We start from the raw sequence: 57,671 nt of genomic DNA, 5'->3' as shown, positions 1-57,671 counted from the left end.
CTTCAAAAATCCAATCATGCCATTCAGGGGGGTGCGAATTTCATGGGATACATTGGCCAGAAACTCACTTTTGAGCCGGGAAGCATCTTCGGCTTTTTGACGGGCTGCTTCTAATTCTTTGTATAAAGTAGCATGAGCGATCGCTGTTCCCAGCTGATCGGCCACCTCTTTGGCTAATTCGATTTCTGCATCTGTTAGTGGGTAGCATTCATCCCGCAAAGTCAATGCCACCAATCCATTTGCTTGGTCTTGATAGGATGTAGCTACCACTAAAATTTTCTGGTGTGGACACAAACTATACCCCGGTACTTCCATGACTATCGGTTCTAAGGTAGCCACGGCTTGAGCAAATGCAGGTTCAGTAGCTAAATTTATGTCTACACCCAGTAGGGATTTGCACTCTGGCTGATGATATTCTGCAATGACGCGCACTTTGGAGCTAGAAGGCTGATAGGGGCAAATAATACACCGTTCTAGCCGCAGCACTTTTCCCAAACTATCAACTGTTTGCTGCCAAATAATGTCTATATCGAGATTGCGGCGAATATTTTTGGTAATTCGATTAACCAGTCTTTGGTGTTGCTGCGAGCGTAAAGCCAACTCTATCTGTGTAGGTGTTTTGGTAATTACATCTACTTTGCTGATGTTGACTTTAGCTTGGAGTAAGCGTCCCATCACTAAAACAGTGGTAGCCGCTTTACCCAATTGCGGCATAATCGGAGTAATTACCAACTCCAATTCAAACAACTCCTGGCCATAACTAAACCAGCACTGCAATTTTTCCGGCACCAAACTTGTCAAAATCTGGTGCAACCTCTCCAAATAAGCAACCTTATCTACTGGTTCAAAGGTAGCCTCATCATTGAACTCATCAATTATCTGGTCAGGATTTAACCCCAGAAGCTCACTGTGCTGCCAACAAAAAGTCAGGTAACGCCCTGACTCATCTTGTGTATATACCAACTCAGCTCCTAGAGTTGGTGACATGTAATCAGTGTGATTATTAATAGAGTTTCGATTCTGGGAGAATAAATTCGGCAATTGAGAATTGGCAGTAATAGTCATTATCGAGTTGGATAGACAAATAGCAGCCGACAACATTATTACTAAAGCTGCTTAAAGTGTGGCATAAATTATTACAGCTTTGGAGTCTTTATTGAAAGTTTTGGTGATGATCTCAGCCAAAGTGGCAAATTTTACAATTTTTTGATTTTTGATTTACATTTTATTTATATTCAATCGTTCCATTCTCCTCGCGGTGGAATCGGAGCGCGTACAGGGGTACGTGTCAGTTCATCATCTCTAGGAACTTCGCCCCGCAACCATTGCCGAATCGCCACTTCAATCACTTTACTTGGATCGTTAGTTAAATGCTGAATTTGCTCTACTAACTCAGAATCTAAGCGGACAGCAATTTCTACCTTATCGGCTTGTCTGTGTTCCGCATCGGTAGCTTTTTCTTTCATATTCATAGGTTTATATACTCTGAAATTGTTGTGTCAAAAGCTTTGTAAAGCAGTACTATTATGAATTTCGGATTAGTTTACTGACAAATGCAAAAATTTATAGTTACATAGTTCCCCGAAATCTTACCAAAGTAACAGCTTCTGCTTGTAAGTGGCAATTTTCATAAAAGACACGATACAGTAGCTTTGTTGAATTTTTGTCAGTAAATCAATTATTACGGGCAATTACGGCTGAAATTACCCACGATCTCTACACTATGTACTTATACATATTTATTGTACGCTTCTGGTCGATCAATACGAGCAGCGAACAATAGACTTTATCTAGATTCTTCCTAGAGACTGGGGGAGCAGGGCGAGAAAGAAATAAGTAATGACTTTCGACTCTGGACAAATGACCACAGACCATTGGCTAAGAAAGCATTAAAATACATTAAGTAAATTGCTCTTATAATTTTGGTTGCTTCTTCAGCAAAGATAGTATATGACTGACGTTCCCGCAGTTCGCATTCGCAATTTTTGTATTATTGCTCACATTGACCACGGGAAATCAACCCTAGCCGATCGCTTACTCCAAGCTACTGGTACTGTTGAAGATCGGCAGATGAAGGAACAGTTTCTCGATAATATGGATCTGGAACGGGAGCGCGGCATTACCATTAAGCTGCAAGCTGCCCGGATGAATTACACTGCTAAAGATGGTCAGCAGTATGTGCTGAATTTAATTGATACGCCGGGACACGTAGATTTCTCTTATGAAGTGTCGCGCTCTCTTGCTGCTTGTGAAGGAGCGCTGCTAGTTGTAGATGCTTCCCAAGGCGTAGAAGCTCAAACTCTGGCTAATGTGTATTTGGCTCTGGAACATAATTTAGAAATTATTCCGGTGTTGAATAAAATCGACTTACCAGGCGCAGAGCCAGATCGAGTTATTAGCGAAATTGAAGAAATTATCGGTTTAGATTGCAGCGGTGCAATTTTAGCCTCAGCTAAAGAAGGGATTGGCATTGATGAGATTTTAGAGGCAATTGTCGATCGCATACCCCCAGCTCCCAATACTGTAGATCAGCGCTTGCGGGCGTTAATTTTTGATAGCTACTACGACAGCTACCGAGGAGTAATTGTTTACTTTCGGGTGATGGATGGTAGTCTCAAAAAAGGCGATCGCATCTATTTAATGGCTTCTGAGAAAGAATATGAAATTGACGAGTTAGGGGTTCTTTCTCCTACCCAAAAGCAAGTTGACGAACTCCACGCTGGGGAAGTGGGTTATTTGGCAGCAGCTATTAAAGCTGTAGCTGATGCGCGGGTGGGTGATACTATTACTCTCGCCAACGCCAAAGCCGCAGAACCTTTACCCGGTTACACAGAAGCCAACCCAATGGTGTTTTGTGGGATGTTCCCCATCGATGCTGACCAATTTGAAGACTTACGGGAAGCCCTAGAAAAGCTCAGACTCAATGATGCTGCTTTACACTACGAACCAGAAACTTCCAGCGCGATGGGTTTTGGCTTCCGTTGTGGGTTCTTGGGTTTATTGCACATGGAAATTGTCCAAGAACGCTTGGAAAGGGAATACAACTTAGATTTAATTATTACAGCGCCTTCAGTAGTTTATAAGGTAACTACTTTAAAAGGTGAGGAACTGTATATCGATAATCCTAGCCATTTACCCTCTCCTAACGAGCGCGAAAAAATTGAGGAGCCTTACGTTCAGGTAGAAATGATTACACCTGAAACCTACGTTGGCACTTTGATGGAGTTGTCGCAAAACCGCCGGGGGATTTTCAAGGATATGAAATATCTCACCCAAGGACGGACGACACTGACATATGAGATTCCTTTAGCGGAAGTCGTCACTGACTTTTTTGATCAAATGAAATCGCGATCGCGTGGTTATGCCAGCATGGAATATCACCTGATTGGTTATCGCGAAAATCCGCTGGTGAAGCTGGATATTATGATTAATGGCGATCCGGTAGATTCTTTGGCGATGATTGTCCACCGCGATAAAGCTTACAACGTGGGGCGCTCAATGGCAGAGAAACTCAAAGAACTTATTCCCCGCCATCAATTTAAAGTACCGATTCAAGCAGCTATTGGTAGTAAAGTTATCGCCAGCGAACACATCCCCGCTTTGCGTAAGGACGTACTAGCCAAGTGCTACGGCGGTGACATCAGCCGGAAGAAGAAACTTTTGCAAAAGCAAGCAAAAGGTAAGAAGCGGATGAAATCTGTCGGTACGGTAGATGTTCCGCAAGAAGCGTTTATGGCTGTTTTGCGTTTGGATCAAAGTTAGTCAAGAGTCAAGAGTTATTAGCTAATCCCATTCCCCATTCCCAACAGGTGTAAGTATATGACGAACCTGGTTGTAATGGGGTTTTTCAATTGGTTAATAACTCCAATCTTTGTCTTTGATTCACCACCTAATACCATTTCACTAAAAAAATGATAAAGATAATTAAGGAAGAAATATGAGCAGAAGTTTATGGCAGGAGTCACCAAAGTAAAAATAAAGGAGTCAGCCGAGGAATTACATGAGCTGCTAAGAAAACAAAAAACAGCATTAGGTAAAGAACGGATTCAAGCGTTGTATTTACTGAAGATAAAGCAGGTAAAGACAATACAAGATTTAGCAGTGGTATTGGGCAGAGGAAGCGCGACGGTACAAAGGTGGTTAAAAGTTTATGCAGAGTCAGGAATCACTAGTCTCGTATCAAGAAAAAAAGGTTCAGGACGACCACCAATTATTAACACAGATGTTCGAGAGCAGCTTTCAAAGGAACTGGAAGACCCCCAGGGATTTAAAAGTTATGAAGAAATCCGAACATGGTTAAAAGCGGTAGAGGGTGTAGAAGCTTCATACAAAGTAGTACATGATACAGTGCGTTATCAAATGAAAGCGAAGCTAAAGGTGCCGCGTGCAGTAGGCATTAAACACCAACCAGAAGCGGAAGAAGAGTTTAAAAAAAACTCCCACAATACCTAGACGTAATTCAGAAATATGTCATATCACCAATAGATAGACAAAGAAAAATTAGGTATTGGTGTGAGGATGAAAGCCGCGTAGGACTGAAAACAGAAGCAGGAAGATTAATTACTACAAAAGGTACTAAGCCTATTGGCATCATGCAATGGAAGCGAGAAAATTTTTATTTATATGGATTGGTAGAACCATTAACTGGTGAGAATTTTATTTGGGAATTCTCTCATTTAAATGCAGCTTGTTTTCAGATTTTTCTAGAAAAATTCTCGGCTAATTATGCCCAAGATATACATATTATTCAGTTAGACAATGGTGCTTTTCATTTTAGTCAACATCTTCAGATACCAGAAAATATAATTTTGTTATTTCAACCCCCACATACACCGCAAGTTAATCCAATTGAGCGATTGTGGGAGGAAGTTAAAAGATATTTGGCGTGGGAAAGTTTTGGAGCGTTGGATGAATTAAGACAATTTATCTGGAAGCGTTTGGAGAAATTAAACACATCAACCATTGCTTCTATTACAGGTTGGGACTTTATTCTTGATGCTTTATTTGAATCAAATTTTTCGTGAATTGGTATAATCAGGAAATTTTGTTATTTGAAGCACTTTGAAAATTCTGTCTTGCTGTTAACTTTCATAAAAAGTATCAAGATTTGCTGACTAATTTTATGGAGATTTGTATTCTTAGGCATTTATGTAAACTTGCTGTATTATTTCAAGTCATTGAATGTAAATTAGCTTAACTATGAAAATTTTGCTTTGCTAATTTTTACAATTGAAGAGTATTAATCAGAAAACTGTTAAGATATTTGACATTTTTAGTATATATACTCACTGTAATTGTCACACTTGTACTTTTAGATAAATACAGTTTTTTTGCTATTTATAAAGCATCGGGGAGTCTAGTAAATGAAGATACTGGTATTGAGTTGGGAGTTTCCGCCAAGGATAGTTGGAGGTATTGCGCGTCATGTAGCAGAGTTATATCCAGAATTGGTGAAACTAGGACATGAAATCCACTTGATTACTGTGGAACATGGCCACGCATCAATGTATGAATTAGTAGAGGGAGTTCACGTACATCGAGTTCCAGTAGCGGCTAGTAGAGACTTTTTTCACTGGATAGTTAACTTGAATGACAGCATGGGTCATCATGGCGGTAAGCTGATGCTAGAAGAAGGGCCGTTTGATTTAATCCATGCTCATGATTGGTTAGTTGGTGATGCAGCGATCGCTTTAAAGCATACTTTTAAAGTACCTTTAATTGCGACAATTCACGCTACTGAATACGGACGCTATAACGGCATTCATACAGATACTCAACACTATATTAGTGGTAAAGAAAACTTGCTCGCTTTCAATGCTTGGCGAATTATCGTGTGTAGCGAATATATGCGTCGGGAAGTAGAACGAGCATTAAACAGCCCTTGGGACAAAATTGATGTGATCTTTAACGGTATTCGGCCAGAAAAGAAACAGCACCATGAAGATTTTCATGCTCCAGCTTTTCGCCGCCAATTTGCTGAAGATCATGAAAAAATTGTCTACTATGTTGGGCGCATGACCTACGAAAAGGGTGTACCTTTATTACTCAATGCTGCACCCAAGGTTCTGTGGGAAATGGACGGTAATGTCAAATTTGTGATTGTTGGTGGCGGTAATACCGACCATCTCAAGCGTCAGGCTTGGGATTTAGGAATTTGGCATAAATGCTATTTTACAGGTTTTCTTTCTGACGAATACTTAGATAAATTTCAGACTGTAGCTGACTGTGCGGTTTTCCCCAGTCTTTACGAACCCTTTGGTATTGTTGCGTTAGAAAGCTTTGCCTCTCGCGTTCCTGTTGTAGTATCTGATACAGGTGGATTTCCTGAAGTAGTGCAACATACTAAAACAGGCATTGTCACCTGGGTGAACAATTCTGATTCGATTGCTTGGGGAATTTTGGAGGTTTTAAAGAATCCCGGTTATCGCCAATGGTTGATTGATAATGCTTATGAAGATTTAGGGCGACGCTTTTGTTGGCAAAAATTAGCCCTGCAAACAGAAGCAGTATATCAGCGAGTTGTGCAAGAGCGATCGCGCATAGATTGGTTTTAAATTGCACAAGCAATGGAGAAAGCAGCAGAGAATAAAAGATTACTCTGCATTTTCGGCATGAAAAAACAGTACAAGCCTTGTACGCTGGGAATTACACCCCTTCTGGTGAGAAAGTAAGCAATAATTGCAGTTTGCACCAGAAGGTTAGTATGACCAAGGCCTTTCCAAATATAGCAAAGTGGTTGAAGAGTGTAGGAACCATGTTGCTGAAGATGGGAACCTCCTTCATAACCCATATTACAGCAAACTTGAGAAGTTACTTTCAGGACATAACCGAGGATGTCCATTCTCCTTTAACACCCTTACCGCCTTTACCATCCTTACCTTCCTTAGCTGGCCCTGTTCTAAGTTTGGGTGGAGGCGGCCCTGATGTAGAGAACGCTATCCAGTGGTTGATTAACCAGGTGAGAGGTTGTACTGACTGCGCCACTACAGTCAATGTTGTAGTCATTCGTACTTATGGCAACCATGATTACAATCGGGTTATTCGTGAGATGAAAGGCGTTAAATCTGTGGAAACTCTAATTGTTAGCAATAGACAAGATGCTAACAAAGCAGAGATTATCAATAAAGTCCGAAATGCAGATGTAATCTTTTTTGCTGGCGGCGACCAATGCCAATACATCCGCAATTGGAAAGATACTAAGCTAGAGGCTGCTGTTCAATCAGTTTACGCCAGAGGTGGTGGCATTGGTGGTACTAGTGCGGGTGCAATGATTCTTAGCGAATTCGTCTACGATGCTTGCGCTTCTTCGGAAGAAGGAATTGAAACCAGAGACGCACTCGAAGACCCCTACAAAGACATCACTTTTACCTACAACTTTTTCCAATGGAAGTATCTTCAGGGAACCATTGTAGACACCCACTTCGACAGGCGTAAAAGAATGGGTCGCATTATGGCTTTTATTGCGCGTCAAATTCAAGATGGCATATCCAAACGTGCTTTAGGGATAGCCATTAGCGAGGAAACATCTGTACTTGTGGATAAACACGGTATGGCGAAAGTGATGGGGAGGGGTGCAGCGTATTTTGTCTTGGGAGACCATCCGCCAGAGGTATGTAAACCCCGCACGCCTTTAACATATAACGACTACAAAATTTGGCGAGTTCCGCGTGGAGATACCTTCAACCTGAAAAATCTTCCCACACGGGGTTATTATCTTAGAAGTGTGAAACGGGGAAGATTTAGTTCAGATCCATATTAGGATTAGGGCATTAGGAGAAGAGGGAAGCTTTTTTATATTTTCTCCTCTCTCCCCTCTCTCCCCACACTTCCCACACTCCCCCAATTCCCTGCCTCTTTACACCAAAGTTGTCTGCTTGCGTAAACTTTGAATCGTAGCGATCGCGTGTTTTGCTACAATATCAATCTCCTCTGGAGTATTGAAGCGTCCAATGCCAAAGCGCACTGATGCATAGGCTAGCTGTTGTGAGCGTCCCAAGGCGGTGAGAACATGGGAGGGTGCTGTGTTGGCTGAAGTACAAGCAGAACCAGAAGAAACAGCCATTACTGACTGTAATCCTAAACCAAGTGCAGCCCCATCTACGCCTTCAACACTGATATTCAGGTTTCCCGCTAACCGTTGGGTAGGATGTCCGTTGAGATGAATTCCTGCTACTACTGAAAGCTGTTCCCAGAGTTTTTGTCTGAGTTCTGTCAGGCGTTGGTTTTCTGTCGCTTGCTCTGCTAAAGCAATTTCTACAGCTTTGCCAAACCCGACGATTTGCGGTGTGTATAAAGTACCCGAACGCATTCCCCGTTCGTGTCCGCCGCCGTGCTGCTGGGGAACTAACTGTACTCTGGGGTTGCGTCTACGAACGTATAGCGCACCGATACCTTTGGGGCCGTATACTTTATGCGCGGTAAGTGAAAGTAAATCAATTTTCTGTGCCTGCACATCTAAGGGAATTTTACCAATAGCTTGGGCAGCATCGGTGTGGAAAATGATATTGAGATCGCGGCACAATTCTCCAATTTCTGCTAAAGGCTGCAATACTCCAATTTCGTTATTTGCAGCCATTACCGATACCAAAATTGTCTCTGGACGCAAAGCTTGTTCTAACTCAGTTAAATCAATTAACCCATCTTTTTTAACTGGGAGAATAGTAATTTCAAAACCCAAAGTTTTTAAATATGCACAAGGGTCGAGAACAGCTTTATGTTCTGTAGCCACTGTAATAATATGCTGTCCTTTTTGAAAATAAGCTTCTGCTACACCTTTAATCGCTAGATTATTCGCTTCTGTTGCACCACTGGTAAAAACAATTTCTTCTGGTGTAGCGTTAATTGCTGCTGCTAAAATTTCTCGTGTTTGTTTAACAGCTGCTTCTGCTTCCCAACCGTAAACATGACTAATACTCGATGGATTGCCAAACTTTTCTGTAAAGTAAGGTAGCATGGCTGCTAATACTCTTTCATCGACTGGTGTCGTCGCATGGCAATCTAGGTAGATAGGGCGAATAGACATAAGTTAACTTAACACTTGACTTAATTTTTTTAACACTCCGAGAACTTGATATAATTCATTTTCTCGCTTTAGTAGTGTAAATTGGTCAGAAAAAGCATATTCTGGATGATTTTCTTGTATAAGTTTCAAGAATATAAAATCACTACCGTTCATTACTAATCCAAATACAGGTTTTTCTTGATGAGGATTAGCTAGCATATAAGCTACGGCTTGAGTTATGGCTTCTAAAAGTGCAAAAGCAGCCCTTTTAGCTTCAATAACTAACAACCAAAATTGTTCTTGAATAACTAAAACATCAATTCTACCTCTAATTACTTCTCCTTCATCCTCTATGGCAATTTCTATAGATTCTTCTGTAGCCAGTAAAAATGGCTCGCGATAAAATCCAGCTAAATCTAATAAAGGAGATAATACTATCATTTTTACGGCATTTTCTAAGATTGGTGGACGCTTCACTAATCTTAAAAAATTAGTTTTAACTCTATCTAGATATTGCTTTTCTAAATCTGTGATTTCTGGTAAAGGATCAACCCATTCCGGAAAAAATCTTCACGTTCAGACTGTCTTAGACCAAATTTTTCTTCTAAATAGGCAAGACCGATGTTTTGAGCTTGGATGACTTGAACCATAATTGATATAATAAAGGTGATATTACCATTTTAAAGCTTGTATTTTTTGCAATCTTTATGCATTTACAGAAAGCCACACTATTTTAATTAGCGAAATAATTCAATTCATTGAGAATAGTCTAGTGCAATGGCATACAGGGAATTTACTCTTTCTCAAGTTAGAGAAAAATTTAGCTTAATTATAGAGGAACCAGATAATGTTTTGCCAAGCTTACTGGTATAGAACAGAGCCAAATATTACAAACATTTCTTAAAGAGAATTTATAGCTTGTCCGATTTTTTTCAAAATATTCAAAACTATATATAATTCATTTTCGCTTCTATATAAACTGAATCTATCAGATAAAGCATAAATTGGCTGAGTTTTTTGGATGAGTTTTATAAATTGAAAATCTTCGCCATTCAGCACTAATGAATATACAGGCCTATCGGGGTTAGGAGTAGCTAGCATATAAGTAAGCGCTTGAGGAATTGCCTTATTTAAGGAAAAAGCAGACCTTTTTGATTCGATTACTACTAACCACAACTTATTTTGGATAACTAGTACATCAATTTTACCTTTGATAATTTCTTTTTCTTCTGCTTTCTTATCTGCATTACCTATAATTAAATCTTCGCTAATTTCTATACTTTCTTCTGTAGCGATATAAAAAGGAGGGCGATAAAAACCAGCTAAATCTAGTAAGGGAGACAATACTACTAATTTGACTGCCTCTTCCAAAAGAGGAGCATTTTCAAGTAAGCTGAGATAGTTAGTTTTAACTCTATCTAAATATTGCTTTTCTAATTCTGTTATTCCAGGTAAATTTTCAAACCACTCTGTAAAAAATTGCTCATCATCAGCTTTCTTAAGAGCAAAGTTTTCTTTTAAATATGCGAGAGTGACATTTTGCCCTTGAATAATTTGAACCATAGATTATTGCAACCTCTTCTTCATTCTAGGATGAAGAACTTAAGATAGCTGCTAATTCTTGCAATTTAGTTAAAACTTGTTGAGCATGACTTTTAACTTTGACATTAGTCCAGGTATAAGCAATGTGTCCCTCAGCATCGATGAGGAAAGTTGAGCGAACAACACCCATGTATTCCTTACCCATAAACTTTTTCAATTGCCAAACACCGTAAGTTTCAGCTAACTCATGTTCTGGGTCGCTTAGGAGGGTAATTGTTAAGTTATGTTTGCTGATAAATTTACAATGAGACTTCCCAGAATCTGGACTCACACCTAAGATTTTCGCTCCTAGGGCGCTGAAATCTTTATTTAATTCACTAAAATCTTTAGCTTCAGTAGTACAACCTGGCGTGTCGTCTTTGGGGTAGAAATAAAGGACAACCCATTGACCGCTAAAATCGCTTAGACTGACGGGACTTTCATGTTGGTCAGGAATCGAGAAATCAGGGGCTAGTTGTCCGACTTGAAGAATGTTGCTCATATTTGGGGAATAGCGATCGCTTTAGAATTTTACCGATATTTGTCACTCCCACCAAACTCTCTGCTCTGTGTGAGACTATTCTGTGTTCCCACTACGCACAACCTGAGAACTAGCATCAATATTAAAAGCACCGAGAGCATTGCCGGTTAAATCGCAGTTTTCCACCGTACCCAAACCATTATCGTGTACATAAATGGCACGCCCTTTATTTTGATTAATTTTGCACCGCCGAATTATAGCGTTACCATTTGTTCTAATTTCTACCCCTGATAAAGAATGTCCGAATATCTCGCAATCTTCCACTGTTCCCTGTCCCTTCTCATAAACAAGAACGCCGCCTTGTTTACCATCGTGGAGTTTGCACCGTTGAATAATGGGGTTGCTATTTTCTCTAATTGCTATACCTGATAAACCATTGCCGAAAATATCACAATCTTCTACTGTGCCACGACTGTTATTTTGGAAAAAGATTCCAGCCTGTTCGCCATTGTGGATTGTGCATTTTTGGATAATCGGGTTAGCTGTAGCACCTTGAACGCTGACGCAAGAAAGCGAATCGGAAGTGATATCGCACTCAGCTAACACTAGCTGTCCTTGAGGAATGTCTACAGTAAAAAATTTGTTTTGCGTCTGTCCTGCAAAACCACGCAAAGTTAAACCTCGAACTTCGGCTTGGTCTGTTTGCATAACAAGGCAATTTGAGTTGCTATTTTCGATGATGATGCTAGTTACAGGCCCATCACCAATAATCTTTAGTGGTTTGTTGATAATTATACTTTCTTGGTAAAGACCTGGACGTACAAGAATGCGCGTATTAGGTTGGGCATTTTTAATCGCTTCACTAATAGTTTTATAGTCACCAGATCCACTACTGGAGACAGTGAGAGTAGATTTATCCTTAAAAAGAAATGTATATGATAGCAATGGAACAGCTAGCCCAATACTACCAAAGCCCAGCATTTGAATTAAACGCCGCCTTGGCAATTTTGGTGGTGGTGGCGGTGGAGGAGGAGGTTGTAAACTTCGCTCTATATCTGTTAAACGTTGTAAAATCTCTTGAGTATTGGCTGGTCGCTGGCTGGGTATCTGTGCCATCATCTGGTCAATTAAATCTGCTAGCAGAGGTGAAATATGAGGAGCATAACTCCGCCAACCCATCTCATTAGTGTAAGAATTATAAACTTCTGGATCGTTAGGTTGTTTCCCTGTTAGTAAATATACAAATGTGCGTCCTAAGGCAAAAAAATCTGATTGCAGGACAGCTTTACCGTTCATTTGTTCTGTTGGCGTGTAACCAGCAGACATAATTCCTGTCACCTGACCTTGAGCCTGAGCAAAATAATAAGTTTGTGTAAGTTCCCTGGCTGTACCAAAGTCAATCAATGCTAGTTCGCCAGAATTTGACCTTAGCATGATATTTGGTGGTTTGATATCCCTATGGAAAAAGTTTTGGTTGTGTACCCGATCCAGAATAAGCACTAATTCTCTCAGCCATGCAATAGCCAAATTTTGGTCAATCGGTCGCATCTCCCGATTTTCCATATATTTCTGCAAATCCATACCCACAATTTTTTCCATGACAAAACAATGGATTGGGTTTTGGCTATTTCTGGGAAAATACACAAAGTAAGCATCGCGCTCAACTTGGGGAATACCAGGATGATGAAGCTTGCTTAAAACTTCTGCTTCTTGCTGAAATAATTCGACTGCTTTTGGATGGTTGTTAGTTAACACTTTCAGAACTTTGGGCGTGTTAGTCCGGACTTCTATGGCCTCAAAAGTTACTGCAAAGCCACCACCACCTAATTTACGCACGACCCGATAACGGCCTTGTAGTAGTAGTTCTGAGCCGCAACTAATACAAAATAGTTCATCATCGCTATTTTGCGGGTTTGTGCATTGGGGATTGATGCAGAAGCTCATCGCGTCAGCAAAGTAACAGTTTTATCTGCTAGTTTACCGTTATCGCTTTGATTTTCCTGTAAAGAGTTTTTAGCGATTTTTCACACCAAGCCGCACCCTACTCTACTCTGAAGGAACTTTCTTCTATGCAACGTGAATTTGCTAATCGTGATGAGTTAATCAACTATCTCCGCCAAGAATTTCCAGCTGCGGCAGAACGCGATCGCGATATTAGCGAAATAGTCGGAGGACGCCAAGCTGCGGAACAAGCACTAAAAAAAGTAGATCCAGTAACATACGGAAAAACACGTAATTTTTTCACAGGAGCAGTAACTAAGCTTTCACCTTATATTCGTTATGGAGTTCTGAGTTTGCGAGAAATTCGGGATTATGTACTGCAACAAGTACAACACCCAGAAGATGCTACTAAGCTAATTAACGAATTGGGCTGGCGTGACTATTGGCAGCGATTATATGCCAAGCTAGGTGATGGGATTTGGCAAGACCAAGAAGCATACAAAACTGGTTATATAGCGCAAAATTACGCACCTGATTTACCAAATGACATCCGCGAAGGAAATACAGGACGAGTTTGCATCGATAATTTTAGCCACGACTTACGAAAAATTGGCTATCTACACAATCATGCACGGATGTGGTTAGCAGCTTATATCGTCCATTGGCGGCGAATTCGCTGGCAAGCGGGAGCTAAATGGTTTCTCCAACATCTTTTAGATGGCGATCCAGCTAGTAATAATATGTCATGGCAGTGGGTTGCTAGCACCTTTAGTCATAAACCCTATTATTTCAACCGCGAAAACTTAGAACGTTACACCAAAGGCGTTTATTGTCAGAAATGTCCCCTTTACGGACATTGTGATTTTGAAGGTAGCTATGAAGAATTAGAACAGCGATTATTTCCCCAAGGTGAATTTACCAAACAAGCAAACAGCCAAAGTTGGCAGCGTGGGAAAAAGCGACGGTAGTCATTTGTCATTTGTCATTAGTTTTTTCTCCCCACACTCCCCACCCTCCCCACACTCTCTGGAACCTATGGCAAATTAAGGAAAATTATTTAAATAATGCGATCGTGAATCTACTTAATTACCAATCAGTCTCTCAAAAGTCTACTCCTGTTTTGTTTGGCGATAAAAAGCCTCTTCTCCACAAACGATGGCTACGCTGGTGTCTGCTGGGTTGTTTGAGCTTGTTATTACTAACTGGCTGTAGTGTAAACTCCAGTGCGGGAAAAACTCTGCGGGTTGCAAATGAACCAGCATTTCCACCTTTTGAGTTTCTGGGAACTGATGGTAAGCCGCAAGGTTTTTCTCTTGATTTGATGAATGCGATCGCACAGGCAGCTAACTTTAAAATAGAGTTTCAAAGTGTGCCTTTTGATGGCATTATCCCGGCCTTGCAAGCCAAAACGGTAGATGCGGCAATTAGTTCGATTACGATTACCGAGGAGAGAGCTAAGACTGTTTCTTTTTCTCGCCCTTATTTTAAAGCCGGGTTGGCGATCGCAATTCGCAGCGATAACCAAGATATTACTAACTTTGATAGTCTGAAAAATAAAAAAATTGCTGTACAAATTGGTACAACGGGAGCCAAGAAAGCACAGGATATTCCGGGGGCGAAAATTCGCAGTTTCGATTCTGCACCTTTAGCACTGCAAGAATTAGCTAATAGAAATGTGGATGCCGTAATTAACGATGCTCCTGTTACTTTATATGCAATTAATACTGGCAATCTCAAAGGGCTGAAAGTCGTAGAGCAATTGCTAACAGAAGAATATTACGGCATTGCCACACCGAAAAACTCAGCTAACTTAGCATTAATCAACGATGGTATTGATAAAATTCTCAAAAATGGCACTTACACCCAAATTTATCGCAAATGGTTTAAAGCCGACCCCCCAAGCTTACCAGCTACATCACCTTTTGCAAACCAAGCTGGCGGTGTAACTGGCTTATTTGCTTCATTGGGCGTAATTTGGCGGTCTTTACCCACACTCTTACAAGGAGTATTAGTCACACTGCAACTAACAGTACTTTCTGTAGTACTGGGTTTAGTTGGTGGTTCCCTAATTGGGATTATCCGTCTTTCCCGGATTGCATCTGTGCGTTGGATAGCGCGGGCTTATGTGGATTTTTTCCGCGGCACACCTTTACTAGTGCAGATTTTTATGATTTATTTTGGCATACCTGCGATCGCGCAAGAACTGGGTTTTACTTTCTCCTTCGATCGCCTAGTTGCTGGAGTAGTTGCTTTAAGTTTGAATAGCGCCGCCTACATTGCCGAAATTGTCCGTGCAGGAATTCAATCAATTGAACCAGGACAAGCAGAAGCATCACAATCGCTAGGTTTAAGTTCTGTACAAACCATGCGCTATGTAATTTTCCCCCAAGCTTTTCGGCGGATGATTCCGCCTTTGGGTAATGAGTTTATCAGCTTGTTAAAAGATACAAGTTTAGTTGCAGTAATTGGTTTTGAAGAATTATTTCGCAAAGGACAATTGATTGTTGCAGATAACTATCGCGCCTTTGAAATTTATTCTGCTGTTGCTGTGGTTTACTTATGCTTAACCTTACTTTCTTCTCAAGCCTTTAGTCGTTTGGAAGCTTGGATGAATCCTGTGAAACGTTCCTAATCTTAAGAATAATCCTCATGCTCAAAAACTTCATCCGCTTGGAGGTGGAGTTTTTTATGAGCATTTTTTGCTACTTTCATATTACGGAATATTAAGTTGCATATTGCCTAATTATGGAAAAGCGAACACTAGGAAAATCAGATGTAGAAATTACGCCTATCTTAATGGGAACCTGGCAAGCTGGTAAAAAAATGTGGGTAGGAATTGAGGATAGCGACTCAATTCAAACAATTCGCGCCGCATTTGAAGCTGGGATTACTACTATTGATACCGCCGAAGTCTACGGGGATGGACATTCTGAGAGAATTGTAGCTGAAGCTTTATCTGATGTGCGCGTAGACGCGGCGCGGCTTGTCGGTAGACATCGCGTGCAGTATGCTACCAAAGTTTTTGCCAATCATCTCAAATATCAGCAAGTAATAGAGGCTTGCGAACGTTCTTTAAAAAACCTCAAAACCGACTATATCGACCTCTACCAAATTCATTGGCCATCTGGTGCTTTTAATAGTGAAATTGTCCCCATTGAAGAAACAATGAATGCTCTCAACTCGCTAAAAGAGCAAGGTAAAATTCGCGCTATTGGTGTTTCTAATTTTTCTCGCGAACAATTAGCAGAAGCATCCAAGTATGGACGAATTGATAGTTTACAACCGCCTTATTCTTTGTTTTGGCGACAGATAGAAAAAGATTTAAGGCCTTATTGTAGCGAGAATCAGATTTCTATTCTGGCGTATTCATCTTTAGCACAGGGATTATTAACAGGTAAATTTGCTCGCGGAACTAAATTTGACCCAGCAGATAATCGTGCTTCAAATAAGCTGTTTCAAGGTGAAAACTTTGAACGCGCCCAACAAGCTTTAGATAAACTGCGCCCTATTGCTGAGAAACATAATGCCACCCTGGCTCAGTTAGCGCTAGCCTGGTTAATTGCGCAGCCTCAAACAAATGCGATCGCAGGTGCGCGTTATCCCCAACAAGCAAAAGATAATGCATTAGCTGCTGAAGTGAAACTTTCTGACGCTGAACTTGCAGAAATTGATGCTATTGGGCGAATTGTCACCGATCGCCTAGATGAAAGTGCTGTGATGTGGGAATGGTAAGCTAATTTTTGCTTGAAATAGTCAAAAGTCAAGAGTCCAAAGTAACTCTTGACTTTTTACTTAGAAGAAAGATTTAAATCAGTTTGGCTAGCTTTATGGCTATGGGCGGGTTTTTTTCTAATTTAAGGTTTTGGCGATCGCATCCTAGCCCGCACCATTAAATTAGCAAGCCTATGTGTAAAAGTTTCAAACTGTATTGCAGAATTAAACAAAACATCAACTTTGGTAAACAAAGAGTTGCGGTTAATTATCCCAGTGCTAGATTGTATTTATAGGACACCAGATAAAGCACAACCAAACCAAAGGGCACATGACCAGGTGTCTTCCGTCATCAGCCCAAGCAAGTTTCAGCATCTTAAATAGTGAAGTGGCAAATAAAGCTTTTTAAAAAAAAGGCAAAGCCAAATCCCAAAGCGGAAAAACAAAAAATGCTGAAGTTGCTAACCGTAAAGTCCACCCTAGTAGTTGATTTTTGTAATCACTTAACAAGTTTAACGATTTGAAAACTGTGAATTTGAGCGAACCTGGTCTCCATTGACCAGGTTTTTGAGTTTGATAGTGGCGGTTTTCAAAAGCGATGATATAATTGTTACCCAGTACGGTAAGGAGTACCGGAATTTACGCTTGAGGAGCTAGTTGCAAGACTAGGAAAACACTAACGGAAAATAGTTAGTGTGCCCAAGAAACCTATGCCATTGAGGTTAAGGTACTTCACCCACCTTACATATAATTAGCAAGCCCACATCTGTGGGCTTGTTTTTTTAGCGATAAATTTTACATTACAGAATACAATAAGACAGCAAAATATTTGGTGGAAGATTTTGATGATTGTTAATTGTTCTTGGAAGAAAATTACTACAGCTATTTTTATATCTCTAGTTGCTTTTTCTTGCGAGCCAAATACTAATACAAGAATCGAGCAGACACAGGCCAAAGCCACTGAAGAACAAAAGCCTCAACCAAATATCGGCTATGGCGAATTAATTATTAAAGCACAATCAGATTATTTAATGATTCCAGTTACTCTGCCAGAACAAAGTCAAGATAAAGACAGTAATTATAGTCTTTCACGTTCTTCTGGTAGAGTAGACAAATTATATAACTTTATTTTTTATCATAAGCAAGATGGGACAACTCATCTTTTATTAAATAAAAAAGCAATTATAAACTCTTTCGATTTTTTAGAAAATAAACTAGTAGGTAAAACACCTACAAGATTGTGGTTATATAAAATCCTTGAACAAGATACCAATGCAGATAAAAAAATCAACTTTGAAGATGCCATAGTTGGCTATATATCTGATTTGTCAGGGAAAAATCTTGTACAAGTTACCCCAAATAATACCCAAATCCTTAATTGGGTGATTGTTCCCAGTCAAAACGCCTTGTTTCTCAAAATTATTAAAGACTCTGATAATGACAAAAAATTTACCGAACGAGACAAGACAAATTTTATGAGAGTAAATCTTGATAAACCTGCAATGGGAACAGAGATTATTAGCGATTCCATAGAGCAGGAAATAAAGTCATATATTTTTAAATAAAAAATTACAGCAAATTTCATTTTGGTGAAATATACATCTTATCCCATTTTATGTTTTGGATTTCGCGAAAATGTGGGACATTGTGTTGGATGGGTTCTCCGACTTGAGCAAAATTTTAAAAATAGATTTTAATGAAGCAGTGTTAAATTATAGGAAGATAAAATATATTGTGGATATGAAATTTTATCTTCAGTTATTTTTTATTTGGTTATTATTTCTTAATGGGATTTTTAGTTGCACGCAAGCAAAAAATATAACCTCAAAGCAAGCTTGTAAATCTAGAAAAGAGCAAACATTTTGGCAGCATTTGAAACCTTCACTATTTCTAATTATTGAGAATAATAAATGGGGTTTTATTGACAGAAATGGCGAAATTGTAATTAAACCACAATTTAATTATGCTCAGGATTTTGTTGAAGAAAGAGCAGCCTTCAAAGGAAGTAATGGCAAGTGGGGATTAATTGACCCTAAAGGTAAAGTTATTATTCAACCAAAATTTGATAAGATTGATTATTTTTATGAGCAGAGGGCTGCTGTTAACATTGGTAATAAATGGGGATTTGTTGACACCAATGGTAATTTTATTATTGAACCTCAGTTTGAAAAAGTCGATCGATTTTTTGAAGGACGAGCTGCTGTTCGCAGTAATGGAAAATGGCACTTTATTGACCTTAGCGGCAAGTTGATCGCTCAAACAGAGTTATATGCAGTTAACAATTTTTCTGAGGGACTAGCAGCAGTCAGCGTCAGAATCAAAGACAAATACAGAAGAGGTTTTATTGACCGCAATGGTCAATTCGTCATAGATATAAAAGAAGTCTATCTCAACTTTGAAGGGACGTGGTTTATAAATGGATTAGCACCTGTATATATAGACGATTCTCTTTCATGGATTGGAGAAATATTCTTTGAAGAACGCCCTAAAAAGAAATGGGGTTTTATTAATAAAATAGGCCAGTTAGTTATCCCAACTAAATATGATAGTGTTACACATTTTTCGGAATGTTTAGCTACTGTATGGATTAACAACCAGGCTGGCATAATCAATACATTTGGGCAGATAATACTTGAGCCAAAGTATGATAATATTTATGTTTTTTCTAACGGAATCGCTCGTGTAGAAGTTAATAAAAAGTATGGATTTATTGATAAAAATGGTCGAATTTTAATTGAACCACAATTTTATGATGCGACTGAATTTTCGGAAGGATTGGCATCAATAAAAATGGAGAAAAGCGGTAAGTGGGGGTACATCAACACATCAGGAAAAATGATTATCAAGCCGCAGTTTGATGATTTTTCTTTTTTTACTAATGGTCTAGCCAAGGTGAAGTTAGACAATCATTTCGCTTATATAAACCCAACAGGAAAAATTGTGTGGACTTCCGCACATTGAATTGTTGTTGTATAGAAGTGGAATCGAAATCTTTGAGAGGCGATGTCTACCACTAACAATCACCAAGTTGGGTCGCTAAATAGATTAATTGTTAATTGTTCGCGTCCTGCTGGTACGGCTGTGATACAAGCACGGATAGTATCTCCATCCTCTAATTCCACAGTGCAAGCATGACAAGTCCCCATCAGACAGCCAGTGGGAATAAATATCCCCGCCCGATCTGCAACCTCTAACAGGGCTTCTCCGACTTCTGCATTGACTGTGACATCATCTGGTAAAAACTGGACGCGAACACTCATGAAACACGAACCTCTCTAGGATAAAAAGGGCGTTAGGTCTAAATGATTTTCAATTTCGCTGGCGAGAGAATCTAAAGTATGCTCTCGCTGTTCTCGATAATTAGCAACACCCGTAGGTAGAGATTTTAACCCCCGTTGTTGGCGCAGGCGATTTAACCAAGCGCGTCTCCAAGGGCCATTGTCAAAGATTCCGTGGAGATAAGTACCCCAAACTGATTGACAACTATCCACCAAACCTAAATTAACATCATCAAATAGAGGTTGGAAGGCTTGGCTATCTGCTTGCTGTTCGATACGCGATCGCCCTTGATGGATTTCAAACCCATAGACTGGTAAACCCATTTGCGGGAAGTTTGAACTAACTTGGCGCTGGCGAGCGATTTTTTGTCCGGTAATTACAGTTCTGATTGGTAATAAATTTAGCCCTTGATATCTACCAGCTTGTCCTTCTATCCCTTCTGGATCGGCGATCATCTGACCTAGCATTTGGTAGCCGCCGCAGATGCCTAAAACTGTACCACCAGAAGCAGCATAGTGTTGTATCGCTTCTGCCATACCGCTTTTTTGTAGCAGAATCAAGTCAGCAATCGTTGTCTTTGTACCTGGGATAATTACTGCATCTGGATGACCCAATTCTTGCTTAGGGCTTAAGTATCTTACTGATACTGTGGGTTCTGATTCCAAAGGATCGAAGTCAGTAAAGTTAGCAATTCTTGGTAAGCGGAGGACTGCAATATCAAGGTCAGCTTGACTTTTATGGGTTTTTCTCTCTAACAGGTCGAGAGAATCTTCAGCCGGAAACAGATGTTCTAAGTAAGGTATCACACCGATTACAGGGATACCAGTCCGCGCTTCTAACCATTTGATTCCCGGTTCTAAGATAGAGCGCTGTCCGCGGAATTTGTTAATTACTATACCTTTAATTAAATCCCGTTCTTCCTGGTCTAATAACTCTAGGGTGCCAATGATATGGGCAAATGCACCACCCCGGTCAATATCAACTACGAGTATAGTAGGTGCATTCAAATATTTTGCTACCCGCATATTGGTTAAATCGCGGTGCTTGAGGTTAATTTCCGCAGGACTACCAGCACCTTCGCAAACTAGCAAGTCAAATTCTGTACCTAAATGTTGTAGCGATTCTTCAATTGTTCGCCAACCTAATTCAAAATATTGCTCGTAGTAGTCTGTCGCGCTGACTTTACCTACAGGCCTGCCTTTAAGAATTACTTGGGAGGTCATATCTCCTTGGGGCTTCAATAAAATTGGATTCATTTCTACCCAAGGTACAACTCCCGCCGCCCAGGCTTGCACTGCTTGGGCGTAACCAATTTCTCCACCACTAGCGGTTACATAAGCATTTAAAGCCATATTTTGACCTTTAAAGGGAGCCACTCGCCAGCCACGCCGCGATAGAATGCGGCAAATAGCTGTAGTTATCAGTGATTTCCCTGCGTGGGAAGTTGTCCCCACAACCATAATTGATTTCATAATGACTATCAGTTTTTCAATACAAGGGGTGGAATTTCAGGGGTGAACGGTAATTTGGCAATCCTTTTGTTATTATTTAACAAATTAGGAAGCTGATAGAAGCATTGAAAGCAAGGCATTCCGCTACTAATCCCAGAAAATGCTTTAGTACTTCTTTATACTATTTAAACCGTACAATCACCGGACAAACTCAGTCAGAGGCTCATTATAAAGGCCTTATAAATTGGGTCGATGCTTGCGTATATATTGTTCCCTTTTAATTCCTCATCCTAACTTCTTGGTTTTAGAGCCTAAAAAGGCAATCTTAACCAACGAGTCATAGCATTTACTAAGCGATCGCGCCATGAGGGCTGACGCCAATTTTTACTTTGGTATTTTTCTGCTAACTGTTGACCTAGGGGTGTGAGGCGAAAACTATCAGTAATTCCCTGGCCATCAACTTCGCGCCGCAGTACACCTACTTGAATCAGCCAATCTAAGGCGTTATCACAAGCCAATTCTGATAAAGAACGTTGAGTGTAACCATACTTGATACCATTATCCTGAGCGATCGCACTCAATGGCACACTTTTGTGATGCATCGCTGTCAACAAAGCTGGATTGAAGGGAGAACAGACTAGCGATCGTTCAGCTCGTTCTACAGTACTTTGAGGATAAGAAAAGGTTTTTTGGTTTTGGGAATCAGTAGCAGCCATTTTCAAGGGTCGGGTTAAGGGGCAATAGTCAAGGGTCAACAGTCATTTAAATTTAGACTATTAACTTTGGACTCTGGACTTTTAACTAGTTTGTTGCGTTTTTTAAGTAATTCATTTAATTATTGTAAATTATTGTAAAATTTCAAATGCCCCAACAATCTTATACAGGAAGGGTTCATTATGCCTCTAGCAGTCGGTACGGATGCACCTAAATTTACCGCCAAAGATACTAACGGCAATACTGTCTCTTTATCTGATTTTGCTGGTAAGACAGTAGTTTTATATTTTTACCCTAAAGATGATACCCCAGGCTGCACCAAACAAGCCTGTAGCTTCCGGGATGCGCAAGCTGATTATCAAGGTAAAGATGTTGTAGTACTAGGAGTGAGTGCCGATGATGAAGCGTCCCATCAAGCATTCACTGCCAAATATAATTTGAATTTCCCTTTATTGGCTGATACCGATAAAAGCATCATCCAGGCTTACGATGTTGATGGTGGTGGTTATGCCAAGCGTGTCACCTACGTAATTGACCGCGACGGTAAAATCATTCATGTTGATTCTGCTGTCAACACTACTACCCACGCCAGTGATGTTTTAGCGGCTTTGGGTCTTTAGTTGATTGTAGGCGATCGCTAATAATTACTTTTTTACCCATGCTTCCACTTATAAACAGTGGAAGCATAGTGTATTTAGGGAAGTTTGCGATACCTTTAGTTTTTTGCTGGTATTGTCTGCTGTGCAGGAGTGGGGGTATTTTCTGGGAGTCTGATGATTGGCAAAGCTTGGGGTGTAGTTCCTAGCTTGCCACCATTTTGAATTGCTTGTTGTTGCCGTTTTTTAAACTCAAGAGTTGCTTCGTCTAATTGTTGGTTTTGCTGTTCAGCATTCCAGTTGAGAGTCCCAAAATTAGCTTGATGAATCAGATTGAACATGTTGAAATCTGAGCCACCGTTACGGGAGAATGGATCGACATTATTATTCTGGTTAGAATCTCCGCCAGGATAGGAATCTACTGTATTGAGTTGAGCTAAACTAGGTTGAGCCATCAGCAAGGAAGCGCAGCCCATTCCGGCCACAGTAGCAAATACAAGTTTGGCAAGAGATAGCAATGATTTTTTCATAGTTTTTCCCCTCAATTTTTTACAAGGAAATCATGCTTATATCTTAAGCAAGAGTTCGTCTAAGTTGGGGTTGAATACTTAACAAGGCGACTACTGCAAAGCCAAGTAATACCAGTAATGCTTCGCCAAAAGTAACCGCACCCCAAGGAGCTTGCATGACTACGCTACCCAAACTCCAATTACTGTGGAGATAAAGATAGCGAATTGGTTCAATAGCGTAACTCAAAGGGTTGAGAGTAGCAACAACCTGTAACCATTTGGGCATAAAGGATAAAGGTGCCAAAGCAGTACTAGCAAACAATAGCGGTAGGTTAGCCACAAAAATTACTGCTATCAGTTCAATGTGTCCGGGGAGAGCAAAAGCCAAGCCTAGGGAAATAGCTGTCACCCCCAAAGCGAGGAGAAAGACAATTAAAGCGATCGCACCTAACCCAGCGACATCAGGTAAACCCGCACCTAGAAATGCGGCGGCAGCGACAATTACAGCCGCTTGCAGTAAACTTTGACTAATGATAAAGATTGCCGAAGCAAAGACAATTGAAAATCGTGATGCTAAAGGCGCTACCAGTAAGCGATTCAAAAAGCCGAACTCACGGTCAAACATCACTGGCAAACCAGCATTCAGCGCTCCAGCAAAAGCTGTGAAAACAATCACGCCAGCAGCCAAAAATTGCCCGTAATTTGTTGTGCTGCCAAAAATGCCTTTGGGAGCATTTTGGAACAACGCACCAAATAGTACTAGCCACATTACAGGCTGAACAATTCCTGCCAATAGAGTTGAAGGGCGGCGTTGCAGTTGAATAAACAAGCGACGAGTTAACGCTAAAGTCTCTTGTACTAATTCACCAAAAAAATTAGGAGTAGCAGCGTAACCTTGCGGTGATGTTGCTGGCTGCCAATTTATATCAGATTTAGGAGTAACGCTCATAACAATTTTGGATTAATTGGGGATTGGGGGTAGGGCATTGGTCAAGAGTCAAGGGTCAAGAGTCATTTTTTCTTCCTTGTCTTCCTTGTCCCCTTGTCCTTCTTGTCTCTAACTGCTACCTCATGTTCTGCTTTTTCTCAGCTTTCGGATCGCGATTAGCAACAGCGGCGAGTTCTGCATCCATCAAAGTGCGACCTGTGGCGGCGAGGTAAACGTCATCTAAGCTGGGGCGAGATTGGGCGATGCCAAAAATCGGCAAGCCAGCAGTATTCAAGGTTTGTTGGATAGTAATTAGCGCGTCATTTTGTGGTGTTACTACCAAGTTGAGGGAATTACCTTGAGCGCTATTGATAATTACTTCCTGCACTAATGGCAAGGCTTGCAATAGGTGTTTGGCTTTTTCAGCTTCCTCAATGGGAGAAAACTCGCGGATTCGCAAAGTAATGCGATCGCCTCCTACTCGATCCTTCAATTGTGAAGGTGTTCCTGATGCAATGACAACGCCGCGATCGATAATTGCCACGCGATCGGCTAGGGCGTCAATCTCTTCTAAATAATGGCTGGTTATTACTACCGTCGTTCCAGAGGCGCGTAACTTCCGCAGGAACTCCCACACAATAAAACGGCTTTCTATATCAAGTCCCACCGTCGGCTCATCCAACACCAAAACATCTGGTGCATGAAGCAATCCAGCTGCCAAATCTAGACGCTTGCGTAACCCGCCAGAATAAGTTCCGGTTTTTTTATCAGCGTATTCTTGCAAACCAAGTAAATTTAAAACTGTCTCAATTCGCTGTTTCCCTACCGCGCCGGGGAGGTGATAAAGCGCCGCTTGCAATTGCAGCAGTTCTCTACCAGTTAGCACCTTATCTAAAGCGACTTCTTGAGCCACATAACCAAGCTTTTGTCTGGCTACTCTGGGATTATCTAACACCGAGATTCCAGATACTTCGATTTTGCCAGCATCCGGCGTAGTGAGCGTACACAAAGCACGCAGAGTAGTAGTTTTGCCAGCGCCATTGGGGCCGAGTAAACCAAAGATTTCTCCCGGTTCTACCGTAAAGGAAACATCTTTGACTGCTTCAACCGAGCCATAGCGCTTTTGCAGATTTTGAATTAAAACGGCGGGAGCCATGACAGCTAATCCCCAACGATACAAATCTCAACAAAGTCTATCTATATTGTAGTTGAGTAGTGTTAGATGAGGCGATCGCGTCGATACAGCATCTTTAATCTTATTGATTGGTTTGCGGTGGGGAAATACTCGCCAGATAATTCACTACATCGCTTTGGCTAGTGAAATCTAACAGCGCTTCTGCTAACTCCTCTAGCTGAGTGATAGATAAAGTGCGAATCTGCTGTTCTGTCTGCGACTCAATTGCACCAAGGCGACGTGTCAAAAGACGGAGACTCAGTTCCAGTGCCTCCTGTTTCTTGCCTAGTTCTTCACCTTGTTGTAAGCCTTGTTGCAATCCCTTTTGCAAAATATCTTGGTAAATCACAGATTCTTGCATAATTTCCTCTCTAAACAGCTGTTTAATCAAATTCTTGTCAAACCGCAAACCAGCTAGAACCTGTACGCAAGCTGATATATTCTGTTTTTCGTCTCTTACCTCAATCATATCGACAGCAGCAGCGACTTGTTCGAGTAAGTCTTCGGGTGAGTCGGTTCTAGCCAATGTCGCTAGGGGTAGGAGTGCAGGGTTAGCTAGTAATGGTGTTGGATCTTCTTCCCATAAGCGAATCACTCGATATTCATGTCTGGTTTTCTTGTCTACATATTGAGTATTAAAAACAATTTCTGAGGATGTAGGTTGGAGAAAAATTAATACTTGCTCAATATCGCACCAGTATTGGCGTTTCAATCTGGTGTAGTAATCAAGCATCCGAAAGTCAATTGGGGGTGTGGATGCTGGTGAAGTTTGAAACTCTAAATGCAGGATTTGGCTGGAGATTTGCAGAAAAGTCACTGAATCAGCGCGAATGGGTTCGAGATTCAGTTCGGTTTTGAGTACTTGGATATCTGTAATTTCAGATGCAAGTAACCATCTGGCAAAATCTGCGGGGTAGTTTTCTGCAAGGTATTTGCAGGTGTTATCGTAACTCAAGGGCGATCGCTCTCATACGTGAAAATTTACCAGACACGAAATTTCGTATCTGGTAAAGTCTTCTGATTAATTAGGTATAAATACTACACCTGTAATCCCTAGATAAATACAAACCTTTTGTAAATATCGAGTTTGTTGTGGTATTAGCTGACTAAATCGGGAAATACCTCCTGTACAGCAGGATGCACTAAGTGATGATTATGGACATTCACACCCTTAGCCAATGCAGGGTTAACATCCAAGGCTTTAATACCCAAGTTTGCTAACTGAACAACATAAGGTAAGGTACTGTTGTTGAGTGCTTGGGTAGCTGTCCAAGGTACTGCACCGGGCATATTAGGAACGCCATAATGCACTACACCTTCTTCCACATAAACTGGATTAGTGTGAGTAGTAGTGCGTAAAGTTTCCACACAACCGCCTTGGTCAACGGCAACATCCACAATTACAGAACCAGGACGCATTTGTTGCACCAATTCGCGAGATACTAATATTGGTGCTCTACGTCCTGGCACCAAAACCGCACCAACAAGCAAGTCCGCTTCTTTAACGGCGGCTTCGATATGGGCAGAGTTGCTATAAAGCAATTCAACTCTAGAGCCAAACAGAGTTTCTAGGTAGGATAAGCGATCGACATTTACGTCCAATATTTGCACGATCGCGCCCATACCTACGGCAATTCTAGCTGCTTCTGTTCCAACGACGCCGCCGCCTAAAACTACGACTTTGCCTGGTTTAACTCCCGGAACCCCACCTAAAAGAACACCTCTACCACCTTGGTGACGTTCTAAATAGGTTGCACCAAATTGTACGGATAACCGACCAGCAATAATGCTCATCGGTGTGAGCAAAGGAAGTTTGTTTAAACCAGGTTGTTCTACGGTTTCATAAGCGATCGCACAAGTGCCACAATCAATTAAATGTTCAGTCAATTTGCGATCGGCTGCTAAATGCAGATAAGTAAATAGTATTTGTCCTTTCTGCAAAAATTTATACTCAGTTGACTGGGGTTCTTTAACTTTGACAACTAGGTCTCGATTCCACGCTGCTTCTGGTGTGGAGACAATCTCCGCCCCAGCAGCGATGTAGTCATCATCAGTGAATCCACCACCAATACCTGCTTGTGTTTGAACGAACACAGCATGACCGTTTTCACTCAACACCCGCACGCTCGAAGGACTCAAACCTACACGAAACTCTTGATCCTTAGTTTCCTTGGGAACGCCGATTTCCATTTATAGCCTCTGATAAATTTTGGTTTCACTTTAGCCTGCCAGTACTAGACTGGCTACTTCCGTATTAGGGATAGCTAACTGATGGTCTTAAGTTTTTCTACTTCCTGAGAGGTGCTACCAACTCTTACCCTTGACTATTGCCCTAGTCTTTCTAAAATATATAAAGATTAATAAAAAATTGTAAACAGTTGTTTACATGGGTTTGTTCCAATAAGCTGCTGCTGGGTTTCCAGCATAGCAACTCAGTTCAACACCTACAGAAGTTCTGATGTCTGAAGACCAGTCGCTATGACATCAAGGTCGGAAGCAACTCTGCGAAACGCCGCAGCGTTTACAGACTTCTCGCAATCAATTTCGTTTGCCCATAAACAAGAGAGGAATTGTTAATGATGACACAACCAAAGCCAACGATTACACCCAAACTAGAGGAGCCTAAGTTTGGCTTTAATGAATATGCCGAAAGATTAAATGGTCGAGCTGCAATGATTGGCTTCATCTTGATGGTGGTAATTGAATACCTGACCAATCAAGGCGTGCTATCATGGCTCGGTCTCAAGTAGTGCTGCCACAAAGCACAGGCGTTAAAGTTGTAAGCTAGTAATTAGAAGAGTTTTGACCAGCTGGGTATTCTAGCTGGTTTTAACTTAAGCAATAAATAGCGAAACTACCTCCCACGACTTACGTCTATGACTAAGAGGCACACAAAAAGTGACAGCTTTATCCGAAACTTGCGATTATATGTGCAAGAGGGTAAATTACTACACTTCCTCTCCTACTTAAGATCATTATAATACGTTAAAATGCCTTGACATCAGAAAGTCCATAAACGGTCTAATTGCGGGCGAGGTATTCTCAGTAAATTGTTATAAAAGCCAATCGGGATCAAAGCAAACTGTAATGAACGTTATATTTCCTCGGTTTTTAAAGTCATCCTACCGGAAAGAGCCAATAGTTAGTTTATTAATTACTATGGGCGTAGTAGACGCACTGATTGGTGGGTTAGATGATAGCTGGTCGTTGTTTACTTTTGGTTTAGTGACAGCAGGAATAAGCCTGGGAGTCAAACTGTGGCGCATTCAGCAACGCCGTCCCCTACAAGAAGAAGAGCCTGTAGTACAACATTACTTACCATCCCGTTCCTCTAGTCCAACTTTGCCCATGCTAAGTGTCACCAAGAAAAAACCACCGCAGTAATTAAGTAGTAAGCTAATGCGTCTTGAATGCAATTTAATTGATGATTGCTCAAGTGCTAAATAAATTAGAGCCAGCACCTTGGTGAGGTAGCGAGGTTTTTGATGTTCTTCACTGGGAGTTTTGCCAAGTGGAGTATTTTGCGTTGGTTTTTAACTCAGCCAAAACCTGCCATATTCCCCAAGAGAACCAGTATACGCCCTGAGGACAGCTGCTCGGAAACTAGAGTAGGGTAGCAACAGGCGTTACAAAATGAGAAAAAACCGTGAGGAGCGAGGGAAAAGTTAGGAATTATTCTGTGCTTCGCCCGTATATTGTCCTGGCATTTATGGCTTTTATTACCCTTCCAGTTACAATCTGGGAGGGGTTTTCCATTAAAAGTGCTGATGCGGCTTGGGAAGCACCAAACTCACAAGCTAGAACCAACTTTGCGAATCCTCAGTTAATTTACACCCTTAATGGACATGGAGGAACCGTAAAATCCCTAGCTTTCAGTCCAGATAGCACAATTCTGGCCAGTGGTGGTGCGGAAAATGAGGGTGTGATTCGCTTGTGGAATTTGGTAAAGGGTAAACGGGTGGGGACTATTCGTAAAGCGCACAAAACGGCTGTAGCCTCTTTGGTGATTTCGCCCGATGGACAAACCCTCGCTAGCTGTAGTAGCGATTACACAATCAATCTATGGAACCTCAAAAATCAGAAATTTAAACGCTCTTTTGTCGGGCATAGTACTAATGTGCTGTCTTTAGCTATATCTCCTGATAGTAAAATTCTGATCAGTGGCGCTATAGATGGAATTCGTTTATGGGATTTACCGCAGCAGCGTCCTTTGGGTACTCTAGCCAGCTTTGATAATTTGATTTATACCCTAGCGGTTAGCCCTGATGGTCGAACCTTAGCTAGTGGAGACTATAAAGGTGTAGTTAAACTGTGGAATTTGAGTACAGGAAAATTAATTCGTGGATATGTAGGTCATACCGATTTAGTTAGTCAGGTAGCTTTTACCCCAGACGGAGAAACCCTAGTAACTGCTAGCCACGATCGCACTATTAAAATTTGGAATGTGCATACTGGCGAACTAGTCCGCACTCTCACTGGACATAATAACTGGATCAATGCTATTTCGGTTAACCCTGATGGCAAAATCTTGGCCAGTGCGGGGAAAGATGGAATTAAATTGTGGGAGTTGACAACAGGTGAATTAATCAATACACTCAATGGGCATACAGATTGGGTGAGTGCGATCGCTTTTAGTCCAAACGGGCAAATGCTCGCCAGTGGTGGATTCGATAAACAAATCAAGATTTGGGGAATTCCACCCAGAGGTAATGTCCAAGCAAAATTGTGAACTATCTCTAACCTTCCCCTCTAAATTTTCTGGAATTGTCAACCTCAATGTGGTAGTCATTTTCAGAATAAAAGGATATTGATTTATAGCTAACTTCTTATATTTAACTGTTGGGGAATATATCCCCTCTCAAAAGCCCGGTCTTTGTGACTGGGCTTTTGATTTTTAAAATCTCAAATTTGCGCACCCTGAGATTGATGGCTGGCATAGCATTTTTGATTAGATTAGCAATAGGGTATCTAAGGGGCAATTATGACTTCTTCAGTTAAGAATTTGGTGCTGGTTGTTGGTGCTACTGGTGGAGTAGGACAACTTGTAGTGGGCGAACTGCTAGAGAAAGGCTTAGGAGTTCGCATCCTGACTCGCAATTCAGAAAAAGCCCAAAAAATGTTTAACAATCGAGTCGCAGTTGCTATTGGTGATATCCGCGAGCCTGCTACACTGCCAGCTGCAATGGAGAATATCACTCATATTATCTGTTGTACTGGCACTAGTGCGTTTCCTTCGAGTAAATGGGACTTTGACCCCAGTCCTAGTTGGTTTGAGTGGGTTCAGTTGCTTGCTGACAGCAAACATCGCGAGTCTAGGGCTAAGAACAGTCCAGCAAAAGTTGATGCTCAAGGTGTCAGTAACTTAGTAGCAGCAGCACCTCCCAATCTTCAGAGATTCGTTTTCGTCTCTTCTTGCGGTGTTCTGCGTAAAGATCGGCTTCCTTGGAGTATTCTCAATAGCTTTGGCGTACTGGATGCGAAAGAAAAAGGTGAGGAAGCAATTATTAGTTCCGGATTACCTTACACCATTATCCGTCCCGGACGTTTGATTGATGGGCCTTATACTTCATACGACCTCAACACTCTTTTTAAAGCCAAAACAGATAGCAAGTTGGGTGTGGTTATCGGTAAAGGCGATAAACTTTTAGCTGATGCTAGCCGCATTGACGTAGCCGCAGCTTGTGTAGAATGTCTTTTTCTCCCCACGACTGAAAACCAAATTTTTGAATTGGTGAACCAGGGAACCAGACCAGCTGTAATCGACTGGGAAAAGTTGTTCTCGCAGCCAGTGGTTAATTAATAGCGCCAATTTTCTGGATGCGTAGGCGTAAAGAAAAAGGCTCAACATTAAGTTAAGCCTTTTCATATCCTGGTGCTTAAACAGACATCCCAGATTAATTTAGATCGAACTTTTTGATATTTCATCTTCCCCTGGGGTGTATTCAAATATTCTATTTGCTTTCATGCAACGAAGCCGCATACTTGCAGTGTTAGATGTAAATTAGTCTTCAGAAATTTTTAAGCAAACAATTCTCAAAGTTTGTTAATAAATGGAAGAAGCAAATCAACCACATTAATTTGCGAAATGCGACATATAATGTGCGAATGTACAACAACAAAAGAAGAAAGAGGCTTGGCCAAACCAAGCCTGTATGTATACCAAGCATTTACTACACCAAGCTTAATTTAGACTTACTCTAGTTCCACTTCATCATCCTAGAGGATGTGTGCAAATCGTCTCAAGACTGATAAAAAAAGGTTTGGTTGCGAGCCAAACCTCGATCATTGCTGTGCTTAACAACGTACTAGATTAATTTAGACCTACTCTTATCAGACAGCATCATCCTATGGGATGTATCCAAATATGCCAAAAACTGCTAGGAAACTACTTGCTGAAGAGACTAGCTATTGGAAAAATTCTCAGCATCTAAGCATATACTTAAATACTTATATACTAAATATATGAAAAAGGCTCGGCTAAGACCAAGCCTCCAGATATACCAGGTGTTTACCATATATAGTTAATTTATACATACTCTTCTTAGAGATCATCTTTCTATTTGGGGTATACAAATTTTCCTAAAGATGCTATGGCTTCACCCGCCACACGTTTAACGGACGAGATACACTCAGTAATTTGTTTTGATACAGCTATCAATTGATGAGAGCTAAATATAAAAATAAGACCCTGGATATACTCCAGGGCAAATCCTAACGTTCTTCAGACATTCACAAGCCGAATCTTAACTCTAATTACGAGTTATTTCCCCTATCTACCGAATGAAAAAAAAGATCTGGCTTCCCAAACTTAATATTTGTACAGCAAACTAATCATTTACAGAACTAAATCAGTGAATGTGAGGGTGAAAGTTGTCCATCCCTCCCTGCTTTCTACATGAATGATTGCTTGGAGTTGTTCGACCATCTTCTTGACTATGGCTAACCCTAACCCCGTACCGCCTTGTTTCCAACGGTCTGCATTCGGAATGCGATAGAATTTATCAAAAATTCGCGGTAATTCTGCGGTGGAAATTTCTGTGGAATTACTGACAGCAATTATAGTTTCTGGGGGTGTTGCTGAGGAGTTGTAGCGCACATTGAGGATGATTTCACCACCAGCAGGAGTATATTTGCAGGCGTTATTGAGCAATTCCGTTAATATTCGTTCTAAGCTAGTACGATCTGATATTAATGCGGGAAGATGAGAAGGAACATTTAGCTGAAGAGTTTGCTGATGTTCTTCTACGCGGGGTTGGAATGACTCAATCAATAAGGGTAACAAATCTTGTAATAGCAGTGCATCAGGAGTTACAGGAAAATAGCAAGAACTTTCCAGCCGTTGTAAGTCTAACAGATCGTTGATGAGATCTAGCTCGCGATCGCACTCAACTTTCATCAAATCTAGATAACGCTGAAATTCCTGAGAATTGGGAGAGACTTGCAATACTTGAATCATCCCCTTCATATTGTTGAGGGGCGATCGCAATTCATGAGAGACTAAATTTAAAAAATCATTTTTAAGTTGATTGAGTTCTTCTAATTGCGCTACGAGTTGCATTTGCTCAATTTCTCTTTTCCGCGCCTCACTAGCTTTTTTGCGCTCAGTAATATCTCGAAATATCAAAACTGCGCCTATAATATTATCTTTGTCATCTCTAATTGGTGCTGCACTATCAACAATTGGGACTTCCTCACCATTTTTAGCAATGAGAATAGTTTCTTCTGGAAGTTCGACAACAGCACCATCTTGTAAAACTTTTCTAATCGGACTTTCAATCGGGTTACGAGTTACTGCATTAGCGATGTTAAATATTTCTGCTGAATTTTTGCCCAAAGCTTCTTGTTGTTCCCATCCTGTGAGATTCTCGGCTACAGGATTCATAAAATTTACTGAGTCTTGAATATCGCTTGCAATTACTCCATCTCCTATACTGTTAAGTAAAGTAGATAGCCATTTTTGGTTAGCTTTTAATTCTTTTTCTAGTTTATGTTTAGTCAGCGCTATTTCAATATTAGTTTGTAATTCTCTTTCTTTAAAAGGTTTGAGTAGATAGCCAAATGGCTCAGTAACTTTGGCTCGTTCTAAAGTACGATCGTCGGCATAAGCAGTTAAATAAATTACGGGTATATCTAACTGTCTATGAATTTCTTGAGCAGCTTCTATACCATCCATTTCTCCTTTTAATCTAATATCCATTAGCACTAAATCTGGAGCAAATTCTAGTGCTTTATTAATTGCTTCTCGTCCTGAAGAAGCAATAGCAGGAACAATATAACCAAATCTTGTGAGACGATTTTTTAAATCCTTCGCCACAATAGCTTCATCTTCGACAACCAAAACCTTGGCGTTTGACATCTGGTATTCCTAATATGCTTATCCTATGGGAAATGATATTTGAAACTCTACGCCGCTAGCGCTGTGAATATTGATATCTCCTACAAGCTGACTAGCTAAAGCATCTACTAATTGCCAACCTAAGGATGCTGTATTTGTAAAATTGAAGTTTGCAGGTAAACCAATACCATTATCGCGGACGGTAAGTAAAATCTTATTTTCCAGCATTTTTCTAATAGCGATGCTAATTTCACCCTTTCTCCCCAACGGAAACGCATATTTTAAGGAATTAGAAACAAGTTCGTGAATAATTAAGCCGCAAGGAATTGCTGTATCCAAGCCTAGTAAAATCTGTTCGTCAATATTTATATTTAAAGCGATCGCATCTTCCGAAACTTCATAGGAAGTTAGTAAGCTTGCTACCAAATCTTGGACGTATTCACCAAAATTAATTCTCGATAAGTCGCGCGATTGATACATTTTTTCGTGAACTAAAGCCATTGATGCAATCCGCATTTGACTTTGTTGGAATATTTCCATATCCTGTTTATCTTTAATATATTCAGATTGCAAGTTCAACAGGCTGGAAATTACCTGGAAATTGTTTTTAACGCGATGATAAATTTCTTTTAAAAGCACCTCTTTTTCTCGGAGTGATGCTTGGATTTGTTCCGCCGAACGCTTGCGATCGCTAATATCTTCGATTACCGCAATAAAATACTTGGGAGTTCCAGAAGATTCGCGAACTAAAGATACTGTGACATTAATCCAGACAATAGAACCATCTTTGCGTAGATAACGCTTTTCCAAAGAAAACGTCGGAATATCACCTATTAATACCTGCTCAACATATTTCAGGCTGGCTTCCATATCGTCTGGGTAGGTAATATCTTGGAAAGTTCGCAACTTTAATTCTTGGGATGTATACCCAACAATATCGCAAAGCCTTTGATTAACTAATAACCATCGCCCATCTATGCCTACATGAGCAATACCAACGGCTGCTTGATCGAATGTAGCGCGAAATCGCTGTTCGCTTTCTCGCAATTCCTTTTCTATGCGCTGACGTTCAGCAATTTCTGCCTGTAGCGATGCATTAATTCTTTTTAATTCTACTGTCCGTTCTTCAACTTTGTTTTCTAGTTGGTCTAGTAGTTGGCTGAGATTTTCTTCTGCTTGCTTACGCTCAGTAATGTCAGTATGAGAACCTACCATTCGCACAACGTTACTATCATCATCCCACAGTGCTTGACCCCGATCTAAAATCCATTTGTAGTTGCCATCTTTACATAAAATTCGATATTCATGAGTGTAAAATGGTGTTTTTTTGGCAAAGTGTTCTTTGACTGCTGTTTTTACACCATCAAGATCGATAGGATGCACTCTTCTAATCATTTCATCAAAATGGTGAGAAATCTCCTGTTCTTGATAACCCAGCATTTCCTTCCAACGAGGTGAGAAGAAAACTTCATTAGTTTTGACGTTCCAGTCCCAAATGCCATCATTATTACCACGCAAAGCTAATTGCCAACGTTGTTCGCTTTCTCTCAATTCCTCCTCCGTTCTTTTACGTTCGACAATTTCCTTTGCTAGTTGGTGATTTGCTGCTTCTATTTCGGCGGGGCTAGGCAGAACCAGCGCTTTAGGAATTAAAGACACTAATTCTATAGCTGTATATACAGATACAACAGCAGTGATAGCTTTAATCAGTCCAGATAGCCAATAAGTGGGATGCCAAAGCGTCCACACGTCCATGACATGAGTTGTGCCACAAGCAACTATGAATGTGCCAAACATGAGAAAAATCCAATCAAAAGGCACATCTCTTCGCTTGTGGACAAAATAAACCAGCATTACTGGAATTGAGTAATAAGCCAGTGCAATTAGCGAATCTGAAATGATATGCAACCAGACTAAGTGTGGCTGCCAAAGATAACAATGCCCATGCGGGATAAACTGATTATTAAAAAAAAATTATGAAATAATTCTGTCATGAAAATTAACTTAATCCTAAAATTTTACTTAAAATTTAAATTCGTGCAAATGCGCTCTCTAGACTTACTTTGAGGACTGTTTTTATGGGTATCTCTCATCCTTTATGGTTCATACTTATTTAACTTATTAATCACTTTATAAAGTTAGTTTTGTAATAATTATTCTTACTTGTGATTTACATTTACTTCATAATTGATGATGACTCGGCTTTTGTAATATTTTGCTTCTATTTATCTCGCATCGGAATTGATTACAAGGCTAAAAGCTACTGTCTACTGAAGTAGACTCATCTGTATATTTAAGTTCGCTTATTTAACTACGCTTAAGTGGGTTTAGGCGATAAACCTTTGAACTTCAGCGCGTTAAACAGGATAATTGTTAGGGCAAGATGGTTACAAATGCTATCAGTAAATAATACCCAACTTTAAAGTCAAACTCTGTGATTGGAAGCCAAAGCACACGTTTGATTGGAATCACCAATTTCGATTTGTAAAGTAGAATGTTCGATGCCGAAATGATCGTGCAGTTCTTTACAAGTCTGGACAAGAAAATCATCACCAGGATGTCCAGAGGAAATTACTAGGTGAGCAGTTAGGGCTGTTTCAGTGGTACTCATTGCCCAGATGTGTAAATCGTGAATTTGGGTGACACCAGGAAGTTCTGATAGATAAGTTTGAACTGCTAGCGGCTCAATTCCTTCGGGTACGGCATCTAATGCTAGATTTACGGAATCTTTCAACAACTGCCAAGTACCAAATACAACTACGGCAACGATAATCAAGCTCACAACTGGGTCAAACCACAACCAGCCTGTGAAAACAATGGCGATACCAGCCAACACAACTCCTAAAGAAACGCCAGCATCAGCCGCCATGTGTAAAAATGCGCCGCGAATGTTTAAGTCATGTTTGCGACCTGACATAAACATTAAAGCTGTGATGGTGTTGATGACAATTCCTACCATTGCTACGCCAATAACTGTAATTGCTCCTACGGATGCAGGGCTGTGAAAGCGTTGTACTGCTTCCCAAGCAATTCCGCCCATGACTAACAAAAGTGCGATCGCATTTATCAAAGCCGCTAAGATAGAAGAACGTCGCAGTCCGTAAGTATAGCGTAGAGTTGGCGGTCGGCTGCCCAAAAAACTTGCTCCCCAAGCTAGTAGCAGTCCTAATACATCACTTAAATTGTGACCTGCATCAGCAAGCAAAGCTAAAGAGTGCGCTAAGTATCCATAAAACGCTTCAATAATGACAAATCCGACATTGAGGATAGTACCAATCATGAAAGCGCGATTATAGTTATTAGTGCCATGTTCGTGATGATGATGATTATGGTTATGACTGTGATTATGTGCCATCCTTGATACCTAAATAACAGCCTGCTGCTTAACGCTTGTGTCTCTAGTTTTTGTGTCGTTCGCCACTAACTTAACTTAACATTAATCTCTTTCTGTAAATAGAAAGAAATAGAGAATTTGCCATCCGTATAACAGAAGATAACGAAAATCATCTCCATTATTTTGTTAGGAGTATTGCTTCAGTGAAATACAAATACTCTGAAAAGTATAGTGAGGATGAATCATGATTTACTTGGGATATGGCAGTTTGTTTATAGTTATGTTGGCAGCATTGCTAGCAGCGATGTTTCAGATGAGTGCGGCATTAGATGAAGCAGACATTGGACGCTTTTCTATTTGGACGGGTATTGCTTCTGTAATTGCTGGTCTACCGATGATGTTGTGGTAGCTACTGTGATAGCTTATTCATATCTTGTCCGGTTACAGACCGATAATTAAGGCAGTCGAGGGAGAAAGATTTTCCAGGGTTTTGCACAGATGCACCAAATCATATCATCACTCATCAGCCGGACATAGTATCAATCTGAATATTTGGAAATTAAGAATGAGCTAGTTACGTCTGAGCTTACTTGTATCGCAAGGTAACAGGCAATAGCGAATATTGCTATGTGAATCTTTTAAATATTTTTGTTTTTAGATAGTGATTTTTATTACAAAAATTAATCAAGATTAATATCTGCTGCCTTATTAAGAGTTGTTGACAGACAGCAATGCTCAAATAGCTGGGATATTGTCGCAACTGAATCTGCATTTGATAGGCATTTGCTAAATTAAATAATTTCTACCTAGTGACTCTATCATTTGTTAGAGGAAACTACCGTGTCTGTTAACTACAATATGTAGGCGATGAGATTCCTATTTAATTTTTGAAATATAGGTAGATAGAGTAGATATCATCCACTCGAAACTACTTCAAATTTTTCCTAAATACATTAGGATTCTAAGATTTAGCAGGATTCAAGGCGAGCAAAAATAATTTTCCCTCTGGCAAGAAGGTTTGAAAGCAACTAAATTCATCATGGGTTCTCCCCTTTAGATGAAACATTGGTTTGGTATTGCTTTCCCGCCCTGCAATAAATTGATTGCTCATAGTTAAATTGCGTTAAAACGCACTCTTATTCAAGGAATTTTCAGATGGATTGAGGCTGATGAATTAAACCCTTATCAATTCGCCAACAAAATCATTGGTGAAGAGCCAATAGTTAAAAGTTATTTCTTCCTCCTCTGCTTCCTCTGCTCCCTCTGCTTTTTTCCTTGTTTTTTTCATCTTGGCGATGAAATTTTTTCATTGAGACTGCCTTCTCACTCCCTAGCCCCGATTTTGTAGGAGATTAATCATGGCTACCGTTGAACAGTTGCAAGCATGGCATGAGTTAGCACAACAACTGCGAGTTGATAGTATTCGTGCAACCACGGCTGCTGGATCGGGTCATCCCACCTCCTCTATGTCCGCTGCTGACTTGATGGCAGTGCTGTTGGCGAAGTATTTCCGCTATGACTTTAGCAATCCACACGATCGCCATAACGATCGCCTGATTTTCTCCAAAGGGCACGCAGCACCGCTATTGTATGCTATGTATCGCGCAGCAGGGGCAATTGACGATCGCGAATTGATGTCTTTGCGTCAATATGGCAGTCGCTTAGAAGGACATCCCACTCCTGTACTACCTTGGGTAGATGTGGCAACGGGTTCTCTTGGTCAAGGATTGCCAATTGCTGTGGGTGTGGCTTTGGCTGGCGAATATTTAGACAACTTGCCATATCACACTTGGGTTTTGCTTGGGGATAGCGAAATGGCGGAAGGTTCGATTTGGGAAGCTTTTGAACACGCTACTCACTACAAACTAGCAAATTTAATCGCCGTTTTGGATGTTAACCGCTTGGGGCAGCGCGGCCAAACAATGTTAGGTTGGAATACTCATGTTTATCGCGATCGCGCTCAGGCTTTCGGCTGGAAGGCAATTGAAATCGACGGTCATAATTTAGAAGAGATTGACCAAGCCTACGCCGAAGCAGTTGATAATCTCGATTGTCCCACACTGATCGTCGCTCGCACAAAGAAAGGTAAGGGTGTAGCACATTTAGAAGATATTGGCGGTTGGCATGGTAAGGCATTAAAACCCGATGATGCCAAAAATGCGATCGCGGAACTGGGAGGAGAACGTCAGATAATTATTCAGGTGGAAAAGCCGAACTTCCCAACCGAAACAGCTACAACTAATCACTCACAAGTTCTCCAGCTTCCTGTATATCAAGAAGGCGATTCAGTGGCGACTCGTAAAGCTTACGGCGATGCTTTACAAGCTTTAGGCGCATCGCGATTTGATGTAGTTGCTTTAGATGGAGAAGTTAGTAACTCCACTTACGCCGAAGAGTTTGCTAAAGCTTACCCCGATCGCTATTTTGAAATGTACATTGCCGAGCAGCAAATGGTCGCTGCCGCCGTAGGATTGCAAGTGCGGCAATATAAACCTTTTGCTTCCACCTTTGCAGCATTTTTAAGTCGAGCTTATGATTTTATTCGCATGGCGGCAATCTCTCGCGCCAATATTAAACTAGTTGGTTCCCATGCGGGAGTTTCAATTGGTCAAGATGGCCCTTCGCAAATGGCATTGGAAGACTTGGCTAGTTTGCGAGCAGTATGGAATAGTACCGTGCTTTATCCCTGCGATGCCAATCAAACCGCCAAACTTGTAGCGGAAATGGTCGATTTGGATGGGATTGTTTATCTGCGGACAACTCGTGAAAGCACGCCTGTTCTCTATCCTGCCGATGAAGATTTTGCTGTAGGTGGTAGCAAAGTCGTTCGCAGTTCCGATCGCGATCGAGTAGCAGTGATTGCCGCTGGGATTACAGTACACGAAGCCCTGAAAGCATACGATCGCCTAAAACAAGAAGATATTATAGTGCGAATCATTGATGCTTACTCAGTCAAGCCAATTGATGCGGCAACTCTGCACCAAGCAGCCCGTGATACCGATGGCAACCTCATTGTAGTAGAAGACCACTGGAGTGAAGGCGGATTGGGCGCTGCGGTACTTGATGCCTTTGTCGGTACGGGTACTGCTCCTAGTTATGGTGAATTGCAACTTAACTTTATCAAGCTAGCAGTACAGAATATGCCAGGATCGGGCACTCCCGAAGAACTACTTCATGCCGCCAAAATTGACGCTGATGCCATTGTCGAGGCAGTGCGATCGCTTGTCAAACAAGCTGCTTGGGTGCCAACGGAGTAATATCGCGTTTAGTGAAAGTCGATCGTTAAGACGGCAGGGGTCAGGGGGAAAGAGGATTTTGCCGTTTGTGCAACGAATGAATCTGTAGGGGTGGAATTTCCCTTATTGGTGTCAACTTAAGCCCAAAGCTATATCGGGCAAGCGTTGTACAAATCCCCCACACCCTCATCCCCTAACCCCTTCTCCTGGGGGAGAAGGGGAATTTAATCTCTATCTCCCCTCTCCTGTGGGAGCTGGGGGTGAGGGCAAAACGTTGTCACACAGAGGGTTTCACCTAAGTTGACACCAATGAACCCAGCCTTGCTTTGAGTTTTACAAAAATGTGGGTAATGACAAGCCTTATAGCCTGAGGCTAATTATAAAAATTCGATGCAATTCGATTGCAGTGCGATGCAATTCAATTGTCGGGCGATGCAATTCAATTGTCAGTCGATGCAATTCAATTGTCGGGCGATGCAACTCAATTGTCAGTCGATGGAACTCAATTGTCAGTCGATGCAACTCAATTGTCGGGCGATGCAATGCAATTGTCGGGCGATGCAATGCAATTGTCGGGCGATGCAATGCAATTGTCGGGCGATGCAACTCAATTGCAGGGCGATGCATTAACATTGTGCCAAGTAACCTCAAAAAAATTTGAGGCGATCGCCCGATTTCGCCTCAAATCCTCATAAATGCCTAATAAATTCTTTTTTGGATAATTTGACGGAATTAGTAAAAATTTTTCTAACTCTTGGCTAAATGATGTACGTGCCACAACTCCAGCCAATCTAATGTATACCTAACGCCTTACGCAATAGTATTTGGTCTTCTAACTTAGCTTGAAACCGTCCATTTTCAATATCACGAATCCAACTCTGACTTTTACCCGTTAGCTGTGCCAAATCTCTTTGGCTTAACCCTAGTTTTTTTCTGGCCTCAAGAATATATTCGGTAGACAAAGCTATTTGCGGTTTTAACTTTGTTTTGCGGTTGTGCGTGCGCTGCTTCTTCTTAGACTTGGTGAGTTGTTTTTTCCACTCTGGCGGTATCTCAAAATATAAGATCCGAGCATTCATTAATCGATTCCACTTGCCACGAGGCGCAGCATCAGTCAATCGCGTGCCATTACTACCATCATCAATCCAGAATTCTAACGCTGCCTCCGCATCTTCGGGAATATTAACCAACTTAGTCCACAAAGGTTGAATTTCTCTGGGATAGGTGACAGGATCGAATACAGGTTTAAGTCCATAATGATTGAGTACTTCTAAATCGCTTTCAAATATTCTCAACAGACGTTGGCGATTCTCTGGATGCAAAGACACTTGGCTCAGTTTTCTCTCACCGTAGGCAACCCTCATGAGAGTGGGGATTGTTACGCGCTGTTCTCTACCCATTTTGGTTTTAAATAATAACCACAACATCATCCGCGCTGCACCTTCATGTTGCTGCCAAATACTCATGACTGCATTCAGCAACGCTTTGGGTAAACTACCATACTGATAGAACGCCGTGCGATCCTTACAACCTTGGCGATTGAGAAAATACTGCACCCACTCGCCGGCTTTAATTTTGAAAGTCAACCCCACTAAGTGTTTGCATCCCAACTCGTCTTCCTGAAAGTGGTGCTGAATATCCAATAAATGCCACAATCGACTGTTTTCCAGACAAACTCCCTTAATTTTGCGTTGTGGGGGCAAATTAATCGAAGCTATCAGTTTGCAGGGTTGTTGAGCAAGTTCTTTAATTAAAGCCAGCTTGGTAGTTTTGCTCAAGTCTTTGCGTTTGTCCAGTCCTAAATATTCCTCAATTTGTCGGTCGTTGATGATAAACTCTTCTTCTCCAGGCCGATCTAGGTTAGTGACATGAGCCGCATAGATCAAGTGCATACAAGCAGATCTAATATCAAATGTCTCGATCGCAGACAAAGCCTTTCCATCTTTCAGCGCGATGGGTGATTTTGAATCTGAGGTATCGTCTGTAACTCGAAAAGCGATCGCACCTTTACCGCCATTAATTTGCCGTTGATAATATAACTCTCCATCTGCATCCACTTCCCAAAGCAGAGATTGGCGCTGTGCTAAAACGTTGCATAATTCCCAAATAACAATTGCTGAGGCAAAAGGATGGCTTTTACCGTCGGTAAATAGCTTTGGACTAGCAGCGATTGTGACATCAACCTTGCATCTACCTTTTTTTGCTTGATAAGGTACTGGCGAGTCAACCGGGCAAGAAATTACACACTGCGGTGCAACATAACCTTGACAGTTATTACACAAACTAGGGTCAATCCAGTAATCACCTTCAATAATCTTGATTGCACCTGTAGGACACTGAGGAAGGCAATTATCACACTGAATACAGCGCTTAGTAATGGCGTAGGGCATAGTATTGTAAAAGTGATTTTCAGTTAAAGTACTAACCAACCAAAGCTGTATACATTGAATGGCTTCAGCAGCAAAGATGCTGAAGTTACTGGCTGTTGCTAATAGGCGATCGCCACAAAGTTTTTATTACTTAAAACTCAATTGCTCGTTATTCTACAATTGTGCCGATAGCCGCATTCTTGCATCTTAACTTCAGTAACTTTTTTAACCAAAAGTTTATGATATTTTTGTTCATTTTGAACCATTAAATGGATCTTCATATTCTCCAAAAATACCTAATCGTCAATTTTAAAATTTAGTTAGTAATTTTAACATGAGAGCAATTAACGTTTCCCGAATTTATATCCAATGTCAGGAGAAGAATATTATTCAATTGCTTGCCACATAAATATTATTTTTGTCAGCAGCTACCAGCGATCGGGAGAGAGTTGCCCTAGAATCATTTAAATAAATGAAAATCAATATAATTTGACATTATTAAATATATTTAATTATTACCCATCAAAATTGTCTTGATTTTAGGCAATATGATGCTAATTACTGAAATTACAGCTAATCTTGCAATGTTACAACATTCTGTGCGCCGATCTGTGTACTGAATTTACCTAAAAAGCGTTGGATTTTTTTTGAAATCCAGATTAGATTGATAAATTCTGTATATTGTTACACAAAAATTGTTTGAATAGCAGTGTTCTTCACTTAATTAATAGCTCCCGATTTTGCCTGAGTGGAGCTTGGTATTGAGTACAGAAACACTAGTACCCCTGCCTGTAAGTAAATACTCGTACCCTCATACAAATACTCGTACCCCAACCTAAAAAAACTTTAAAGTCCTGATACTGCAAGGTTTTAAACGATTGAGTACATGCTTAATTAGATGCTATTGGGAGATAAGGTAGCTGATATAACACTGTTGATATACAGGACTAACGCCAGTGTCATCAATTTCTATAGCAGTTCTATTTTGATATATGAACAAACAAAGAGTACAAAATGCAGAAGGAGGATTGGATAAATTTCTAGATTTTAGACTTTCAATCATCAATAGCGAAGAAATTCTAAAGTATTAAGAAAGTCTAAAATTTAATGTATTGTCCGAGCATATCTAACCAACATATCTTGTTGCGCGAGCTAGATTGGAAAACCTCTGACTGACTCTAAGCTGCCAACAACCATAACCTATATTTAGTCTGTCAATTGCTTAAGTCCTAAATATACAAAACGCCTCGTATATCAGAGAGGGTATCTGTGATTCGTAAAGATTATTGACATTTAAAACTGGAATTAACCGGATTTAAAATGCAGTACTTATACCTCCGCATATATAAAGATATGCGGTTTCGCAGTTATGACTATGAAACCTAAACTCTTGAGAATTCTCACAGTATTTTTATTAATTTTAGTAGTAATTTCTCCAGCTTTAGTCGCAATAATTGCAGTTTGGCAAGAACATCTCAATTTCATGGCAGCACAAAATTTACTTTATGCCGTTAAAGATAGTCAGCAATTAACTAATAATTGGGGAAATACGATTGTTTCCGTCTTATTATGGCTGATAATTTTTGCTCCCCTGAGTCTTTGTTTGGGAATTACTTTGCATAATCGCTATGTTGTTTATCGGACTGCTGCGCTGCAAAGAAAAGTCAAAATGTTGGAAAGAATGTGGCAGCAAAATGCTTATCCAGAGGAAATTATTTTATGAAACAAATTCCCCTTGGGATCGTAACTTTAATTGCAGGTATCTTAATTACTTTGATTAGCTTGTGGGTAGGGCAAAATAATCATCTCCTACCAGAACAAGCTTCTGCACAAGCGCCTTTAGTAGATAATTTCTTTAACGTCATGGTAGCCATTGGTACTGCTTTATTTTTAGTAGTACAAGGGGCAATCCTCTTTTCTGTTATCAAGTTTCGTCGTCGTCGCGGCGATAACACCGATGGCGAGCCAATTGAAGGCAGTTTCCCCCTAGAGATTTTGTGGACAATAATCCCTGGAATCATTGTGATTGGACTGGGAATATACAGTGTAGATGTATACACCGAAATGGGGGGTATGGATGCCATTAGTCATCACGGCATGACCCACGAGTCGATGATGGCACAACCCAACTCTAACCCGATTGGGATTGGTTCTACACCTGCAAACGAAGGTAAGCCGCCATCTCTAGTAGTCAACGTTACCGGGATGCAGTACGCTTGGCTGTTCAACTATCCCGATAGCAATGTGAATACTGGCGAACTGCACGTTCCTGTGGGTCAAGATGTACTGCTAAATATCTCTGCAAATGATGTCATCCACTCGTTTTGGATTCCGCAGTTTCGGTTGAAGCAAGATGCAATTCCCGGACAAGCCACACAGTTACGCTTCACCGCTACCAAAACCGGACAATACCCGGTAGTTTGCGCCGAACTTTGTGGCGGCTATCACGGTAGTATGCGTACTTCCGTAGTCGTCCACACCCCCGAAGAGTACGATCGCTGGTTGGCAGAAAACCGCATCGCCCAACAGCCAGAAATGGATCGCACCGTTGCCGTAAATCCCTAGTTTTTCCTATGACACAGTTAGAAACTTCGCAAATCACCACAGTCGTTACCGAACACGAACTACACCAGAGGTGGAAATGGTACGACTATTTCACCTTTAATATCGATCACAAAGTTATTGGCATTCAATATCTGGTGACAGCCTTTGTGTTTTATCTGATTGGCGGATTGATGGCGATGGCCATCCGCATCGAATTAAATACACCAGATGCAGATTTTCTCGATCCCAATCTGTATAACGCCTTCATGACCAATCACGGCACGTTGATGATTTTTATGTGGATTGTACCAGCTGCCATTGGCGGATTTGGTAACTTTCTTGTGCCGTTGATGGTTGGGGCGCGAGACATGGCGTTTCCCAAATTAAATGCGATCGCATTTTGGTTGAATCCACCAGCTGGGGCATTACTTTTAGGCAGTTTCTTTTTTGGTGGTTCGCAAAGCGGCTGGACTGCTTACCCACCCTTGAGTTTAATCACGGCCAATACTGCCCAGACAATGTGGATTTTAGCGATCGTGTTGGTGGGGACTTCCTCAATTTTGGGGGCGTTAAACTTTGTCGTCACGATCTTGAAAATGAAAGTCCCCAGTATGCAGTGGACGCAAATGCCATTATTTTGCTGGGCAATTTTAGCAACTTCAGTTTTAGCCCTGCTATCTACCCCAGTGCTAGCAGCGGGATTGGTGCTGTTATTATTTGATATCAACTTTGGCACTTCTTTCTTTAAGCCTGATGCTGGGGGAAATGTGGTGCTTTATCAGCATTTATTTTGGTTTTATTCCCACCCCGCAGTATATTTAATGATTTTGCCCATCTTCGGCATTATGTCCGAAGTGATTCCCGTTCACGCGCGTAAACCGATATTTGGTTATAAAGCGATCGCTTATTCTAGCTTGGCAATCTGCGTTATCGGTTTATTTGTCTGGGTACACCACATGTTTACCAGTGGTACACCCCCGTGGATGCGGATGTTTTTCACCATCTCCACACTGATTGTTGCCGTTCCCACTGGCGTGAAGATTTTTGGCTGGGTGGCGACACTTTGGGGTGGTAAAATCCGCTTCACCAGTGCCATGTTATTTGCTATTGGCTTACTGTCAATGTTTGTCGTTGGCGGACTGGGCGGCGTCACCTTGGGTACAGCACCTTTTGACCTTCACGTTCACGATACATATTATGTAGTTGGTCACTTCCACTACGTTTTATTTGGCGGTTCTGTATTTGGTATCTATGCGGGAATTTATCATTGGTTCCCCAAGATTACCGGACGAATGATGAATGAAACTTGGGGACGAGTTCACTTTGCGCTTACTTTTGTTGGCACTCACCTCACCTTCTTACCAATGCACCAACTAGGATTGCAGGGAATGCCACGTAGAGTTGCCATGTACGATCCTCAGTTTGCTGGCATCAATCATATTTGTACCATTGGTGCAATTGTTTTGGGCATATCTGTACTACCGTTCTTCTTCAACGCCATTTGGAGTTGGCTATATGGCCCCAAAGCAGCAGACAACCCTTGGGATGCACTGACTTTAGAGTGGACAACCAGTTCTCCACCCGCAATTGAAAATTGGGAAGTACTGCCTGTAGTGACTCACGGCCCCTATGATTACGGGCGCACTGTGGAAGTTAATCAAACAGTTCAAACTGCTTCTATTTAGCAAAAAAGTATCAGGGAATAGGTAATACCATTTCACGTTAATCATGATAACAATACGTTGGTAAGGGCATGGCAATGCCATGCCCCTACGAGAAATCTATCTATATCAAGGTTTTCGTTAATTGGTATTAACACAAAAGACTGTTCCCTATTTAAATACGGAAATTGGAATTTATGCAGGATTCAACTTTGAACGCCCCAGAAATCTCGTTAAGTTCAGCCGCTTCCCATGAAGAACATCCAGACTTGCGGGTGTTTGGGCTGCTGACGTTTCTGGTTTCGGAGTCCTTAATGTTTGGCGGTTTTTTTGCTAGTTACCTCGTTTTGCGCGGTGCTGCCGCAGTTTGGCCGCCCGAAGGTACAGAAGTAGAATTACTCGTACCGACGATTAACACAGTCATCCTAGTTTCTAGCAGTTTTGTTATCCATTTAGGTGATACAGCAATTAAGAAAAATAATGTCGCTGGAATGCGTTTGTGGTATGGCATCACTGCCCTAATGGGAGCTATTTTCCTTGCTGGTCAAGCATATGAGTATCTGACTTTAGGATATGGGTTAACAACTAACGTGTTTGCCAACTGTTTTTACTTAATGACAGGCTTCCACGGTTTACACGTATTTATTGGGTTGTTATTAATATTGGGAGTACTTTGGCGATCGCGTCGTTTCGGTCATTACTCTGCTACTAAACACACTGGCATTGAAATGGCAGAAATCTACTGGCACTTTGTAGACATCATCTGGATTATTCTATTTTCGCTGCTGTATATCCTGACTTTGTTTTAGAAGAGTTATGGTAGCTGTTATACCAGTTTGAATTTACTACAAACAGGGGAGTTAGTGTTGTCAATGGCAAGATTAACTCCCCATTTTAACGAAGCTTGTTGATTCAAAACCAAGGAGTTAGCTGAAAGTACAATAAACAGACTAAGAAATTGAGAGAAAAAAGAATTAGACTTTCAGGGACTAAACCTAGATAAATTGTCTGTTGAGCATAGCCGCTTTCAGGTTAGTGAATTTCTACATTTCACTGTCTAAGTCGTAAAAGTAGTGAAGCTGTTATGATCTGCCACGTAAAGTCTGAAAACCTTGCTACAAAAGGGTTAAAAATAATATTACTCTCTGACTCGAAAATCGCCAAAAAACCTTATTTTTCCTGTACTAATTGAAGCTTAAGCTATTTGGTAGGGGTAGTGTGAATAGCAGTTATTTTATGATTATAATTTTTATTAATTATCTTTGAAAATCTTAATCAAATAGGTAATTCAATCAATGGCTAATCACAATGACGATAGTAATAGCGATAGTTCAGTTACGAACCATCGCTATCCTAAACCACCCGGAAATAGAATTTACCTTAAAAAAACCGATGTCGCTTTAACAATTTATATATATCCATTACACAAGTTTATAAATAAATTAGACACAAAAGCTGGACGTTTAATAAATGGATGTTTAGCACTCGCAGTAATTGTATTTATACCTACTTTAATTCTCATGAATATTGTCATGGTAGGTTTAGTAGCTTTAATGATATACTTAATAGTATTTAAGTTATCAATTCCATGTTTATTCATATTAATTCTGATTATATTGTTTCCATTGCGTTTTACCCTTGAAACCAATTATTTCTTCATATCGCAATTCTCCAAAGTTTATTTATTGATTAACGAACACAGTTTTAGTCTTAATTGGAATTTTTTAGGAATTAACTATCATGTAAGTGGTAAAACCCAAGATTTGCGTTCGGTTAAAGTCGCAGAGTTAAAAACATTAAAAAACATAGGTTTTCAAACACATTTATGCCTAACTCAAGGCATTTACTCTCATAAATTTGGCTTTGGATTGTTTAGAAACCAGCAGGAATGGTTAGCTCAAGAAATTAATGATTTTCTCGAAACATGGCGCTCTAAGCATCAATGAAAACTCCAAACAAAATTAATAAATAATAATGTTCTTGTATGTTTCGCAGTCAATGCTTTTTTATCAAAAGTCCAATGTAGTAGATCGGATGAAATATTCAGTAATTTAAACCGCTTGCTTAACCTGAGATTTGGCTAATTCACTAGGAGCAAAAGCACCATTTTCGGTAATGATGGCTGTAATTAAATTTGCTGGGGTAACATCAAAAGCCGGATTATAAAATTCCACACCTTCAGGCGTAAGAATCGTATTACCTACTTGATAAATTTCTGTAGGATCGCGTTCTTCAATGGGAATTTGGCTACCGTCAGATAATTCAAAATCAACAGTAGACAAGGGAGCCGCGACAAAGAAAGGAATATTATGGGCTTTAGCTGCGATCGCTACACTATAAGTACCAATTTTATTCGCAGTATCACCGTTAGCAGCAATTCTATCCGCACCAACCACAACAGCATGAATTAATCCTTGCTTCATGCAGTGGGCGGCCATATTATCAGTAATCAATGTCACAGGAATACCTTCTTGAACGCATTCCCAAGCTGTGAGTTTTGCACCTTGCAAGCGAGGACGGGTTTCATCGGCAAACACACGCGCTAAACGTCCTTCTCTCCAAGCCGAACGTACCACACCCAAAGCTGTCCCATAACCGGCAGTTGCTAGCGCGCCAGCGTTGCAATGAGTGAGAATTGTCAGCTTTTCCGGGTTCTTTGGCAATACAGTCAAGCCATTGTCACCGATCGCCTGACAAGTTTGCAAATCTTCAGCATTGATGGCTTGCGCGGTTTCAAAAAGAGTTTGTTTTAGTTCTGCTACTGTTCCCAAGGTTTCATAGGCAGTTTTCATCATCCGGCTAATTGCCCAAAATAAATTGACCGCCGTCGGACGAGTAGAACGCAACATTTGGGCAACTTGCTCTAAGTGTTGTAAAAATTCGTTGCGATCGCTAGTTTCAATCTCCCTCGCCCCAAGATACATACCGTATGCTGCTGCGACACCAATTGCAGGGGCACCTCGGACAATCATCGTCTTAATTGCCCTTGCCATATCTTCACTGCGGTGAATCTCCACAAACCCATACTCATTGGGTAAGAGAGTTTGATCGATTAGCGATACCGAGTCATTGTGCCAAATAACTGGATAAACTTGGTTGGGGGAATATGTCATAGAAAGTGAGAAATATTGCAAGTAGGCATCAAATACTTATACTATTTCACTTTCAGGAGCTTGAAGCACTAACAAAACTTTGCCGTTATTTGTGCAACCAGGCTAGGTAAATGTTGCGTGGCTGAACCCTCAAAGATGGTAAAACCATTCAGTGCTGGATAATTGAGATTTGGGTCAATAAAGTATTTCTCAGGTACATTTTGAAAGAATTTCAACAAATTGGCAGCTGGATACACTGTAGCGGATGTCCCAATGACAATAAAAATATCTACTTGAGAGACAATTTGATACAAATCATCAACTCTCATATCCACTGCTTCGCCAAACCAAACAACATCAGGACGTAATTGCTTACCACACTTAGGGCACAGTTCGCCAAGTTGAATTGGTTTCTCAATCGCATCACGATAATCACATTGCCAATCAGCATCCATTGGCGGAATTCCGAAGTGCCATTCGCACTTGTGGTAATCTATACGTCCGTGGATATGCCAAACATCTTTCACGCCTGCTTTTTCCAGCAGCGTATCAATATTTTGAGTAATACAGATGACATCCAATCTCTCAGCAAGTTGCGCAATCGCAAAGTGCGCAGCATTAGGTTGACATTGCTGCATCTGGGCAAATCTTTGAGCATAAAAGTCCAGCACTAGCTGTTTATTTTGCATCCAACCGAGAGGGGTAGCAACATCTGCGATTTGGTGTCCTTCCCATAAGCCTCCCGAACCTCTAAAAGTGGGAATACCGCTTTCTACTGAAAGACCTGCACCACTGAATACAACAATTTTAGGCATGAGACATTTACAGAGTTTGACGACTGCAACTTAGATTACCCAGATCGACAATGCGATCGCGATCGCTAAAAGCGGGGTTACAACTCTGAAGCGACAGGGGAATTTCTTAAATTAGACTGCTGAATACTAAATAAAAATTACAAATTATGGCCTCAGCCCACTGCGAGCAGTTTAATAAACAAGGAATACTGAGATGCATTAAAAACCTAATGAGCGAAAAGCCCACAGTATTTTCGTCCTAGAAATTTTTTTCTCAGGGCTATATCGATAACGGCGAAGAGACATTAGGTTTACTCATCTCTATGTAAGTAGCTCAGAGATACTCTTAGAATCATTTATGCGCTTATTCAAAATTTCCTGGAAACGTATAAGCAAGAGGTATTATTACCCTCTATTATCTTTGGCGCTAGCGTGCATCTTGTTATTTACTACTGTAGGCGTGGGTGAAGCAAGGCAAGATGATAGCTCTGAGCAGCCAACTAATATCAACTCTACTCAAATAGATACTACAACTTATATTTCGCAAGCCACTAATGATACGGCGAGCGCACCTGATGTTACTTCAATTAGAAGCGTCAGTCCTAAGGAATTGTATGTCAGCATTCCTCAATCACTTGTACGAGAAAATATTCAAGGTTACGCCCAAGAAAGGCTCAATTTAGTAATTACGGGTGACAACTTCCCCAAACCAGACAATTCACCCAAAAATAAAATTGCAGTCAAAATCGGTAATCCCCCTGATGATGCTACTACTCCTAATGTGAGAGTTGCAGAAGACGGAAAGGCAATTTTTGCCACCTTTACTAACGATCAACTCAGAAAGTTGAGCAGGGGAACACACCCTGTCAGAGTCGAAGTAGGAGGAAACGCAACTAGTATTGACCCCCAAATTACTGAGGATCAACTTCAGGTTAATGTCATGCGTCCTGTGAGTGGTTTAACAACATTAATTGTGTTTGCGATCGCTACTCTTGTAACGCTCGTCATTGTAGCCATCATCTACGCTTTAGCTACAGAGTCCAAAAAAGCCAACTTACCCGCCAATTCGCTCAAAAAAAGCAATCAAAAAAACCTCAATTCATTAGAGTGGTTGATTCTTGAGCGACAGACAAACACCTTTAGTCTGGCACGCGTCCAGTTTGTCTGGTGGCTAACTATCATTGTTTTTGGTTATTTATTTCTATTTATCGGCCGTGGAGTCATTCAAGGGATCTGGGAATTTATTCCCTTATCAGGATTTGCCTATACTTTTTTGATTAGTTTGGTAACTTTGGTGACAGCACAAGCGACTTCCACATTCCGTGGTAGTAAGGGATCTGGAGACGTAAATCCCGCTTGGTCTGATTTGGTAGTGCATGGTGGCGTAGTAGCCTTGGAACGGGTACAGCAGGTAGTTTGGAATCTAATTATTGGTATTGCTTTTATAGTGATTCTGTTAGTCACCTATACAACAGCATCTTCTTTACCATCTATCCCTTCTGAAATCTTGGTACTGATGGGAATCAGTGCTGGTGGCTACATCGGTGGTAAAGCTGTCCGCAAAGCTGGCCCCGTTATCACCCAAGTAGTCTTGTGGGGTGAACCCGAAGACTGGAATACAAATCCGCAAATTACCCTTTCTGGAGATCATTTGTCCCAAGCAGGAGGGGTAATAGTGCAAATGGTGTATTTAGACGAAAACAAGACTGAAAAACCCGATACGCGAATTGAAGTCAAACAAGACTACATCTCTACACTAGACCCCGATCCTGATAATCCTGGAGAGTTTTGTAAAAAATTGCAAATTAATTTTAATGGGCTGAACGCACTTCCAGAAGACCAATGGTTAGTATGGATACACGATTTTGCTAATAATTTCACATCAGAAAAAGTCAAAATCACCTTAATTAACTCTGATGGCCAACGTGCTGTTTGGGATGGTACTAATCCCGTACCTGAAAGAAGAAATGCTCCTCCATTACAATCACCTTATTAGGCAGAAATGTAATTAATTACTGCTCTGTTTCATTCACTTTGATGAGTTCGTAGTGAGTTAGCGCGACTTGGGGGTTCTTCCCCAATCCCTACTTCGTGGGAACCCCCATCAGCGACTAAGTTTAGCGTAGTATAAAAAATGGCAAGTCAAATAGTATTATTCATCACAGTACGCGCAATAAGCTAGGAATGCTGTCTATCGCTTCCAAGTTCTGAATTTCTGCCAAAGCTTGGCGAAAGTTACCTTCTTTCACATCATGGGTGACAACCACAATCTCTGCTAGTTCTCCTTGAAACCCAGTTTGGACAACTGACTCTAAGCTAACGCCGTAATTGCCAAAGCAAGTACCTAATTTGCCAATGACTCCTGGGCTATCTTTAGTCAGGAAGCGGGTATAAAAACGAGTTACTAATTCTGCTATAGGCGCAATTTGACAGTAGTCTTGATGCCCACAAGTTAATAAAGGATTGGGTTTAGCAGTGTTGACCGTTTCTGTTTTCAGTGTTGCAGCTAGATTTAAAATATCCGATGTTACGGCACTGGCTGTGGCACCAGCACCAGCACCAGGTCCAAAAAACATGACTTGCCCTAATGGTTCTCCTTCCACAAGAATGGCGTTATACACGCCGTTAATGCTAGCTAAGGGATGTGCTTGGGGAACTAAGGTAGGATGAACTCTGACAGATAGTTTTGCAGAATCGCTACTATGAAGTTTGGCGATCGCTAGCAATTTAATCACAAATCCCAATTTCTCAGCATAGGCAATATCTGTTTTGCTAACTTGCCGAATTCCCTCACAATAGACATCTTCTAGGTGAATGCGTCCGCCAAAGGCTAATGAGGCCAAGATGGCAATTTTATCTGCTGCGTCTAAGCCATCTACATCAGCGGTAGGATCGGCTTCAGCATAGCCCAATCTTTGAGCATCAGCCAACACATCCTCAAAATTGCTACCTTCTTTTTGCATCCGTGTCAGGATGTAGTTGGTAGTACCGTTGACTATGCCTGTAACGGTGTGAATGCGGTTTACACTTAAAGCTTGCTTCAGGGGTTGAATTACAGGAATACCACCACCCACTGCGGCTTCTAGCAAGACATATACTCCAGCTTGATTGGCAGTAGTAAAGATTTCATCTCCAAAGCGGGCGATGACAGCTTTATTGGCGGTGACAACGTGTTTACCGTTTTGTAGTGCTTTGAGAATCAGCGATCGCGCTGGTTCCAATCCACCCATGACTTCGACAACTATATCTACCGCCGGATCGCTAACTATAGATTCTAAGTCTGTGGTAATCGCTGCGTGTGGTAGTTTTACCTCACGGGGTTTATCAAGCGATCGTACTCCCACTCGATATATTTCTATTTCCTGCAATAACGGGTGACGCCCAGTGGTATCTTGTAACAACTGTACAGTACCCGTGCCAACAGTACCTAATCCTAATATCCCTAGTTTTACACCCACAATTTTTCTACCAAATTCAGTTTTAAGTCCTGAGTCCTGAGTATGAAATTATTACTCAGTAAACCTTTTGTATATATCAATATTTAGGATATTAAATCACAAATAATAATTATCGGTATTTTTGCGTTTATCCTACAGAAAGCCACTGAGTGTCTACATCTGTAGTTCTTTTTTATCTTAATTCGGATTTTTACCAGAGGTCTAGTGTGTAGACCTGAAAACAATTGTAGGGTGGGGCATTGCCCACCCTACAGACTCAAAACTTAAAACTCACTACTCGACACTTAGTAGGTTTCTACGTGCCAGCGGCCAGCTTTCTTGATTTCCTTCTGGTAAGCACTCCACTCTACGCCTTCTTTAGCAGCAGCAGCCGTCAACGCAGCATCGATACCATCTTCCATACCGCGCAAACCGCAGATGTAGGTGTGGGTTTTTTCATTTTTAATCAATTGCCACAGTTCATCTGCGTGTTCTGCAACTCGATCTTGGATGTACATTCTGCCACCTTGAGGATTCTTTTGTTCCCGGCTGATGGCGTAGGTGAGGCGGAAGTTATCAGGATATTTCGCCTGCATTTCTTCCAATTCTTCTTTATATAGGATGTTGGGACTTGTGGGCACACCAAAGATTAACCAAGAAAATCCCTTAAACTGGTATTCTGGGTTGGCTGCTCTTTCTGCATCCTTAAACTGACGCCACAGATAAGCACGCATGGGCGCAATACCAGTTCCGGTTGCCATCATGATGACGTTAGCTTCGGGGTCGCTGGGTAGTAACATTTCCTTACCCACAGGCCCGGTAATTTTTACTTCATCGCCTGGTTTGAGGAAACACAAGTGAGTTGAGCAAACACCGTAGACTGTTTCGCCTGTTTCTGGATGCTTGTACTCCAATTGACGCACGCACAGCGATACTGTTTTGTCATCGACATCATCGCCATGACGAGTTGAGGCGATGGAATACAGTCTCAGCTTCTCCGGCTTGCCGTTCTTGTCTACTCCAGGGGGGATAATACCAATACTTTGACCTTCTATATACTTCAAATTACTACCAGAAAGGTCAAACTTGATGTGCTGTACAATACCAATCCCACCTTCTTTTACTAAGGGGTCATTGGATATACACTTGCCAATAAAAGGTGCATTGGGACGGTAAGTGTTCACAGGGACATCAGCATGGGCGTCTTTTTTGGCTTTTGCTTGAGTCATGGTGTTGCCTTTTTGATCCTTCTTCTTGAGCTGTTCTTCAGCTGGTGATGTAACTTCAGTTGTCGCATTCACAGGTGTGGCTTGACCATTCCCCTCACTGTTAGCAATCCCTAATGAGGCTGTGCCATTGAATTGCTGTAACGCACTGGCGGGATAAATACTAACAATTTTGCCGCCTAGGCGAGTGATACGTCGCATTTCTTGATTCATGCGGTTGTAAGGCACTCTGATGAATACACTGCCACTGTTACGAATTTGGTAGTTCGTTTGATCAGTTTCTTCGTTCTGACGCAGACCCACCACTTCGTAAACGAAGACGCGGCTACCTGATTCTGTGTTAGCAGCACCCTCAACAGCACCTTGTTTGTACATTCGTTCTATCACTCCGATGTTTACTTAACCGTTTTTCAAAAAAAAACTTTTCCTATCACAAGCCAGCTTTAGTGTACCGGATTTTCGCTTCACAAAACTGGCGCTCTAGGAAAGTGGCATTATCAATTAACGCCTTGCTAAGTACACTCACCAAAGACATGCAGGCAGCGCAAAAACACACCTGTTCACCTTCTAAGTTAGAGGATAAGTCGTCTGGAGAATGTTAATAATGAGTCAATTTAATGTTTTTTTCGTGAAGTAACATACTCCTAAGCTGACTGCAAGCACTACAGTTTAGGCTTTTCAGTAACTCTCGGTATCCCGTCAGAGATTAACTGAAGCTTTGTGTAGACTACACGATATGCCCCTCTGTACAGTTGAAACAAATATGCAACCATAACCTAATCATGACTAATTACATGACTAGCTTGAGTGAATCTGTAAAACTGAATGTTACAGCGTGGCTAGATATAAGCAATTATAATCAGTTTTACTTGATGCGATCGATCTGTCAACCTCTAACAATTCAATTTCCCAAGGTCTCCAGTGTAATTGAGTATGTTCATAAAGCTACAACCAAGATTTTTTTTCTAACTTGGGCACTCATTCTTTAGATAGATTTTGGCTGATGAATTTCTGGAGTATTACCCGATCGCAAATTAAAATTCCAAAATTGCAAAAAATTTGCGGACAGAGAAAACCAAACATTATAAACTTGAATAATAGGGTTACAAACACTTCACAGGAGTTACCAGACTGCTTGTGGGTATTGAAGAGATCTCTTTTCAAATTAGCAACTAAATCATCAACACGATCGATGAACCACGCTAATTCTTTCTGACAGTAAACTTGTATAGAATAACCCCTTCTGTTAAAATCAAATATACCACTAGGATTAAATACTTACCAGCAACAAACTCAGGCTAGGCAGGCGAGTAACAACTATTACTTGTTGTAACCCGTCTGAACTTCTTTATGGCGCTGTGGGTAATAAGAACGCCGGAAAAACCAATGGGTAAACTCTTGGCTTCAAAATCTGCTGTGTGAAAAATTTTGATTGACACATCTTTTAGTATCTAGAGGAGATTTATGACGAGTAAGCCGGAACGCGTGGTACTAATTGGAGTAGCTGGAGACTCTGGGTGCGGTAAATCTACATTTTTGCGTCGTTTGATTGATTTGTTTGGTGAGGACTTAATGACAGTCATCTGTTTAGATGACTATCATTCTCTAGATCGCAAACAGCGCAAAGAAACCGGGATCACAGCACTCGATCCTAGGGCAAACAATTTTGACCTGATGTATGAGCAAATTAAAGCGCTCAAAAATGGTCAAGCAGTTGACAAACCGATTTACAACCACGAAACCGGCATGATCGATCCGCCAGAACGGATCGAGCCAAATCATATCATAGTGGTTGAAGGACTGCATCCTTTATACGATGAACGGGTGCGATCGCTAATTGACTTCAGTGTTTATTTTGATATTAGCGACGAAGTAAAAATTGCTTGGAAAATCCAGCGAGATATGGCTGAAAGGGGACATCGCTATGAAGATGTCTTAGCTCAAATCAATTCCCGTAAGCCTGATTTTGAAAAGTTTATTGAGCCACAAAGAGAATTTGCTGATGTGGTTCTGCAAGTATTGCCCACCAACTTAATTAAAAACGACACAGAGCGCAAAGTCCTACGGGTACGGATGCTCCAGCGCGAAGGTAAAGAAGGCTTTGAGCCAACCTATCTCTTTGATGAAGGGTCAACCATTCATTGGACACCTTGTGGACGTAAGCTTACTTGTTCCTACCCTGGTATGCAGCTGTACTATGGTTCAGATGTTTACTACGGTCGTTACGTATCCGTCTTAGAGGTAGACGGTCAATTTGACAACTTAGAAGAAGTTATT

48 protein-coding genes and 3 pseudogenes (2 of these 51 running past the window's edge) are annotated in these 57,671 nt (G+C 41.0%); 25 read left to right on the top strand and 26 right to left on the bottom strand.

The genetic code is table 11. From position 1 onward, the window contains the following. On the bottom strand, window positions 1–1,065 hold the 5' portion of the coding sequence (locus tag AACU33_RS18645) for an ATP-binding protein (RefSeq protein ID WP_096590080.1). 696 nt of this gene lie to the left of the window's left edge; the window shows 1,065 of its 1,761 coding nt (coding positions 1–1,065); the start codon lies at window positions 1,063–1,065; its stop codon lies beyond the left edge, outside the window. Between the two features lie 170 nt (window positions 1,066–1,235). Continuing rightward, a complete protein-coding gene (locus AACU33_RS18640; RefSeq protein ID WP_096590079.1) occupies window positions 1,236–1,472 on the bottom strand; it encodes a hypothetical protein in 237 nt (78 codons plus the stop codon). A 478-nt stretch (window positions 1,473–1,950) separates the two neighbouring features. Between AACU33_RS18640 and lepA the strand changes: the two genes are divergently transcribed. The 5 genes from lepA (at window position 1,951) to AACU33_RS18615 (ending at window position 7,759) form a co-directional block, all read left to right on the top strand. Beyond that, window positions 1,951–3,762 (top strand): translation elongation factor 4, encoded by a 1,812-nt coding sequence (gene lepA, locus AACU33_RS18635; RefSeq protein WP_096590078.1) that lies wholly within the window; start codon window positions 1,951–1,953, stop codon window positions 3,760–3,762. Between the two features lie 189 nt (window positions 3,763–3,951). Beyond that, window positions 3,952–4,452, top strand: coding sequence for a helix-turn-helix domain-containing protein (locus tag AACU33_RS18630; protein WP_096588144.1), 501 nt, complete (start codon window positions 3,952–3,954; stop codon window positions 4,450–4,452). 5 nt (window positions 4,453–4,457) lie between these two features. Then, on the top strand, window positions 4,458–5,024 hold the full coding sequence (locus AACU33_RS18625; RefSeq protein ID WP_096588143.1) for an IS630 family transposase: 567 nt from the start codon (window positions 4,458–4,460) through the stop codon (window positions 5,022–5,024). 339 nt (window positions 5,025–5,363) lie between these two features. Continuing rightward, entirely contained in the window at window positions 5,364–6,554 is a 1,191-nt protein-coding gene (locus AACU33_RS18620; RefSeq protein ID WP_096590077.1) for a glycosyltransferase family 4 protein, read from the top strand. A 149-nt stretch (window positions 6,555–6,703) separates the two neighbouring features. After that, the gene (locus AACU33_RS18615) at window positions 6,704–7,759 is read left to right on the top strand and encodes a cyanophycinase (protein ID WP_339376129.1); all 1,056 of its coding nucleotides are present in this window, start codon (window positions 6,704–6,706) and stop codon (window positions 7,757–7,759) included. Between the two features lie 96 nt (window positions 7,760–7,855). On the opposite strand, the gene AACU33_RS18610 is transcribed toward AACU33_RS18615, so the two are convergent. The 5 genes and pseudogenes from AACU33_RS18610 to AACU33_RS18590 all read right to left on the bottom strand — a co-directional run bounded on the left by AACU33_RS18610 (window position 7,856) and on the right by AACU33_RS18590 (window position 13,007). Beyond that, the gene (locus tag AACU33_RS18610; RefSeq protein ID WP_096590074.1) at window positions 7,856–9,022 is read right to left on the bottom strand and encodes a cysteine desulfurase family protein; all 1,167 of its coding nucleotides are present in this window, start codon (window positions 9,020–9,022) and stop codon (window positions 7,856–7,858) included. A gap of 3 nt (window positions 9,023–9,025) precedes the next feature. Beyond that, window positions 9,026–9,651: pseudogene (locus tag AACU33_RS18605) on the bottom strand (type I restriction endonuclease). A 250-nt stretch (window positions 9,652–9,901) separates the two neighbouring features. Further along, window positions 9,902–10,564, bottom strand: a complete 663-nt coding sequence (locus tag AACU33_RS18600) for a type I restriction endonuclease (RefSeq protein WP_096590073.1) — start codon at window positions 10,562–10,564, stop codon at window positions 9,902–9,904. Between the two features lie 25 nt (window positions 10,565–10,589). Next, a complete protein-coding gene (gene bcp, locus AACU33_RS18595) occupies window positions 10,590–11,084 on the bottom strand; it encodes a thioredoxin-dependent thiol peroxidase (protein ID WP_096590072.1) in 495 nt (164 codons plus the stop codon). 75 nt (window positions 11,085–11,159) lie between these two features. Then, window positions 11,160–13,007: a pectinesterase family protein gene (locus AACU33_RS18590; protein WP_096590071.1), complete on the bottom strand. Its 1,848-nt coding sequence runs from the start codon at window positions 13,005–13,007 to the stop codon at window positions 11,160–11,162. 125 nt (window positions 13,008–13,132) lie between these two features. Between AACU33_RS18590 and AACU33_RS18585 the strand changes: the two genes are divergently transcribed. The 5 genes from AACU33_RS18585 (at window position 13,133) to AACU33_RS18565 (ending at window position 19,676) form a co-directional block, all read left to right on the top strand. Further along, window positions 13,133–13,972, top strand: a complete 840-nt coding sequence (locus AACU33_RS18585) for an FAD-binding domain-containing protein (protein ID WP_096590070.1) — start codon at window positions 13,133–13,135, stop codon at window positions 13,970–13,972. 152 nt (window positions 13,973–14,124) lie between these two features. Beyond that, window positions 14,125–15,636, top strand: a complete 1,512-nt coding sequence (locus tag AACU33_RS18580; RefSeq protein WP_096595295.1) for an ABC transporter permease subunit — start codon at window positions 14,125–14,127, stop codon at window positions 15,634–15,636. A 113-nt stretch (window positions 15,637–15,749) separates the two neighbouring features. After that, window positions 15,750–16,736: an aldo/keto reductase gene (locus tag AACU33_RS18575; RefSeq protein ID WP_096590069.1), complete on the top strand. Its 987-nt coding sequence runs from the start codon at window positions 15,750–15,752 to the stop codon at window positions 16,734–16,736. Window positions 16,737–17,560: 824 nt separating this feature from the next. Next, window positions 17,561–18,280, top strand: coding sequence for a hypothetical protein (locus AACU33_RS18570; RefSeq protein WP_096590068.1), 720 nt, complete (start codon window positions 17,561–17,563; stop codon window positions 18,278–18,280). Window positions 18,281–18,350: 70 nt separating this feature from the next. Then, window positions 18,351–19,676, top strand: coding sequence for a WG repeat-containing protein (locus tag AACU33_RS18565; protein WP_339376128.1), 1,326 nt, complete (start codon window positions 18,351–18,353; stop codon window positions 19,674–19,676). A 59-nt stretch (window positions 19,677–19,735) separates the two neighbouring features. Here AACU33_RS18565 and AACU33_RS18560 read toward each other — a convergent pair whose 3' ends face one another. The 3 genes from AACU33_RS18560 to AACU33_RS18550 form a co-directional block, all read right to left on the bottom strand. After that, window positions 19,736–19,975, bottom strand: a complete 240-nt coding sequence (locus tag AACU33_RS18560; RefSeq protein WP_096590066.1) for a 2Fe-2S iron-sulfur cluster-binding protein — start codon at window positions 19,973–19,975, stop codon at window positions 19,736–19,738. Between the two features lie 15 nt (window positions 19,976–19,990). Further along, on the bottom strand, window positions 19,991–21,466 hold the full coding sequence (gene cobQ / locus AACU33_RS18555) for a cobyric acid synthase CobQ (protein ID WP_096590065.1): 1,476 nt from the start codon (window positions 21,464–21,466) through the stop codon (window positions 19,991–19,993). Window positions 21,467–21,756: 290 nt separating this feature from the next. Continuing rightward, the gene (locus tag AACU33_RS18550) at window positions 21,757–22,161 is read right to left on the bottom strand and encodes an Npun_F0494 family protein (RefSeq protein ID WP_096590064.1); all 405 of its coding nucleotides are present in this window, start codon (window positions 22,159–22,161) and stop codon (window positions 21,757–21,759) included. Between the two features lie 180 nt (window positions 22,162–22,341). Here AACU33_RS18550 and AACU33_RS18545 point away from each other — a divergent pair, with 180 nt between their 5' ends. Further along, a complete protein-coding gene (locus tag AACU33_RS18545; protein WP_096590063.1) occupies window positions 22,342–22,779 on the top strand; it encodes a peroxiredoxin in 438 nt (145 codons plus the stop codon). 95 nt (window positions 22,780–22,874) lie between these two features. Here AACU33_RS18545 and AACU33_RS18540 read toward each other — a convergent pair whose 3' ends face one another. From AACU33_RS18540 to ald, 5 genes are all read right to left on the bottom strand, one after another. Then, window positions 22,875–23,285 carry a hypothetical protein gene (locus tag AACU33_RS18540; protein WP_096590062.1) on the bottom strand — a complete coding sequence of 137 codons (411 nt, stop codon included), beginning with the start codon at window positions 23,283–23,285 and terminating at the stop codon, window positions 22,875–22,877. Between the two features lie 43 nt (window positions 23,286–23,328). After that, window positions 23,329–24,213, bottom strand: coding sequence for an ABC transporter permease (locus tag AACU33_RS18535; RefSeq protein ID WP_096590061.1), 885 nt, complete (start codon window positions 24,211–24,213; stop codon window positions 23,329–23,331). 115 nt (window positions 24,214–24,328) lie between these two features. Continuing rightward, window positions 24,329–25,348, bottom strand: coding sequence for an ABC transporter ATP-binding protein (locus tag AACU33_RS18530; protein ID WP_096590060.1), 1,020 nt, complete (start codon window positions 25,346–25,348; stop codon window positions 24,329–24,331). 100 nt (window positions 25,349–25,448) lie between these two features. Beyond that, window positions 25,449–26,321: a DUF4351 domain-containing protein gene (locus tag AACU33_RS18525; RefSeq protein ID WP_096590059.1), complete on the bottom strand. Its 873-nt coding sequence runs from the start codon at window positions 26,319–26,321 to the stop codon at window positions 25,449–25,451. Between the two features lie 143 nt (window positions 26,322–26,464). Then, a complete protein-coding gene (ald, locus tag AACU33_RS18520) occupies window positions 26,465–27,556 on the bottom strand; it encodes an alanine dehydrogenase (protein ID WP_096590058.1) in 1,092 nt (363 codons plus the stop codon). Between the two features lie 389 nt (window positions 27,557–27,945). On the opposite strand from ald, the gene AACU33_RS18515 reads away from it, so the two are divergent. From AACU33_RS18515 to AACU33_RS18500, 4 genes are all read left to right on the top strand, one after another. Beyond that, complete coding sequence (locus tag AACU33_RS18515; protein WP_086684156.1) at window positions 27,946–28,116, top strand: chlorophyll a/b-binding protein; 171 nt, start codon at window positions 27,946–27,948, stop codon at window positions 28,114–28,116. 337 nt (window positions 28,117–28,453) lie between these two features. After that, window positions 28,454–28,750 carry a hypothetical protein gene (locus AACU33_RS18510; RefSeq protein ID WP_096590057.1) on the top strand — a complete coding sequence of 99 codons (297 nt, stop codon included), beginning with the start codon at window positions 28,454–28,456 and terminating at the stop codon, window positions 28,748–28,750. A 262-nt stretch (window positions 28,751–29,012) separates the two neighbouring features. Beyond that, window positions 29,013–30,095 (top strand): WD40 repeat domain-containing protein, encoded by a 1,083-nt coding sequence (locus tag AACU33_RS18505; protein WP_339376127.1) that lies wholly within the window; start codon window positions 29,013–29,015, stop codon window positions 30,093–30,095. 252 nt (window positions 30,096–30,347) lie between these two features. Then, entirely contained in the window at window positions 30,348–31,166 is an 819-nt protein-coding gene (locus AACU33_RS18500; RefSeq protein ID WP_096590055.1) for an SDR family oxidoreductase, read from the top strand. Window positions 31,167–32,201: 1,035 nt separating this feature from the next. On the opposite strand, the gene AACU33_RS18495 is transcribed toward AACU33_RS18500, so the two are convergent. The 4 genes and pseudogenes from AACU33_RS18495 to AACU33_RS18485 form a co-directional block, all read right to left on the bottom strand. Beyond that, window positions 32,202–33,722: a hybrid sensor histidine kinase/response regulator gene (locus AACU33_RS18495; RefSeq protein ID WP_096590054.1), complete on the bottom strand. Its 1,521-nt coding sequence runs from the start codon at window positions 33,720–33,722 to the stop codon at window positions 32,202–32,204. 18 nt (window positions 33,723–33,740) lie between these two features. Continuing rightward, a pseudogene (locus AACU33_RS37610) lies at window positions 33,741–34,733 on the bottom strand (PAS domain S-box protein); the annotation flags it as partial. A 123-nt stretch (window positions 34,734–34,856) separates the two neighbouring features. Further along, window positions 34,857–35,654, bottom strand: a pseudogene (locus AACU33_RS37605) (PAS domain-containing protein); the annotation flags it as partial. Window positions 35,655–36,126: 472 nt separating this feature from the next. After that, the gene (locus AACU33_RS18485) at window positions 36,127–37,056 is read right to left on the bottom strand and encodes a cation diffusion facilitator family transporter (protein WP_096590052.1); all 930 of its coding nucleotides are present in this window, start codon (window positions 37,054–37,056) and stop codon (window positions 36,127–36,129) included. A 223-nt stretch (window positions 37,057–37,279) separates the two neighbouring features. On the opposite strand from AACU33_RS18485, the gene AACU33_RS18480 reads away from it, so the two are divergent. Further along, window positions 37,280–37,444, top strand: coding sequence for a hypothetical protein (locus AACU33_RS18480; protein ID WP_339376125.1), 165 nt, complete (start codon window positions 37,280–37,282; stop codon window positions 37,442–37,444). A 949-nt stretch (window positions 37,445–38,393) separates the two neighbouring features. Beyond that, window positions 38,394–40,292 (top strand): transketolase, encoded by a 1,899-nt coding sequence (locus tag AACU33_RS18475; protein ID WP_096590051.1) that lies wholly within the window; start codon window positions 38,394–38,396, stop codon window positions 40,290–40,292. A gap of 339 nt (window positions 40,293–40,631) precedes the next feature. Here AACU33_RS18475 and AACU33_RS18470 read toward each other — a convergent pair whose 3' ends face one another. The 3 genes from AACU33_RS18470 to AACU33_RS18460 are packed head-to-tail and all read right to left on the bottom strand — an operon-like array spanning window position 40,632 to window position 42,661. Then, a complete protein-coding gene (locus AACU33_RS18470; protein ID WP_339376124.1) occupies window positions 40,632–40,898 on the bottom strand; it encodes a hypothetical protein in 267 nt (88 codons plus the stop codon). Beyond that, window positions 40,879–41,049: a hypothetical protein gene (locus tag AACU33_RS18465; RefSeq protein WP_339376123.1), complete on the bottom strand. Its 171-nt coding sequence runs from the start codon at window positions 41,047–41,049 to the stop codon at window positions 40,879–40,881. Before AACU33_RS18465 ends, AACU33_RS18470 begins: the two co-directional genes overlap by 20 nt. Window positions 41,050–41,062: 13 nt before the next feature. Then, complete coding sequence (locus AACU33_RS18460; protein ID WP_096590049.1) at window positions 41,063–42,661, bottom strand: helix-turn-helix domain-containing protein; 1,599 nt, start codon at window positions 42,659–42,661, stop codon at window positions 41,063–41,065. A 58-nt stretch (window positions 42,662–42,719) separates the two neighbouring features. Here AACU33_RS18460 and AACU33_RS18455 point away from each other — a divergent pair, with 58 nt between their 5' ends. The 6 genes from AACU33_RS18455 to AACU33_RS18430 all read left to right on the top strand — a co-directional run bounded on the left by AACU33_RS18455 (window position 42,720) and on the right by AACU33_RS18430 (window position 48,791). Beyond that, on the top strand, window positions 42,720–42,851 hold the full coding sequence (locus AACU33_RS18455; protein ID WP_339376122.1) for a hypothetical protein: 132 nt from the start codon (window positions 42,720–42,722) through the stop codon (window positions 42,849–42,851). 1,164 nt (window positions 42,852–44,015) lie between these two features. After that, a complete protein-coding gene (locus AACU33_RS18450) occupies window positions 44,016–44,363 on the top strand; it encodes a hypothetical protein (protein WP_096590048.1) in 348 nt (115 codons plus the stop codon). Then, a complete protein-coding gene (gene coxB, locus AACU33_RS18445; protein ID WP_096590047.1) occupies window positions 44,360–45,205 on the top strand; it encodes a cytochrome c oxidase subunit II in 846 nt (281 codons plus the stop codon). The genes AACU33_RS18450 and coxB overlap by 4 nt, the downstream gene beginning before the upstream one ends. 8 nt (window positions 45,206–45,213) lie before the next feature. Further along, a complete protein-coding gene (gene ctaD, locus AACU33_RS18440; protein ID WP_096590046.1) occupies window positions 45,214–46,869 on the top strand; it encodes a cytochrome c oxidase subunit I in 1,656 nt (551 codons plus the stop codon). Between the two features lie 173 nt (window positions 46,870–47,042). Continuing rightward, window positions 47,043–47,654, top strand: coding sequence for a cytochrome c oxidase subunit 3 (locus AACU33_RS18435; protein WP_096590045.1), 612 nt, complete (start codon window positions 47,043–47,045; stop codon window positions 47,652–47,654). A gap of 486 nt (window positions 47,655–48,140) precedes the next feature. Then, complete coding sequence (locus AACU33_RS18430) at window positions 48,141–48,791, top strand: hypothetical protein (protein ID WP_096590044.1); 651 nt, start codon at window positions 48,141–48,143, stop codon at window positions 48,789–48,791. Window positions 48,792–48,896: 105 nt separating this feature from the next. On the opposite strand, the gene mtnA is transcribed toward AACU33_RS18430, so the two are convergent. Both mtnA and AACU33_RS18420 read right to left on the bottom strand, forming a co-directional pair. Continuing rightward, on the bottom strand, window positions 48,897–49,958 hold the full coding sequence (mtnA, locus tag AACU33_RS18425) for an S-methyl-5-thioribose-1-phosphate isomerase (protein ID WP_096590043.1): 1,062 nt from the start codon (window positions 49,956–49,958) through the stop codon (window positions 48,897–48,899). A gap of 68 nt (window positions 49,959–50,026) precedes the next feature. After that, a complete protein-coding gene (locus tag AACU33_RS18420) occupies window positions 50,027–50,752 on the bottom strand; it encodes an SIR2 family NAD-dependent protein deacylase (RefSeq protein ID WP_096590042.1) in 726 nt (241 codons plus the stop codon). A 418-nt stretch (window positions 50,753–51,170) separates the two neighbouring features. Between AACU33_RS18420 and AACU33_RS18415 the strand changes: the two genes are divergently transcribed. Further along, complete coding sequence (locus tag AACU33_RS18415; RefSeq protein ID WP_339376121.1) at window positions 51,171–52,727, top strand: hypothetical protein; 1,557 nt, start codon at window positions 51,171–51,173, stop codon at window positions 52,725–52,727. 163 nt (window positions 52,728–52,890) lie between these two features. Here the strand turns inward: AACU33_RS18415 and AACU33_RS18410 are convergent, their stop codons facing one another. Then, on the bottom strand, window positions 52,891–54,189 hold the full coding sequence (locus AACU33_RS18410; protein WP_096590040.1) for a homoserine dehydrogenase: 1,299 nt from the start codon (window positions 54,187–54,189) through the stop codon (window positions 52,891–52,893). A 284-nt stretch (window positions 54,190–54,473) separates the two neighbouring features. Next, entirely contained in the window at window positions 54,474–55,769 is a 1,296-nt protein-coding gene (petH, locus tag AACU33_RS18405; RefSeq protein ID WP_096590039.1) for a ferredoxin--NADP reductase, read from the bottom strand. A 1,089-nt stretch (window positions 55,770–56,858) separates the two neighbouring features. Between petH and AACU33_RS18400 the strand changes: the two genes are divergently transcribed. Continuing rightward, window positions 56,859–57,671, top strand: the 5' portion of a protein-coding gene (locus AACU33_RS18400; protein WP_096590038.1) for a phosphoribulokinase. Its footprint extends 192 nt past the window's final position; only the first 813 of its 1,005 coding nucleotides appear in the window; the start codon lies at window positions 56,859–56,861; its stop codon lies off the right edge, out of view.

The sequence above is a fragment of the Calothrix sp. NIES-2098 genome (genome assembly GCF_963875125.1).
Classification (GTDB): Bacteria; Cyanobacteriota; Cyanobacteriia; order Cyanobacteriales; family Nostocaceae; genus Aulosira.
Note: the sequence above shows the minus strand (reverse complement) of the source record. Positions and strands in the feature narration are given on the sequence as shown.

Bases quoted from the DNA above. Each gene is read 5' to 3' on its own strand.
- AACU33_RS18640 (WP_096590079.1), bottom strand. From the start codon at position 1,472: ATGAATATGAAAGAAAAAGCTACCGATGCGGAACACAGACAAGCCGAT.
- lepA (WP_096590078.1), top strand. From the start codon at position 1,951: ATGACTGACGTTCCCGCAGTTCGCATTCGCAATTTTTGTATTATTGCT.
- AACU33_RS18630 (WP_096588144.1), top strand. From the start codon at position 3,952: ATGGCAGGAGTCACCAAAGTAAAAATAAAGGAGTCAGCCGAGGAATTA.
- AACU33_RS18620 (WP_096590077.1), top strand. From the start codon at position 5,364: ATGAAGATACTGGTATTGAGTTGGGAGTTTCCGCCAAGGATAGTTGGA.
- AACU33_RS18615 (WP_339376129.1), top strand. From the start codon at position 6,704: ATGACCAAGGCCTTTCCAAATATAGCAAAGTGGTTGAAGAGTGTAGGA.
- AACU33_RS18610 (WP_096590074.1), bottom strand. From the start codon at position 9,022: ATGTCTATTCGCCCTATCTACCTAGATTGCCATGCGACGACACCAGTC.
- AACU33_RS18600 (WP_096590073.1), bottom strand. From the start codon at position 10,564: ATGGTTCAAATTATTCAAGGGCAAAATGTCACTCTCGCATATTTAAAA.
- bcp (WP_096590072.1), bottom strand. From the start codon at position 11,084: ATGAGCAACATTCTTCAAGTCGGACAACTAGCCCCTGATTTCTCGATT.
- AACU33_RS18590 (WP_096590071.1), bottom strand. From the start codon at position 13,007: ATGAGCTTCTGCATCAATCCCCAATGCACAAACCCGCAAAATAGCGAT.
- AACU33_RS18585 (WP_096590070.1), top strand. From the start codon at position 13,133: ATGCAACGTGAATTTGCTAATCGTGATGAGTTAATCAACTATCTCCGC.
- AACU33_RS18575 (WP_096590069.1), top strand. From the start codon at position 15,750: ATGGAAAAGCGAACACTAGGAAAATCAGATGTAGAAATTACGCCTATC.
- AACU33_RS18570 (WP_096590068.1), top strand. From the start codon at position 17,561: ATGATTGTTAATTGTTCTTGGAAGAAAATTACTACAGCTATTTTTATA.
- AACU33_RS18565 (WP_339376128.1), top strand. From the start codon at position 18,351: ATGTGGGACATTGTGTTGGATGGGTTCTCCGACTTGAGCAAAATTTTA.
- AACU33_RS18560 (WP_096590066.1), bottom strand. From the start codon at position 19,975: ATGAGTGTTCGCGTCCAGTTTTTACCAGATGATGTCACAGTCAATGCA.
- cobQ (WP_096590065.1), bottom strand. From the start codon at position 21,466: ATGAAATCAATTATGGTTGTGGGGACAACTTCCCACGCAGGGAAATCA.
- AACU33_RS18550 (WP_096590064.1), bottom strand. From the start codon at position 22,161: ATGGCTGCTACTGATTCCCAAAACCAAAAAACCTTTTCTTATCCTCAA.
- AACU33_RS18545 (WP_096590063.1), top strand. From the start codon at position 22,342: ATGCCTCTAGCAGTCGGTACGGATGCACCTAAATTTACCGCCAAAGAT.
- AACU33_RS18540 (WP_096590062.1), bottom strand. From the start codon at position 23,285: ATGAAAAAATCATTGCTATCTCTTGCCAAACTTGTATTTGCTACTGTG.
- AACU33_RS18535 (WP_096590061.1), bottom strand. From the start codon at position 24,213: ATGAGCGTTACTCCTAAATCTGATATAAATTGGCAGCCAGCAACATCA.
- AACU33_RS18530 (WP_096590060.1), bottom strand. From the start codon at position 25,348: ATGGCTCCCGCCGTTTTAATTCAAAATCTGCAAAAGCGCTATGGCTCG.
- ald (WP_096590058.1), bottom strand. From the start codon at position 27,556: ATGGAAATCGGCGTTCCCAAGGAAACTAAGGATCAAGAGTTTCGTGTA.
- AACU33_RS18515 (WP_086684156.1), top strand. From the start codon at position 27,946: ATGACACAACCAAAGCCAACGATTACACCCAAACTAGAGGAGCCTAAG.
- AACU33_RS18510 (WP_096590057.1), top strand. From the start codon at position 28,454: ATGAACGTTATATTTCCTCGGTTTTTAAAGTCATCCTACCGGAAAGAG.
- AACU33_RS18500 (WP_096590055.1), top strand. From the start codon at position 30,348: ATGACTTCTTCAGTTAAGAATTTGGTGCTGGTTGTTGGTGCTACTGGT.
- AACU33_RS18495 (WP_096590054.1), bottom strand. From the start codon at position 33,722: ATGTCAAACGCCAAGGTTTTGGTTGTCGAAGATGAAGCTATTGTGGCG.
- AACU33_RS18485 (WP_096590052.1), bottom strand. From the start codon at position 37,056: ATGGCACATAATCACAGTCATAACCATAATCATCATCATCACGAACAT.
- AACU33_RS18480 (WP_339376125.1), top strand. From the start codon at position 37,280: ATGATTTACTTGGGATATGGCAGTTTGTTTATAGTTATGTTGGCAGCA.
- AACU33_RS18475 (WP_096590051.1), top strand. From the start codon at position 38,394: ATGGCTACCGTTGAACAGTTGCAAGCATGGCATGAGTTAGCACAACAA.
- AACU33_RS18470 (WP_339376124.1), bottom strand. From the start codon at position 40,898: ATGCATCGCCCTGCAATTGAGTTGCATCGCCCGACAATTGCATTGCAT.
- AACU33_RS18460 (WP_096590049.1), bottom strand. From the start codon at position 42,661: ATGCCCTACGCCATTACTAAGCGCTGTATTCAGTGTGATAATTGCCTT.
- AACU33_RS18455 (WP_339376122.1), top strand. From the start codon at position 42,720: ATGGCTTCAGCAGCAAAGATGCTGAAGTTACTGGCTGTTGCTAATAGG.
- AACU33_RS18450 (WP_096590048.1), top strand. From the start codon at position 44,016: ATGAAACCTAAACTCTTGAGAATTCTCACAGTATTTTTATTAATTTTA.
- coxB (WP_096590047.1), top strand. From the start codon at position 44,360: ATGAAACAAATTCCCCTTGGGATCGTAACTTTAATTGCAGGTATCTTA.
- ctaD (WP_096590046.1), top strand. From the start codon at position 45,214: ATGACACAGTTAGAAACTTCGCAAATCACCACAGTCGTTACCGAACAC.
- AACU33_RS18435 (WP_096590045.1), top strand. From the start codon at position 47,043: ATGCAGGATTCAACTTTGAACGCCCCAGAAATCTCGTTAAGTTCAGCC.
- AACU33_RS18430 (WP_096590044.1), top strand. From the start codon at position 48,141: ATGGCTAATCACAATGACGATAGTAATAGCGATAGTTCAGTTACGAAC.
- mtnA (WP_096590043.1), bottom strand. From the start codon at position 49,958: ATGACATATTCCCCCAACCAAGTTTATCCAGTTATTTGGCACAATGAC.
- AACU33_RS18420 (WP_096590042.1), bottom strand. From the start codon at position 50,752: ATGCCTAAAATTGTTGTATTCAGTGGTGCAGGTCTTTCAGTAGAAAGC.
- petH (WP_096590039.1), bottom strand. From the start codon at position 55,769: ATGTACAAACAAGGTGCTGTTGAGGGTGCTGCTAACACAGAATCAGGT.